This is a genomic window from Acinetobacter sp. Colony158, assembly GCF_019264745.1.
Classification (GTDB): domain Bacteria; phylum Pseudomonadota; class Gammaproteobacteria; order Pseudomonadales; family Moraxellaceae; genus Acinetobacter; species Acinetobacter ursingii.
In genome coordinates, this window is the sequence record NZ_CP078523.1 from 2,859,058 (window position 1) to 2,905,759 (window position 46,702).

Below are 46,702 nucleotides of genomic sequence, written 5' to 3' on the forward strand. Positions count from 1 at the left end.
TATTCAAACCAATTCTGGCTGGGTCTACACTGCATTTATTATTGATGTGTTCTCGCGAGCAATTGTTGGATGGAAAGTATCTACACGGATGAATACAGATATGGTGCTCGATGCATTGGAGCAAGCATTGCACGATCGAGGCATGCCAAAGAATGTAATTCATCATTCCGATAGAGGTGTTCAATATCTTTCTATTCGCTATACCAATCGTTTAGAAGCAGCAAATTTACGAGCATCAGTCGGTACAACAGGTGATTCATACGATAATGCTTTGGCTGAAACGGTGAATGGCTTATACAAAACAGAGGTGATTGAATATTTAAAAGCAGATTGGCAAGGTTTAGCAGATGTACAACTTGCGACACTAAATTGGGTAGATTGGTTCAACAAAAAGCGTGTACACAGTGCACTGGGTTATGTATCGCCTTTTGAGTTTGAAGCAATGTACTATGATAAGATTAATCCGTTAGGTCAGGTGGCCTAACTTAAATAAAAAAGTCTCCGACAAACCCGGTACGGTTCAGATTGAATCCTAATGAGTTATTGGTCAATTCGTTATACGCAATGTAGTTACGCTTGCCCCAGTTAATTTGCAAACCATCGGAATAGTTTTCAAATTTATTTCCTACAACGGCATTGTCGTTACCCCAAAGGATTTCAATCCCTTGTGATGGCTCAGGATTGGCTTTGGTGGAAGTAAATAGGTTATTGGCAATCAGGTTAAATGCTGCGCCACGTGTGAGCTCTAATCCATCGCCATTGTCGATAAATTGATTGTCTAGCACTTTATTATTGTTGGTCGTGGTTGAAGTCGGATTGCCCTTTCCATCATCACCTGTGATCATGACACCCGCTCCACCATAGTTATTACTGATGCGGTTATGCTGAATCAGGTTGTTACTTGAACGATTCACTAAAACACCAATACAGAAGCGGTGAACATCCAGACCTTTAAGAGTTACCCCATTCACGTCTTGTAGAACCAGACCGTGTAAAGTCATTGTACGAACATTGGTACCATACTGTTCAGGATTTGCCCCAGGACAAGCTTTAGCACCTTCACCTTTAATGTAGTTTGAACCATCAATGGCGATAAACTCACCCGTTTTATCCCACTCTGTCCCTATAATTTTTACAGAGGACTTGATCGGTGGTAATGGTTGGTTAACTTTAATCACATAAGGGGCTTTACCCACCGCTTGAATCAGGATTTGATTTTCCTGAGCTGCGTTAGCGTTGGATTGTTCAATCGCCCAGCGCAAAGAACCTTTTTCATTGTCATCCTGATAACGATCAACGACATAAGTTTCTGCCGCTGCAAAACCAGAAGTTACCAAGCCCAGCGCCAATAAAGATAGGCGTAAAGAAGTTAATTTCATGACATGTTCCCTGTCTTGTTAAGGTGTAGGTTGAACCGTTTTAAGGAATTGTTTGAGTTGAGTGACATCAATTTGTCCCGGTGCTGAAGCCTCTCCAATCATGCCGAAGCTTAAACTTCCGCCCATATTGGCAGTTGCAATACGGGAAATCGTGCCTAAACGCCCCATCGACATGGTTAAAAGCGGCTTTTTACTTTGCTCACTGACTTTCAAGGTGGCATTCATCAAGGTAAATACGTTTTGCTTGGATTTTGGCATTACCGCAATTTTTAAAATATCAGCACCCATTTGATCCTGTTTCAGCAATCGGCTGACAATTTCCTGCTCACTTGGTGTTTTGTCAAAGTCGTGGTTTGACATCACAACCAGTACTTTTTTCTGGTGTGCAAGCTTGGTCAATTTGGCAACCGCTGCTGGATCACGGAACATCTCAATGTCCAGCAATTGCATAAACGGTTTTTTCAGATATTCACTATAGATCTTTTCATAGTCTTGATCCGTTACTTGCAACTTTCCGCCTTCATTCGCAGTACGGATGGTGGTAAGTAAAGGCTTGTCTTTTAAAATCTGGTTCAGTTCTTGACCTAAGGCAATCACTTGTTTGCTATCGCTTGCAAATTCAAGCAAGTCAATACGAAATTCTGCAATATCTGCATCTTTGTTGGCTGCAATTACTTTAGCTTGTGCGATTGCCTGTTCTTTGGTTTTTGCCGTAATCGGCACAATGGTTTTAACAGGTAATTCACCAATATTAAGATTTTTTACAATATAGGATGCATGTGCAGGCGCTGTCGTTGCTTCTACAGCATGAACTGATGCAAAAGGCATAGACATGAATAATGCACCACTGATGCAAAGTTGTTTAACGAGTTTATTGGTATTGAACATTTACGTTTCCTTGTAAACCAAGAGAACTGTACGCCAAAAACGTACAGTTGATTCCATCATTAAATATCAAAAAAGACAGTTTCATCTTCACCCTGAATTCGGATGTCAAAACGGTATACGATTTCACCATCACGCTCTTCACGTTTAGCAATCAGCGTTTGACGACGAGTCGCCCATTCAATGCTATTCAATACTGGATCTTTGGCATTGGCTTCTGCTTCATCATCAAAATAAACACGCGTGTTTAGACCGATGTTGATGCCACGTGCAAAAATAATCAGTGCAATATGCGGTGCCTGAGTGGAGCCTTTACGACCCAGAACAGCACCCGGCTTAATGGTATTGAAACTCCAAAAGCCTGTATTAAAATCAGCACCTGTGCGCCCCCAACCCAAAAAGTTTGGATCGGCTTGTTTGTCTTGAGAATCAGCCTGACTTGGATATACGCCCTTCGCATCTGCTTGCCAGATTTCAATTAAAACATCGCGTAGCGGTAAACCTAGACCATCAAATACCTGACCTTCCAAACGGATACATTCACCTTGTGTATTTTCCTGCACAAGATTGTTATCCAGATTGTGTTCAAACACTTCGATATTGGCTTGTTTAGGTAAAAGACCAATATGTACGTATGGACCACCTGTTTGAGATGGGGTTTCTTTGAGTTCCTGAAAATTCCAACCATTCATGTTATTTACTCCATCCATTAAGTTAAGTCATTTTCGAAGTAAGTCGCACGACGACCACGTAGCGTGATGTCAAAGCGGTAACAACGGCTATCAGCTTCGATAAAATTGCTCTTGTCTTCCAAAGCGATTAATGCACGACGTTGTTGTTCTGAAGGAATGGTTTTCAGGATTGGACAAGAATCAATTAACGTATCACCTTCAAAATAGAACTGCGAAATTAGGCGCTGCGCCCAACCATCTGCAATTAATGAGAAGTGAATATGCGCAGGACGCCATTCATTGATACGGTTACGCCACGGATATGGACCTGGTTTAATCGTACGGAATACGTAGTAACCATTACTGTCAGTCAACATACGACCACAGCCACCAAAGTTAGGGTCCATCGCACCAATGTATTGATCATTTGGGTGACGATAACGACCAGAAGCATTGGCTTGCCAGACTTCTACAAGTGCATTTTTTACTGGACGACCAAACTGGTCACGTACATAACCATGAACAATAACGCGTTCACCAATTGGCAAACCATCTTTGGCATAGTTCAAAATCAAATCGTTGTCTTTAGGGCCAAATTTGTCAGCACTAAAATGAGGTGCAGTGACTTCTGTCAATGTTTCCGCAATTGAAATGAGCGCATTCTTAGGCGAGCGTAATACACTGGTTTTATAGCCGGGTGTATATGCTGGCGGATGGTCATCTGTATTACGCTGAGCGTAAGCTCCCCAAATAATTTGAGACATCATATCTCTCCTTTAAAAAGTAAAATCCTTGAACCGTTACTGTTGACCGTCTTGGTCTGAGCCAATCCCTAGCTCTACAAAAACTTCTTCTGCCATATGCATGGCGGCATTTGCTGCGGGTAAGCCTGCGTAAAGTGATGAATGAAGGAATAATTCCTTAAGTTCATCTTTAGTTACGCCGTTGTTGAAACAAGCACGAATATGCATACGCAGCTCTGCTTCACGTCCTAACGCAAGCAAAATACCCATCGTAACCAGACTGCGTGTATGACGTGGTAGACCTGGACGAGACCAGACCTCGCCCCATGCATAACGACTAATAAAATTTTGAAAATCTGAGTTGAAGTCATTCAGGTTCTCAAGTGAACGGTTGACGTGCTTTTCACCTAGAACTTCAGTGCGGACTTCAAGTCCTTGTTTATAACGTTGTTCATCATTCATTAGAGAAACCTCAGATCAAGTTGCATCCGTATGTGCAACAACAGATTTAACAAAGATTGCGACAGCGGCAGCGGCAGCAGGAATAAACAACATGCTTAGGATCATGGTAAATGACCAGTTATTACCTAACAAAACCGCACCAATCCATGCACCAAAAACCGCGCCAAAACGACCAATACCTGACATCCAAGCGACACCTGTCGCACGACATTGAGTTGGGTAGAAACGAGCGCTGAGTACAGGCATAGAAGATTGCGCGCCATTGACCGCAATACCAGCACACAGAATAAATAGAGCAAGTAAGGTAGGATTAGATAAGCTTTGACCTACAATTAGGGCAAAAATACCAGCAGCTAAATAAAAGCCAGCAATAATACGGTTTGGATTAAATCTATCCATTGCCCAGCCAATGAACAGCGCACTGAGTACACCACCAAATTGGAATAAACCACCGATAAATGCTGCGCGTTCAAGCGATGCACCCGTTTCACGCATGAGTGTTGGCAACCAACTGGTCAACAGGTAAATAACAACTAAACCCATGAAGTAAGTCAGCCAAAGTAAAACAGTACCTTTGACATATTTTGGTGAAAACAGCATGCCAAACACGCCTTTTTTATCACCGTCATTGGCTTTTTCTTCAGGTACATGAAATTCAGTGACGCCTTGTACTTGTTGTGGCGCAATGCGCGTCAAAATCTGACGGACTTTTTCGTTATTGCCGCCTTTTACAATTAAGAAGCGATAAGATTCAGGCAGACAGAAAATCACCAAAAGCATCAAAATAAGTGGAGCCCAGCCACCTAATAAAAATAGGCTATGCCAACCATGGGCTGGAATCAGCCAGCTACTAATGAAACCACCCATTGCCATGCCCAAGTTATAACCACAAAACATGCAGGTCACTAAAAGTGAACGCACGCGCGCTGGGCAATACTCAGAAAATAATGTGGTGGCATTTGGCATGGCTGCGCCAAGCCCAATCCCTGTCAAAAAGCGGAAGACCACCAAACTATCCAGATTGGTTGAATAAGCACAAGCCAGCGTAAAACCACCAAAAATCAACATGGAAACAGACAAAACGATTTTTCGACCAAAACGGTCAGCGGTTGGGCCAGAAACCAGCGCACCGATAATCATCCCGCCCAATGCAGCACTCATCACAGGGCCAAGTTGAGAACGATCAACACCCCAATCCTGAGCCAATGCAGGTGCAATAAAGCCCATTGCAGCAGTATCAATACCATCAACAAAAACAATGAGAAAACAAACAATTGCGATCAACCACTGATACTTACTTAAAGGAGCATCATTGATCAGTGCCTGTGCATCTAAACTCGTTTTTGAAGTAGCGTAATCCTGAGACGCCATATTTGCCTCCTAAGGCCTAAAGTCCTTTTAAATATCTAAACTACTGAATAGACTCAATAAATTGACTGAAGACTTGAGTAAAGGCTTCAGGTTGTTCAATATTGGAAAGATGAGAAGCTTCAATGATATAAAGCTGACTTTCTTTGATGTGCTGTTGCATAAATTCACCATCTGCAACTGTAGTTACAGGGTCAGCAGCTCCTGCAATAATCAGAGTTGGAATCGCAATTGATGCAAGTTGTTCACGTACATCCGCCGTTGCCAAAGCACGACAGGCGTTGGCATAACCTTGGGCTGGTGTATTGGCCAGACTCTGAATGGTTTGTTGTGCCAAATCATTATTTTGATAATCAAACTTATCGCTAAACCAACGCGTATGCGTGGATGCAACTAAATCAGCCAAACCGTTTACTTCAACGGCATCAGCTCGTGCATTCCAGCCCTCGACAGTCCAGATCTTGGCTGCTGAGTTGGCAACAGTAATACTATGAAAGCGTTGAGATTGATGAATACCCAACCAGAGTGCAGTCATACCGCCCATTGAAATCCCACAAAAATGTGCTTTTTCAATGTTGAGTGCATCCAAGATATCGATGACATCTTCACCCAGATTTTGTAGTGTTGTATTTTCAATGACATCACTTTGACCATGACCACGGGTGTCATAAGTTACAACTCGATACTGGCTTTTTAATGCAGCAACTTGCGGTTGCCACATCCCATGATCTGTACCCAATGAGTTTGAAAATACGATTGCAGGCGCATTTTCAGGCCCATTGATCTGGACAGATAATGTTTTGCCTTGACGATTGGTCATCATGATGCTGTTGTGTTCGCTCACTTTGCCGCTCCTTTTGCTTCCTGCAATACCGCGTCGATCTGGTCTTGAATATTGCCGAGATATGACTCAGGTTTAAAAATTTCATCAAGTTGTGAGGCATTAAAATATTGCTTCACGTCTTCAATGTTTGAAATTACATCTTTTAAATGTGTATGTTCTGCAACCGCTTTTTTGCATGCAGCTTCCACCATATGATGCGCATTAAGACGCCCCATATGCGGTGCCAATGCCATCATCACCGCTTCTGCCATAATGAGGCCATGGGTACATTCGATATTGCGATGCATGTTATCCGTATTGACTTCCATGCCTTGCAACACATCTAAAGTACGCTCTAATGCACCTGCGGTGAGTTGAAAAATTTCAGGTAAAGACAACCATTCTGCATGCCAACCACCTAAGCCGCGCTCATGCTCTTGCACCATACTTTGATAAATGCTCGACATGAGTGCGGGTACACGATTGGCCGCCGTCAACACCGATGCTGCTGCAACTGGATTACGCTTATGTGGCATAGTTGATGAACCACCGCGACCTTTGGCAGTAGGCTCAAAAACTTCTGCAATCTCAGTCTGCATCATGAGCGACCAGTCACGCGCCATTTTTCCTAGGTTACCTGTGATCATGCCAAGTACACTGGCAATCTCGACGATACGATCACGTTCACCATGCCAAGTACATGCTGCCGCAGTCAGGTTTAATTGCTGTGCATAAGCATTCACAACCACTGAGCCTTGATTCTGCAATGAAGCCAATGAACCTACAGCACCACCGAGCTGTGCAGTTAATACACGACCTTTCATGGCATCCATACGATCCAGATCACGTTTAAAAGCTGAAGCCCATCGTGCCAATTTATGACCTAAAGTAATCGGTAAAGCCTGTTGCAACCATGTGCGACCCATCATCACTTGATAACGATAAGTTTGTGCTTGAGACAAAGCGGTGTCATAACACTGCTGAACTTGATTTTGTACAATGGTCAGTGCATCGCGACATTGCAAAATACAGGCTGTATCCAAAATATCCTGACTGGTTGCACCCCAATGTACATATCGCGCAGCATCTTCGTCCGCTTGTTTGACGATGGCAGTCAATTGTTTTACAAATGGAATGGCAATATTTCCTGCCAAACCTGTTGCGGTTGCCAAAGCATCAAAATCAATGTGTTCCAATGCTGTTTTTGCAACTCGTTCAATCACAGCAGCAGCAGATTGAGGAATTACCCCAACCTGTGCCTGTGCTTGCGCCAGTGCAACTTCAGCTTCAACCATATATGACACTAAAGCATGGTCACTGAAAATTTCAGTCACCTCTTTTTGGTAAAACAAGCTGGCATATAACTGGCTCATGATGACTTTCCTTAAACCCGCTCAATAATCAAGGCAATACCCTGACCCACACCGATACACATAGAACATAGCGCATACTTACCACCCGTTTGTTCAAGCTGATTCAGTGCTGTCGTGACCAGACGTGCGCCAGATGCACCGAGTGGATGACCCAATGCAATCGCACCACCATTTGGATTAACTCGTGCATCGTCGTCTTGTAGACCTAAATCACGGGTACACGCTAGAGCTTGCGCTGCAAAGGCTTCATTCAGCTCAATCACATCCATCTGATCTAAAGCCATATTGGCTTGCTCCAATAGTTTTTTAATCGCTGGTGCTGGTGCAAACCCCATAATCCGTGGTTCAACACCCACCGTCGTGGCTGCAATGATCTTGGCACGTGGTGTTAAGTTGTATTGTGCAATCGCTTCATCCGATGCAATCAGTAATGCCGCTGCACCATCATTAATGCCAGATGCATTACCCGCGGTCACTGTACCGTCTGCTTTCACTACACCTTTAAGTTTGGCTAAAGCTTCTAAAGTGGTCGATGCACGTGGATGTTCATCGGTATCGATGATGATCGGATCGCCTTTGCGCTGCGGGATCGTGACAGGCACGATTTCTTTGGCAAAATAGCCTTTGGCTTGTGCAGCCGCGGTACGTTGCTGGCTGGTATAGGCAAACTGGTCTTGATCTTCACGATTGATGTTGAATTGTTCTGCCAGGTTTTCAGCCGTTTGTGGCATGCTGTCGACACCATACATGGCTTTCAGCTTTGGATTGATAAAACGCCAGCCCATGGTAGTATCTTCAATCTTCTGGCTACGACCAAATGCGCCTTCTGCTTTACCCATCACATACGGTGCGCGACTCATGCTTTCGACACCACCTGCAATGATTAAGTTAGCTTCACCTGCTTTAATCGCACGTGCTGCCATCGCAATCGCATCCAGTGATGATCCACATAAGCGGTTGACGGTGGTCGCAGGGACTTCTACGGGTAAGCCTGCAAGCAGTGCGGACATGCGTCCTACGTTGCGGTTGTCTTCCCCTGCCTGATTGGCACAACCATAGATCACGTCATCGACTTGTTGCCAGTTGACACTGGGATTTCGTTCAATCAGTGCTGTGATCGGAACAGCACCCAAGTCATCGGCGCGAACTGGTGCTAAACCACCTGCATAACGACCAAATGGAGTACGGATTGCATCAACAATGTATGCATTTTTCATATTCAGTTATCCTTATCCCTGTGTCGCGTCAATCAGCGTTGCACCCGTTAAGCTCTGTAATTCTTCAAAGCTTAAACCGTCCACTTTCTCAGTCACTTTCAGACCTTCTGGTGTCACATCAATAATGCATAAATCGGTGTAGATGCGATCTACACATTTTTGCCCTGTGGCAGGATAAGTCAGTTCTGCAACAATCTTCGGTTCGCCTTTTTTAGTCACGTGATCTGTGGTCACAAAGACTTTTTTTGCACCCACGGCCAAGTCCATGGCCCCACCTACCGATGGAATCGCATCAGGTGCACCGGTATGCCAGTTGGCAAGGTCGCCATTGGCTGCAATCTGGAAAGCACCTAATACACAAATATCGAGATGTCCGCCACGCATCATCGCGAATGAATCACCATGATGTAAAAAGCATCCGCCTTTGAGCATGGTCACGTATTCTTTACCGGCATTGATCAGTTCTGGATCTTCTTCACCTTTTGCAGGTGGTGGACCAAAAGCCAATAAACCATTTTCTGAATGGAGGAATACATCTTTGTCCGCAGGCAGATAACTGGCAATTTTGGTCGGTAAACCAATGCCTAAATTGACGTATGAACCTTCTGGAATATCCTGTGCCACACGCTGTGCAATCTGATCACGGCTTAGTTTTTGATAACTCATGTCGTTCTCCTTATGCTGAAACAGGTACTGGTGCAGGCTGTACCTGTACCACGTGTTGTACAAAGATGCCTGGGGTCACGACCACTTCTGGATCAAGCTCACCGAGTTCAACCACTTCACTGACTTGGGCAATGGTTACATCGGCTGCCATCGCCATAATTGGGCCAAAGTTACGTGCAGATTTGCGATAGACCAGATTGCCCCAGCGATCGCCTTTATGCGCTTTAATCAGGGCGAAGTCAGCTTTGATGGGATTTTCTAAAACGTAGTCTTTGCCGTCATATTGAAGGGTCGGTTTACCCTCAGCCAACAATGTACCAAAACCTGTTGGGGTGTAGATTGGGCCAAGTCCCATGCCTGCGGCTTGCATACGGCAAGCCAGATTGCCCTGCGGTACGATTTCCAATTCGATTTTGCCTGCACGATACAGTTCATCAAATACGTAAGAGTCGGCCTGACGTGGAAATGAGCAGATGATTTTTTTGACTGCGCCTGTTTTAAGTAGTTTGGCAAGACCGTAGTCGCCATTGCCTGCATTGTTGCTGACGATGGTGAGGTCTTTCAGTCCAAGTTCGATTAAACCATCAATCAGTTCAGCGGGTTGACCTGCTGTACCAAAGCCGCCAATTAAAATGGTGGCACCGTCTTTAATCTGGGAGAGCGCTTCCGCGAGGGTCGCTGCACTTTTATCTATCATTTAGATAACTCCATTGTGCATCAAGCAAAATTAGAAAGGTGGAAAACTAGGACATGGCTAAGGAAGAACATTTCATGCAAGTTCAAATACTATTCCTTAGTCATTCAGTAGGATTCCCTTGTCTGATCATTTTTTATAATTTTTTGTTTGAGTTCCAGACCAGTTTAGTAGGTTTTGTTCGGTGATTAAATCATTTGTTCGACTATCGAACAAAACCTGATTTATCTGGTCGGCTTTAGCGTTATAGTATGCAAATCAATATGACGAATGTATCAAATGCTAGGAATGTCAGTAGATATGGATAAAAAAATAGAGAAAGAAGAAAAAATTCTTCACAATTCAAGTAACAAAAAAACGATTCGTCATGAAGATTTTGTTGCTGGAATTGGTAAAGGCATGGCTATTTTAGACAGTTTTGGTACGGATCGCCATCGATTAAACATTACCATGGCAGCTGAAAAAACAGGGATGACTCGGGCAGCTGCACGACGCCATTTACTTACTTTAGAGTATCTCGGTTATCTTGAATCCGATGGGCATTACTTTTACTTAACACCTAAAATATTAAAATTTTCAGGCTCTTATCTTGGTGGTGCACATCTTCCAAAAATTTCTCAGCCTTTACTTAACTTATTGACAACACAAACTTCTCTCATCTATTCGGTCATGGTACTTGATGGCTACGAGGCGATTACCATTGCCAGAAGTGCTGCACATCAACAAACAGATCGTGTAAATCCCTATGGCCTACATTTAGGAAATCGCTTGCCTGCACATGCAACCTCAGCAGGAAAAATTCTTTTAGCCTATCTAGATGATCATGAACAACAGGAATGGCTATCACAACATCCACTACAACGCCTAACCAAATATACGCATACCAATAATCAGGATTTTTTAAAGCTTTTATGTGAAATTAAAGAACAAGGCTGGTGTTATTCCTGTGAAGAACATGAACTGGGCGTGCATGCCTTAGCTGTACCTATTTATGGACAACAGTCGCGTGTTGTCGCTGCGCTTAATATTGTTTCTCCCACGATGCGAACCACTAAAGAATACTTAATCCAGCATATTTTGCCTTTATTACAGGAAACAGCCAGAGAGTTACGCAATATTTTATAATTCAAATTTTAAAATTATCGTTCGATCATCGAACTCTTGTATTTCTCTAGAAAATATTGCGGCTAATGTTTCGATTAGAAAAAATACACAAATGTTCTGAATTGATTAACTTCTGCTTGAGTATGGATCAGTCTATAATATTTAAGCGATGAAATACATTTAGATAGTTTATGTGAATCTTCATTTAATACTGGCACTCTAGGCTAAACGAAGATTCATTATTTACATATCTTATATGCGTATTTTTATTGCATAAAATGTTCGAGATGATTGCTAAAATGACGTTGAGGGGGAAAAAAATCATCCCATGCTGTTAAAACGATAAGAAAGATCATCGCAATGACTAATATTACAATGATACGTAAAGTTCCTAGAAAATAATGCATTAACCTTCCCCCTTCAGTTGACTCGAATTTAGTTTTTGAATCATGTAAAAACATACACTACACACGAAGCCAAGGCTCATCATCATCACGCCAAGAAAAAACAAATGTGGGTAAATGACACCACTTGTATGTAAAAAACTGATCAACAAACCACCTACAAGCTGTGCCGTTGCAAATGCTGCGGTTGCAATACTCCATGCGGATTGGTGATTTTGAGTACCTAATATGCTCAATAAAGCACTTGAACTAAGAGAAACCACAGCAGGATTTAATAAACCTGTTAAAAAAGAAGAAAGCGCTAAGCTATAAAAATGGTGGAAATAAACTGGAATAAAAATGGCGAGACTATAAAGTAAATAACAACGCCATAAAGCACCCGAAATCTGCCAATGTTTACTGCAATAAAAAGCAAATACTGCTCCTAACATCGAGCCTATTCCATAAAATGCCCATTGCTGATTGGAAAATTGAACACTTTGATGTAACTCACTTTTAATAAAATCGATCCAAAACAAACTATGTGGAATATAGGCAATTGCACTTAAAGCGTAAGCAGCAATGATTAGCCCAGCCATTTGAACGTATTTGGGTGCTAAAGAAATGTCTGACTGGTATATCTGATGAGTCTGTAACGTCTTTTGTTGCCCTTGTAAACCAATAAAAATGACAAAACTAAAGATCAAGCTTAGAATACCCAGAAATAACCATCCTAATCCAACATTGATTTTGGCAGCATAAGGTACAATAAATGTTGAAATCACAACCCCCGCTCCTATCCCACTAAATGCCACCATACTGAGCCGCTGTCGTATTTCAGGCTCTACCCATCTTAGTGCGTAGCTTGGCGCAAGCACCATTAAAGTTGCACCTGCAATTCCTGAAAATAATCGAAAAACAATATATAAAAACTCAGGTAAACCATGAATTGCACAAAGTAAAAGGCTTACAGATCCTACAAATGCACTGATACTAATTAATTTTTTATCTTGGATATAATGCGAGACAGGATGCGCCAATAATGCCCCGATGAGATAGCCCAATAAATTTGCACTACTTAAATAACTGGCAAATGATGCAGTAAACCATTTTTGTTCAACTAAAAGTGGCATCAAGGAGGTATATGAAAATCTAAACAACCCAATCCCTAGGCACGTTGACAGAAATGCCACCCAAAACAATCTGGATGTATTTTGCATAGACCAATCTCTGTTTAAGTTAAATACATTAAAGTCGATTATTTATATCTGGTAAAATGATTTATAGTGATAGCCAGTATCTTATTTTGAGATAGTATTTTTGCGATAGTTTGGGTTTTGAGATGTGAAACACTGAGAGAAAAATAATGCAGTTAAAGTCTTTGGAAATTTTTTTAAAGGTTGTGGAATGTGGCAGTTTTTCCCATGCAGCAACGCATTTGCATACGGTGCAATCGAATATTACTAATCATATAAAAAAGCTTGAAGATGAATTAAACTGCGAATTATTGTCACGTCAATCTCCTATTCGCCCCACCAGTGCAGGTCAACAGTTACGCCATTATGCAGAGCAAATGATTGGGCTACATCAACAAGCTAAATTTCATTTTTCTGATCAATCATTATGCCATGACATTCCATTAAAAATTGGGAGTATGGAAACCACTGCTGCAACGCGTCTACCCCAGTTATTTAAAGACGTACTTTCGCAACTGCCTGAATTAAGACTTCACTTAAATACGGGTACAACACGTGAATTGATTGACCGCGTTTATAAGGGCGATCTGGATTGTGCTTTTATTGCCAGTTCGCAAGTGCTGCCTGATTTTTATAATCTTCTGGCATGGACGGAACATTTAGTTTTGATTTGTCCTAAAGAAGTCCATGCATTTCCAGATAGGAAGGTTTTATTAAATACGCCTTTTCTTGCGATCCGTCAGGGTTGTTTTTATCGAAAAAGCATTGAGTCTTTTTTACAGGGTTATGATTTACCCCCGTCACAACTCACTGAAATGGGCAATCTGGATGCCATCTTAAGTTGTGTACATTTGGGTATGGGTTACGCCATATTGCCACGTTCATATATTGAAAAGTCATCCTATAAAGATGCGCTACAGTTTTTTGATATCGATGAGCAAATTGGTGAAATTAATACGTATCTGATCGCCAATAAACCACAAAGCTGGAGTGGTAATCTCAAACATTTTATTGAACAAGCTACAGATATTTTAGTGCAATCTCAAAATGTGGAAATGATATGAAGCTTGTAAAATGGCTCTTAAATAAGATGAATGCTTAACATTCATCTTATTTCATTGTGATAACAGCAAAATTTAATAGCCTTTCATGACATTCACTTCATTGACTAAAGCTAAGCCCTGCTGCACACGATGATCATTTTCAAGAATTTGCCCAATGACAGCCGACCAAGGTGCGTGTGAAGCAACATGGGGCGTCACTAAAACTTTAGGATGTTGCCAAAAAACGTGATCTTGTGCCAAAGGTTCTTTTGCAAATACATCTAAAACGGCACCACGTAATTGCTCTGAATCCAGTGCTGCAATTAAATCCTGTTCGTTTAGATGTTGTCCACGACCACAATTAATTATACAGGCTCCTTTAGGAAGCTGTTGAAACAACTCAGTATTTAATAGACCAACATTATCTTCAGTCAAAGGAAGCAAGTTAATCAAAATTTCACTTTGAGCAAGAAAATCCTGTCTTTGTACATCGCCTGCAAAGCAAGTTACCCCTTCAATTTGTTTTAAACTACGCGACCAACCTGAAACCTGATAACCCAGCTTTGCAAATTTTTCAGCAATATAACCGCCCATTTGCCCCAAACCCATAATGCCAATTTTGAAATCTGCACTGGTTTTTTGTGGCGGTTGTTTCCAGCGTTGCTGCTGTTGTTGGGCGATCAAAACATCAAAAAAACGCTGATAGTACAACACACACCATTGCAAATAATCGTACATGCCTTTTTGATGAGATTCATCGACGACACGGCATACTGCATAGCGGTCGCCTATGCGTTTTAGATTTAAATGCTCAACGCCCGCCGCCATAGAATGAATCAGCTTTAGATTTGGCAATGTTTCCAGATAATCTAAATCTGGAAACCACGAAATCGCCGTGGTTGCCTGTTGAGCTTGTTCGCTATGTGCCAGACAATAAGCCTCTTGAGGTGCATATTCAGCCAATGCATCTTCAAGCCATTTTTGTACTTTGGGAACAGTGGTTGCAATCACGATCATGAACAATATTCCTCTTTTTGTTGTTCAATCAATGACAATGCAGCATGCCATGCGTTTGCAATAATTCGCTCAATGCCTTTGGATTCAAATTGTGCCGAAGTATGTTCACGAACCTGTTGACTCGGAATATTTAACTCACAACCACCAGCAAGTGCTTTAATTTGCGCCTGACAAGCGCGTTCTAAAAAGTAAATTTCATGGAAAGCTCGCTGCACACTATCACCTGCTGCCAACAAACCATGATTACGCAAAATCATGGCACGATTTTGTCCAAAATCATGAACTAAACGTTCGCGCTCTTCAGTTAACAAGGCAACGCCTTCATAGTCGTGATAGCTGATTTTGTTATAAAACTTTAAGGCATGTTGCGAGATCGGCAATAATCCCTGCTTTTGTGCAGATACCGCAATTCCATCAGCGGTATGGGTATGAATGACACAATGTAAATCTTGACGTGCTGAATGAATGGCTGAATGAATGACGAATCCTGCCACATTGACCATTTTTCCCTGATCATGTTCATCGATAATATTGCCGTTATAGTCGATTTTTACTAAATGAGACGCCGTCATTTTTTCAAAAGGAATACCATATTGGTTAATTAAAAAATGACCTTCCTCATCGGGTACACGTAAACTAATATGAGTGTCGATTAAATCGGTCATGCGATAATACGCAATTAAACGATATAAAGCTGCTAATTGGCATCTGGCAGCCCATTCATTGGCTGAAACTTGTTGTTGTAAACTTGACATGATTGCATCCTTTGCATGTATTGGGTGTCACAAATCGTTTTAAGTTTAATCGAAGTTGGGCTGACGTTTTTGCATAAATGCCTGCACGCCTTCTTTATAATTTGATGATTTGCCTGCCTCACGTTGCAAATCTCGCTCAAGATCAAGCTGTTGTTGTAGGGCGTTTTGCTGCGAAAGATTTAAGGCTTTTTTAATAAGTTTCATGGATGACGAAGGTTGCATCGCTAAAGTCTCAGCCAATGCATTGACTTGCTGCTGAAAGGCATCATCTGGATAAACCTCCCAAATCATGCCCCATTCTAAGGCTTTATCGACCGATAGTTTATTTCCAAGCAACATCAGCGCTTTTGCTCTGGCATGACCCACCAAACGCGGTAAAATCCAAGTCCCACCTGCATCAGGAATTAAACCTACTTTAGAAAATGACTGTATAAATGAAGCAGACTGCTTGGCAACCACAATATCGCATGCCAATGCTATATTGGCACCAGCACCAGCCGCAACGCCATTGACTGCTGCAACAACCACTTTAGGCATATTGGCAATCTTTAAAATCAAAGGATTATAATAACGATCTAAAGATGCACCAGCATCATAGTTGGGATCTTCGATGACTTTAGGTTTTCGGGCAGATAAATCTTGTCCTGCACAAAAGCCTTTGCCCATACCTGAAATCACAATCACCTTGATCTGTTCAGAGGTTTCCCATTCGGACAAAATCTGAGTCACTTCCTGATGCATCTGTTCATTAAAACTATTGAGCACTTCAGGTCGCTTCAGTGTTAAATAGGCAACACGTTGCTCGACATGTGTCAAAATATGTTGAAAATCCATATTCAATACTCTTGTTTGAGGAGATGGTTTTATGTTCGCCATCTCCACGTTTATCATTGATTAAAAAACGAAATCTTCTGCATCTAGCGCCATCACTGATTCAGCGCCTGTTTTAATTGAGGCTGCATGCTGTTGAGTTCGATTTAATAACTTGTCATAAAAGAATTGTGCAGTTTTAAGTTTAGCCTGATAGAACTTCTGTTCAGTGGTGCCTTGATCCAGTTTTTGTTGCGCAACTTTTGCCATACGCGCCCACAGATAGGCAAAAACGATATAACTTGAGTAATATAAATAATCGACTGAAGCTGCTCCGATTTCCTCTGGATTATGCTGTGCTTTAACTGCAATATGCTTGGTAATCTCCAGCCATTCGTTTTTAAGTTTAGACAATTGATCCAGATAAGTTTTTAAACTTGAATTGGACTGATTTTCTTCAACAAACTGATCAATTAAATCAGTCATATTTTTAAGCAACTTGCCTTCTGATTTGAGTACTTTACGCGCCAGTAAATCGAGTGACTGAATTTCTGTGGTGCCTTCATAAAGCGTAGAAATACGTGCATCTCGAACAATTTGTTCCATGCCATGTTCAACTATAAAACCATGACCACCAAAAATCTGGACCCCATGTTTGGCAGATTCATTGCCTGATTCAGTTAAAAATGCTTTGGCAATCGGTGTCAAAAATGCCAGTAATTCGTCTGATAATTTTTTTTGCGCTTGATCACTTGAGCTTTCAACAATATCTGCGTGTTGTGCCAGAAAATATGCCAAGGCACGTCCACCTTCAGCAAACGCTTTTTGCGTCATCAACATACTACGCACAGCGGGATGTACAATAATTGGATCTGCATTTTGTGCAGGTTGTTTTGCACCTGTGAGTGCGCGCATGGCTAAACGTTCTTTGGCATAACTGAGCGCCCCCTGAAAAGCAATTTCGGATGCTGCCAAGCCTTGTACTGCTGTACCAATACGCGCAGTATTCATAAAGGTAAACATGCAATTTAAACCACGATTTTCAGGGCCAATCAGATAACCTTTAGCCGCGTCGAAATTCATCACGCAGGTCGCATTGCCATGAATTCCCATTTTGTGTTCAATCGCGCTACACACCACCTGATTACGATCTTGAATGTTACCGGAGTCATCAACATTAAACTTGGGCACAATAAATAACGAAATGCCTTTGGTCCCTGATGGTGCATTAGGCAAACGAGCCAGAACAATATGCACAATATTTTCAGCCAGATCATGCTCACCTGCTGAGATAAAGATTTTCTCGCCTGTAATCGCGTAACTACCATCTGCCTGAGGTTCTGCCTTAGTCCGAATCAAACCTAAATCTGAACCTGCATGCGATTCGGTTAAACACATGGTGCCTGTCCAGATTCCTGCTATCAGTTTGGTCAAAAAAGTTTGCTTTTGTTGTTCAGTGCCATGATGCTCCAATGTCCGCATCGCACCATGTGAAAGTCCCTGATACATTGCCCACGACCAGTTCGACGCGCATAACATTTCAGAAATAGCGATCCGTAACAAAGTAGGCATACCCTGCCCCCCATAAACTGGATCAGCCGTCAGTGAGGTAAAACCTAATTCGACATATTTCTGATAGGCTTCTTTAAAACCTTTTGGTGTCGTGACTACACCTTGATCCAGATGACAGCCTTCATGATCACCACTTTGGTTGATCGGAGCAATTTCATTTTCAGAAAAATCGGCTGCGGCTTCTAAATACTGATTGATCAAATCGCGATTAAATTGATCTGCATATTTGGGAAACTGTTGATAGTTTTCTTCAACTTCTAACATCTCGTGTAAAACGAATTGCATATCACGCTGTGGGGCTTTATATACAGGCATATCCTATTTCCTTGATTTTCTATTCAACTTAAAAGCATGTTTTAAGTTTCTCAAAATTTATTCTCCTCATAGGTTAAAAATATCTAAAATAATTCCATATTGCAAAATTTATTTCTGCAAATTTCATTTTATTGACTTTAATTTTTCATGGGGCTTAGTCCAAAAATAAATTTAAATATAATTAAATAATAAAATACAAAATGTTATGAATTTTTTAAATTAAACCTATTTATTTAATAGAAATTTAATTTTTGTCATGCAAAATTTTATTCCGAAAATCCTATTTTTATAGTAAGGTATTTTTCATGTTTTACAGCAAGGATGAATCATGCAAACAGGTTTAGAGTTTTTAACCGCACTCAAAAATGGCGAAGTATCGTCTTCCCCAATGGCACAAACGCTTCCCATGCAGTTGATCGAAGCCTCAAAAGGTAAAGTGATCTATAAAGTGACACCCAATAACACTCATTTAAATGTTCAAGGGGGTGTACATGGTGGTTTTTGCGCGACTGCGCTAGATACAGCAACGGGCGGCGCAGCGCATTCCGTACTTGAAGCCAATGTTGGTTACGGAACGATTGATTTGAATGTCAAAATGATTCGGCCAATGCAGACAGATACGGCTTACTATGCGCATGGTGAATTGATTAATGCAGGTCGAAATATCATTACCACTGAAGGTAAAATTGTGGATGACAATGGAAAAATTTATGCATTTGCTTCAGCGACATTTATGATCATCCGCAAATAAACCTTTAGAAGATTAAGTCTTAGTGACTTAATCTTCTGTCATGAGGTTGTCTCATTTTATAAAAATCATAACGATCAATTACAAAGCTAATAATTGCCATGCTCAAACCAATACTGGCACATGCAATCCAACCAGAATGTTTCCATGTATAAACTGCAATAAAAGAACCTAATGCTGCTCCACCAAAATACAGCGTCATATAAATTGAATTAATTCGAGATCGTGCTTGTGCAGAAATACGATAGACCAGATTTTGATTAAGTACATGTAAAGCAGATAAACCAAAGTAGGCTAAAATCACACCAACTGCATATAAGATCAAAAATTTCTGCGCAAAAAATAAGGGAATCCAAGCCAGAATAAGCAAACTCAGACTAATCAGAGCCGTGATATTTTCCTGCTGATGTGCAATTTTTTTACCTGCCCACGGTGTTGCAAATACTCCTGCCAGACCAACTATTCCAAAGAGTCCTATTTGAAAGTCATTAAAATGATAAGGTGCATTGGCCAGTAAGAATGTCATGGTGGTAAAAATCAGCGCCAAAATACCAAAACCAATACCGCCCACTAATCCTCGACGTATAAGATGTGGTTCATGAACTGCTAAAGTAAATAATGATGCGTAGATTTGCCAGACCTTTAATTTGACTGTCTTTTTAGCAACTGGAAGTTTAAACCAGACAATCGAGGCAAACAGAAGAATAATAAAACCACTTAATAAATAAACAGCATGCCACGTCCAGATCGTCGAAATCAGTCCGGCAATCGAACGGGCTAACAAAATTCCCATGAACAAGCCACTCATCAGGGTTCCCACGACTTGTGGGCTTTTTTGAGGTGTTGCTAAACCTGCGGCAAATGGAACGAGAACTTGAGTAGAAACTGAAAAGAATGTGGAAAGAAAGGTCAAGCTATACAAAGTCGTCAAATTGGGGCTAAAAGAAAGCCCCATTTGAGCCAGACCTGTACAGATCATTAGTAAAACAATATATGACCTTTTTTCAAAAAAATCCCCCATAGGAACCAATACAAACAAACCCAGCGCATAAGACAGTTGACCAATTACGATCACCAGTGCGGCTTGATCTGGATTGACTCCCAGAGCATGTGCGATTGAATAAATCAGCGGTTGATTATAATAATTCGATCCAGCACAAATACCGCAAGTCATTGCAAGTATAAATACCAGACTCTTAGACATATCCATATGTTCTGTACTGGATTGAATCATGTTAGACATTTTTTACTCAAATGCTGATTTTAAAATTTATACATCGATACAAAGTTGACACGCGAAATGTCAGCCGTTCTGCCATCAAATACTTTGCGCTCACCTAGATGATATTCCACACCAAAATCCATTTGCGCTGTTGGGCTATAGAATAAGTTAGCAGCATAATCGGTTAAACGATCATTGGCATCCTGATTTAATTCAGCATAGTCACTACTGTCATCATATTTAAAGATTGAAGCAGACCAGTTGGTACGCCATTGCTCATTAAACTTATAGGTATAACCAATATTAAATGAATCCAGTGTATTCATCACCAAATCAGTTTTGTCTTTATTTAATGAGAAATCGCCTGATGCATTTAAGCTTGCAGCATTGGCCAAACCACTTTGAGTGGTATATGGCATAAATTTCTGATCACCAACAATATGCTGATAGTTTGCCTGTAAGGACTGTTTTGGCGTAATTTGATATTTCAAACCACCACCAGCTCCCCAACTGACTTTTTTAACATCATCTCTGCCAACATCGGCAGATTTTTCGTTGACGAAACCTTGAGCAAGTACAAGCAACGGGCCCTCTTTATAGGTATATCGTCCTGTTAAAGATGGAAAAGCAGAAACCCGTGAGCTTGTATATTCAAGTGCAACTTTTAAATCATGATTGTTATCAATTTTCCAGTCATAACGAACTTGTGGCAAACGCGTATACGAGGTTCCCATAAATTGGGTATAGTCGACTGATTCTGTACGGGTTTCCATATTCGACATCAGTGACCAAGTCTGACCAAACGTCCAGTCTTTATAAGTAAAGAACGCATGTCGAATACGGAACTTGCCATCGCCAGTTCCCATTGTCGAGCTATCAAAGAAATCGGCTTCAATATTACCCGTCACTTTTTTATCTGGGCTAGTGAAGTAAACACCTAAACGGCTGGCATTAATCATCGCATCTGAACGCGGATGATTGGCACGTTTATCATTTTCAAAAGGTGCTTTATAAATACTGCTTGTTGTACGCCCACCCGTATCTGGTGAGGATTGAAAATCAACAGCCGCATCTAAACGTGCAATTCCGTAGACTTTAACATTATCAGTCCAAGTAACCCATGAAGGTGGTATTGCTTTATCCGTTTTTGCCGAAGAATCAGAAGATTGCACGGTTTTTTTCTCAGCTAATTCGGCATTGGTAGCCAATATTTTTTGCTGATTGGTCTTTTGCAGCTCAAGCTCAGTTTTTAAACGCTGTAATTCTGCTTCCAGCGCATTTATTCGTTGCTCAGTCGTACTTTCTACAGAATTTGCAAAAAGCGCCCCAGAAGCCGCGGCACAAGCCGCAGCTAAAATAAGTTTTTTCATCTTTATTCCTTAAAGATAGAGATTAATCAATCAACTTGTATATGCCCCTGAACATCCGAATTTTCATATACAAGCTATTTTGAAGTACTAAAGTAAAATTTAAATTCGAGCATCCACAAGTGGACATTCTGTTACAGCCTGCAACTCATCAAAAGTTAGACCTTCAACCATTTCAATCACATGTGCTTGTCCACCTTTTAAGTCAATAATGCATAGATCGGTGTAAATACGATCGACACATTGCTCACCAGTGATTGGATAACTCAATTGATTCACAATTTTGGCTTCACCTTTTTTAGTGGTGTGCTCCATATAAACAAAAATACGTTTTGCACCAACCGCCAAATCCATTGCGCCACCGACCGCAGGGATATCATCTTCTCGACCTGTATGCCAATTCGCCAGATCACCATTCAATGCAACTTGAAATGCTGCACCCAATACACAGATATCCAAATGTCCGCCACGCATAATGTCGAATGAATCACCATGATGCATAAAACAACCACCTGGTAATAAAGTCACCAGTTCTTTACCCGCATTGACTAAATCTGGATCTTCTTCACCTGGTGCTGGCGGTGGGCCAAATGCCAATACTCCATTTTCAGAATGTAGAAAGATTTCCTTGTCTTTAGGCAAATGTTTGGCAACATTGGTCGGCAATCCAATCCCCAAATTTACATAAGAACCATCAGGAATATCTTTTGCGATAATAGCGGCTATTTCTTCACGACTTCTTTTTTGAATGGTCATTTGATATCTCCTACTTTGACAACATACTGTACAAATATTCCTGGAGTGATGATGCATTCAGGATCAAGACTACCCAGCTCCACGACATCATTGACCTGTACAATTGTGGTCGTCGCGGCTTTTGCCATAATTGGACCAAAATTACGCGCGGCTTTACGATAAATCAGGTTGCCCCAACGATCAGCTTTGTCCGCATAAATAAAAGCAAAATCGGCATGTAATGGATATTCCAATACATAGTTTTTACCATTGATGGTTCTTGTCTCTTTACCTTCAGCAATCTTTGTACCGTAAGCTGTTGGAGTGAATACTGCCCCAAGTCCTGCACCTGCGGCCTGAATACGGCAAGCCAGATTGCCCTGTGGAACAAGTTCTAGTTCAATTTTTCCAGCACGATATAAGTCAGGAAAAACTGTTGAACTTACAGACTTTGGAAACGAACAAACCAGTTTTTTAACCAGTCCAGCCGTAAATAGTTTGGTTAAACCGTTTGGACCCGAAGACGCATTATTATTGATAATGGTCAGCTCTCTTGGTGCAATATCAATAAGCGCTTCCAGTAAAGCTTCTGGTTGACCAGTAGTACCAAATCCACTGGTCATGATGGTTGCACCATCAGGAATCGTTCTTAAGACCGATTCAATATCACTGGTGATCTTATTAATCATATCAATTCATTCCTTCTGTCTTCATTTACAAAGCTTTTTGTAAACTATTCATTACTCAGCCTTTTGCGGATCGTATAATCTGTCTTTGATAAATAAGGTTGGAATCAAACCACATAAAAAGTAGGCTACTCCCATTAACAACAAACCTGCACCAATCGAGTTATGGGTTGCCAAATAACCAATAGCGATCGGGGCAAAAATTGCACCAATTCTTCCAATATTAAATGCACCACCTACCGAAGTTCCCCGAATTGAAGTCGGAAAACTTTCAGTTAAATAGGTGGCATTGATGGCATAAGGAATCCCGTATAAAAATCCAAAAATTAGCATTAACCAGCCAATATTTTCGGCCGTATGGAAATAAACAACGACTGGAATAAATAGCGCAGTCCCCATTGTTCCAAATGCAAATACAATTCGACGGCCAATTCTGTCTGCGACAAAACCAGCGATCACTTTGGCAAACATCATGGTCAGGAAAGTCCCAATCATATAAATTGCCATTTCTTTAAACTTGATTCCCAATTCTGCTTCTAAATATGAAGGCAGCCAATTACTTACGCCAAAATAACCGAACAATAAAAATCCAGAACTAAATGTCCATAACATCAACATCTTGCCGTGTTGTTTATCTTTAAATAATGCGACATAAGGATTTTCGAGTTTTTGTGCTTTACCTGCTTGCGGGTTTGCCAATTTGAGTGCACGTGCTTTTTTCCATGATGCAGGCTCTGGAACAAGAAAGAACATCAAAATGGAAAATACAATTGGAATAATGGTAATGAAATACAGCATTCGCCAGCCAAACTCAGGAATAATCCATCCAGATAAAGCCGTGATGACCAATGAACCTAAGGTATAACCAGTCATGAGCGTTGCCAGAACAGTGGTTCTATATTTAGTCGGAACCAGTTCCGACATAAGCGTATTACATGCAATATACAGTGATCCTAAACCCAGACAGGTAATGGTTCTTAAAATAACAATCTGTTCATAAGACTGCGCCAAACCCGTACATGCAGAAAGAATGGCAAACATCGCTGTTGCAATGACAATCACGCGTACACGTCCAAAGCGATCACTTGCCCATCCACCAATCAAACCACCAATGGCCATTCCAAAAATAGACCAGCTTCCGAGTGCTCCTGCCTGTACACTGGTTAAACCAAACTCTGCTTTCAAACTTGTTAGTGTAAAAGCTAAAATCCCAATATCTGCTCCGTCACACAGCAACACCAAAAAACAAAATATAAACGCAGTCATCCAGACTTTTTTTGGCGTCTGAATCACCGTATCTTTCTCAAAACCCAAAACTTCCATTTTCATATTGCCACCTATTTCATTTAGATGAATTTGTTGTACTTTTAAATATTGAATATTTTTAAATACAGACTGGTGATCCATCACCAGTCTGAATAGCAGCATTAATCCGCTTTTTGTGGATTAAATAGTCTGTCTTTAATGAATAACAGTGGAATCACACCACAAATAAAATATGCAGCGGCCATCACCAACAGCCCCAAACCAATTGAGCCGCTTTGAGATAAATAACCAATCGTTAATGGAGAGAAAATAGAAAGTACTTTACCAACATTGTATGCACCACCCACTGCTGTACCACGAATCGACGTTGGAAAACTTTCCGTCATATAAGTTGCATTGATGGCATAAGGAATTCCGTAAAGGAAACCAAAGAACAGCATTAACCAAAGAATGTTTGTAGGCGTATTGAGATAAACAATCACTGGGATAAATAAAGCAGTCCCGATGGTTCCAAAAGCAAATACAGCACGACGCCCTAAACGATCTGCAATCATCCCTGCAATGATTTTGGCAAAAATCATAATGATGAATGTGCCCACCATATACATGGCCATTTCTTTGAATTTGATACCGAGTTCAGATTCAAGATATGCTGGCAACCAGTTACTGACACCGTAATAGCCAAACTGCAATGCACCTGTACTCACCACCCACAGCAAAAACATGATGCCGTGTTTCTTTTCTTTAAAGATTTCACGATATGGATTTTCACGCTTAACCGCTTTCATACCGCCTTCGGTTTGAGCTGCACGAAGTTGACGCGATTTTTTCCATGATTCTGGTTCAGGCACCATGAAATACATAAAGAAAGACAAAACAATAGGTGTAATCGCTAACCAATAAAGATAACGCCAGCCATGATCTGGAATAATATGTCCAGCCAATAAAGTCGCAAGTAATGAACCTAATGTATAACCTGTCATTAAGGCTGCAAGAACTGTTGTACGATGTCGGGTCGGTACCATTTCAGACATCAACACGTTACAGGCAATATATAGTGCGCCTAAGCCCATTGAACCAAAAACACGCACTAGCGCAAATTGTTCAAAAGAATGAGTAAAGCCTAAAGCACAGGTTAAAATTGAAGAGTAAGCAATAAAGAATACGATGATACGTACGCGCCCAAAACGGTCACACGCCCATCCCCCGATCAATCCCCCGATTGCAGAACCGAATAAAGTTAAACTACCTAATGTCCCGGCTTGAACCCCAGTAAGATGAAACTCTGTTTTAAGACTGGTCAAACTTAATGCTAAAAATCCTAAGTCAGCACCGTCACAGAGCAAAGCAAGAAAAGCAAATATAAATGCAGTAATCCAAATTTTTTTAGGCGTTTGAATCGCCTGTATTGTATTACTTGATGTAATTGTATCTGTTGTCATGTCTATTTCCTCAGACAAAAAACACATGAGGCATCCAATTGCCTCATGTCATATAAGATCAGAAGTTAAGCAGTCACTTCCTTAATCATATTTTTAGCGATAATGATTTGTTGAACTTGAGTTGTTCCTTCATAAAGACGGAACAAGCGAACGTCACGATAAAAACGTTCAATTGAATATTCGCTGATATAACCCGCGCCACCATGAATCTGTACACAGCGATCTGCTACACGACCACACATTTCAGTAGCAAACATTTTTGCGCAAGATGCTTCAGTGCTAATGTTTTGACCTTCATCACGACGACGTGCAGCATCTAAAACCATACATTTGGCTGCATAGATTTCAGCTTTAGAGTCTGCAAGCATGGCTTGAATCAATTGAAAATTTGCAATCGGTTGACCAAATTGTTTACGCTCTACAGCATAACGAAGTGCATCATCCAGCATACGTTCCGCCACACCAACACTATATGCACCAATGTGTAGACGACCTTTATCCAAAACTTTCATTGCAGTTTTGAAACCTACGCCTTCTACCCCACCGATTAATGCAGAAGCAGGTACACGACAGTTTTCAAAAATCACATCACAAGTATGTGATCCTTTTTGTCCCATTTTTTTATCAATTTTACCGAGCGTAATTCCTGGGGTATTGGCTTCAACCAAAAATGCAGAAATACCACTTGCACCTTTAATTTCAGGATTAGTACGTGCCATCACTGTAAAAGTCGCAGCATGCGGTGCATTGGTAATAAAACGTTTAGTACCATTTAAAACGTAGAAATCGCCATCTTTTACCGCAGTTGTTTTTAAAGATGCCGCATCAGAACCCGCTTCTGGTTCAGTCAGACAGAAAGAACCAATAATTTCGCCGCTTGCATAACGCGGTAAATATTTTTGTTTCTGCTCTTCAGTACCATCAATGATCAGACCACTTGAACCAATGCCGTTATTTGTACCAATTAACGAACGAAATGCAGGAGAAGTATGACCCAATTCAAAGGCAACATTGACTTCCTCTTCCATCGTGATACCTAAACCGCCGTATTCTTCTGGAATGGTCAAACCGAATAAGCCTAGTTCACGCATTTGCTGAACAATATCTTCAGGAATACGGTCATTTTCAGCAACTTCATGTTCTCTTGGAATCAATTCATTTTTGACAAAATCCCGAATAGTCGAGAGTAATTGTTGCAACATTCCTTCATCGCGGATCATGAGTGATCTCCCATTTCATATATTTCGCTATTGATACCAACTATTTATTTTGCAAATTAGTCAGCACACAAAGTTTCACAAAATCTAGTTCTGCATTAAATTAATTTCATACTACGAGAATTAAAACCATTTTTTCAATACTTTTTTAAAAATAAATTTCGTTAAACGAAATTATGTATCAGCTAGGCTTTATTTTTCAGGCATTTACTGATTTATCAAAAAGTTCAATCAATTAATGTCATAAAAAACACTTGAAAATTTTTGTCGATTAAGCATTATATGAGGAATATAGTTTTGATATGCGAAACAAAGGATGTAAAAATGACAGATATGAACAAGGATAATTTCGTCGAAATCGATTATTCAATTGAAAAAATAGCAATCGTCAAAATCAACCGCCCTGAATCAAAAAATGCGTTAAACACAGAAGTGCGCAAACAACTTGCACAGGCATTTACTGAAATTAGCTTTAATGACGATATTCACGCCATTGTCCTTACAGGTGGTGATGAAGTGTTTGCAGCTGGCGCAGATTTAAAAGAAATGGCAACAGCAGGTTCAACTGACATGATGCTACGCCGTACAGAACGTTATTGGAACGCGATTTCTCAATGTCCAAAACCTGTTATTGCGGCAGTGAATGGCTATGCTCTTGGTGGTGGTTGTGAACTTGCCATGCACAGCGACATTATTATTGCAGGTAAAGGTGCCATTTTTGGACAGCCTGAAATTAAAGTCGGTTTAATGCCAGGTGCTGGTGGTACACAGCGTCTGTTCCGTGCGGTCGGAAAATTCCATGCGATGCGTATGATTATGACAGGTGCCATGGTTCCAGCAGAAGAAGCCTATATCATGGGTCTAGTCTCTCAAGTGACCGAAGATGACCAAACCATTCCTACTGCTATCAAAATGGCGCAAAGTCTTGCCAAAATGCCACCGATCGCATTGCAGCAAATTAAAGAAGTTGCGCTGATGAGTGAAGATGTGCCATTAAATGCTGGCTTAACCTTAGAACGTAAATCTTTCCAATTATTATTTTCGACTGAAGACAAAAATGAAGGGATCAATGCTTTTATAGAAAAACGCAAACCTTCTTATCAAGGCAAATAGGTCTTTACAGTCGAATATTGAGGAAATGAAATTGATGGCGCGTAAAGTATTTATTAGTGCTGGTGGTTCCGGGATTGGTCGATGTATCGCAGAAGCCTTTTTAAAACAAGGCGATGATGTTTTTGTGTGTGATATCAATCAACAAAGCTTGCAGCAATTCAAACAGGATTATCCTCAACTACAGATTGCGTATTGTGATCTGGGTCAAATGAATGCGATTCAACCCATGTTTGAAACTGCCATGCAAGCGTTAGGCGGATTAGATATTTTGGTGAATAACACAGGAATTTCTGGCCCTACGGTGGCAGCAGATGAACTGAGTTTTGAAGACTGGACACAGGTTTTAAATTTAAACCTGAACAGTACTTTTATGATGACGAAATTGGCGATTCCTTATCTCAAGCAATCCGATTCTGGTGTCATTATCAATCTTTCCTCGATTGCAGGACGAATGGGTTATCCATTTAGACTGGCCTATTCGACTTCAAAATGGGGAATCATTGGTTTTACTAAAACGCTTTCGATGGAACTGGGTGCCTTTGATATTCGTGTCAATGCAGTTCTTCCCGGTGCAGTCGATGGTGAACGTGTGCAACGTGTATTACAAGCTCGTGCAGATGCCATGAATATTTCTCTTGAAGAAGTGACTCAAAACGCACTTGCCAATCAATCCCTTAAACAATTTGTCAATCCTAAACATATCGCAGATTTATGCGTTTTTCTCGCATCGGATAGTGCGAGTTCCATCTCTGGGCAAATATTACCGATAGATGGCGATAAACAGCGATTAACCTAATTTTTTATATCTTTATTTTTTAAATGATTACAGTATCTTAGGACAGTTATCATGACACAACAGATCAAAACTATTGCCATTATTGGTGTCGGTGTTATGGGTAGTGGTATTGCCCAGATTGCAGCCCAATCGGGTCACACCACTTATTTGTACGATGCCAAAGCTGGTGCAGCACAGCAAGCCAAAGAAAAATTGGCAGCGACCTTTCAAAAGCTACTTGATAAAAACAAAATCACAGCTGAACAAGCTGATGCAGCCAATGCAAATCTTTTGATTGCCCATGAACTTAGTGATTTAAAAAGCTGTGATTTGATCGTTGAAGCCATTATTGAGCGTTTAGATATTAAACAATCTTTGATGGATCAACTTGAAGCGATTGTCCCAGAAACCACAATTTTGGCTTCAAACACTTCATCACTTTCAATTACTGCAATTGCAGCGAATTGTCAGCATCCTGAACGTGTGATCGGCTATCACTTCTTCAATCCTGTTCCACTGATGAAAGTGGTTGAAGTGATTCAAGGTTTAAAAACAGATCCAAAACATGTGGAAACGCTGAACCAACTTTCTCGTGTATTTGGTCATCGCCCAGTGGTGGCAAAAGATACTCCAGGATTTATTATTAATCATGCGGGTCGTGCTTATGGCACTGAAGCTTTAAAAATTTTGAATGAAAATGTCACAGACATCAGTGAAATTGATCGTATTTTACGTGACGGTGTGGGTTTCAGAATGGGCCCCTTTGAACTGATGGATTTAACAGGACTTGATGTTTCACATCCTGTGATGGAATCAATCTATCATCAATATTACGAAGAAGCACGTTATCGTCCAAGTCCACTCACCAAACAAATGCTCGAAGCCAAACAATTGGGTCGCAAAGTTGGTCAGGGTTTTTATGACTATCCTACAGGAAGTAAAACAGGTGAAACACCTGCCAAAGTGGTTGAACGTTTAGACCGTTATCCGACTGTATGGATTGCAGCTGATTTTGCAGCTGACAAAAAACTGCTCGAAGCCTATCTCACTACACAAAATATTCAACTGGATACAGGAACAACGCCTCAAGCAGACAGCTTATGTTTATTGGCTTGTTATGGTGAAGATACCACACATGCGGCGAAACGTTTCAATGTAAACCCTGCGCATAGTGTCGCGATTGATATGCTGTATGGCATTGAAAAACATCGTACCTTGATGCCTTCACTTGCCACCCAAGCCGATTATGTTCAAGCCGCGCATTCAATATTCAACCTTGATGGTGCATTAGTCAGCATGATTGATGAAAGCACAGGTTTTGTCGCGCAACGTGTATTGGCGATGGTGATTAATTTAGGTTGTGACATTGCACAACAAAATATTGCAACAGTCGATGATATTAATGCAGCTGTTCGCTTAGGTTTAGGTTATCCATACGGCCCAATCGAATGGGGTGACGTACTCGGTTCAGACAAAATTTTACTGATCCTAAATCGCATTTCCGAATTAACTTACGATCCGCGTTATCGCCCTAGCCCATGGTTACAACGCCGTGTCGCACTGAATCTTCCACTTACTTTTACTGCTTAATTTAAAAAGGGAATTTACTCCATGTTAAACGCATATATTTACGACGGTTTACGTACTCCATTTGGTCGCCATGCAGGTGAACTTGCTTCAATTCGCCCTGATGACTTAGCTGGCTTGGTCATTCAACGTTTGATTGAAAAAACAGGTGTACCGGGTGCCGATATTGAAGATGTCATTTTTGGTGATACCAATCAGGCCGGTGAAGATAGCCGTAACGTGGCACGTCATGCTGCATTATTAGCAGGCTTACCTGTGACTGTGCCGGGTCAAACGGTCAATCGTTTATGTGCCAGTGGTTTAGGTGCAATTATTGATTCTGCGCGTGCCATCACTTGCGGCGAAGGCGATTTATATGTCGCTGGTGGCGTAGAAAGCATGTCTCGCGCTCCTTTTGTCATGGGTAAAGCAGAAAGTGCATATAGCCGTGATGCTAAAATCTATGACACCACTATTGGTTCACGTTTTCCGAATAAAAAGATCGTGGCACAGTATGGCGGTCATTCTATGCCTGAAACAGGTGATAATGTCGCCGTTGAATATGGCATTACTCGTGAACAGGCTGACTTATTTGCTGCTCAATCTCAAGCGAAATACCAAAAAGCAAAAGAAGAAGGCTTTTTTGAAGGTGAAATCACTGCGGTTGAAGTCTCTCAAGGTAAAAAGCTACCGCCAAAACAAGTGACTGAAGATGAACACCCTCGCCCAAGCTCAACCGTTGAAGCTTTAACCAAGCTCAAACCATTATTTGAAGGTGGTGTGGTCACTGCTGGTAATGCATCGGGCATTAATGATGGTGCTGCTGCGGTATTAATCGGTTCAGAAGCTGCTGGTCAAAAATATGGTCTTAAGCCAATGGCAAAAATTTTGTCTGCGGCTGCGGCTGGTGTTGAACCACGCATCATGGGTGCAGGTCCGATTGAAGCAATTAAAAAAGCGGTATCTCGTGCAGGCTTAACATTAGATGACCTAGATATTATTGAAATCAATGAAGCGTTTGCTTCACAGGTTTTATCTTGCTTAAAAGGTCTAGGGGTTGACTTTAATGATCCACGTGTCAATCCAAATGGTGGTGCAATCGCCGTTGGTCATCCTTTAGGTGCTTCTGGCGCGCGTTTGGCATTGACTGTTGCACGTGAGTTACAGCGCCGTAATAAAAAATATGCTGTTGTCAGCCTATGTATTGGTGTTGGCCAAGGTTTAGCAATGGTCATTGAGAACGTCGCTTAACCATCAAAACATATCCATTCATCATAACCCTGTTTATGATGAATGGATTCATTTTACAATGCAAAATAAAATGCTCTATGATCAGGAGATCCTTTTTAATTTGAGAATTCAATGTCGCAACACGCTGAAAGTAAAAAGAATGATAAAACACTTAATTTTGATGAAATTCGTCTAGATCCTATTTCTCATATTCATCGTGAAAATAATCCTCAATTTATTGCATCTTTGGCACGTGGTTTAGAACTACTACGTTGTTTCTCATTACAACATCAAGTCTTAGGTAATTTAGAATTAGCCAAAATGACAGGCCTACCTAAGCCGACCATTGCTCGCATTTGTAATACTTTAGTTAGCTTAGGCTATTTGAAACAGATGCCTGATTCTCCCAAATATATGCTTGATATTGGCGTACTTTCTTTGGGTTATGCTGCATTATCAAATCTAACCATTCGCACTACGGCACATCCTTTTATGGAAGAAATGAGCCTTTATGCGCAAGCACCTGTAGCGTTAGCAGCTCGCGATCGTCTGAATATGCTTTATCTGGATGTCGTTCAAACCAATAGCACCTTACGTCGCCCGATTGGTTCAACATTACCGCTGTATAGTAGCTCGATGGGTCGAGCCTGTTTGGTGGCAACACCTGAATACGAACGGAATTTAATTTTAGAGGCCATACAAAAACGAGAACCAGAACAATGGCCACAGATTCAGGAACAGCTTGATCGGGCTTTTGAACAATATGCCAAATATGGTTATTGCCTTTCTTTAGGCGAATGGCAACAAGGTATTAATTCTGTTGCTGTGCCATTGATCAGCTCAAAACATGGCTTATATGTTTTTAACTGTGGTTCCCCCTCTTATTTACTGAGTGCTGAAAAAACCATTGAAGAGATTGGCCCGCGTTTAAAATATATGGTGAATAGCATTCAGGATGCCTTAACAGAAAGCTTATAAATTAAATAATCAAAAAAGGAGCAATTGATGATATCAATGCTCCTTTTCGGTTTAATGGTACAAGCTTAGCCTTGCTGAACCACTTTCTTGTCTTTTAAATCTTGTAGCTCTGTTGGCGTTAAAAACCGATCTAAAATAGAGTCTGTATCTTCGCCTAGATATGGCGGAGTTTTAACATACTGTACTGGTGTTTTAGAGAGCTTGATGGGTGAGCCAATCGAGACATAATCGGAACGTAGTGGATGCTGCATATTTACGACCATTTCCCGAAAAACCACCTGTTCTTCTTCTAAAGTCTGCTGCAAATTATTGATCATCCCTACTGGTACTTTTACCGCATGAATACGCTCCACCCAAGCTTGAGCAGGTTGTGTCATAAAATGCTGTTGTAAAATGGCACTGATTTCTTCGCGATGAGTGACACGACCTTTATTCTTTTCAAATTTCGGGTCTTTGCACAGTTCAGGCAAACCAATGCTTTCACATAAAGCTTTAAACTGCTGGTCATTACCGCAGGCAATAATAAATTCGCCCTCTTGGGCTTTAAACACTTGATAAGGCACGATATTAGCATGTGCATTACCAAAACGGCCCGGCACTTTTGCAGAAGTCAAATAATTCATCGCCAAGACTGAAAGTGAAGCGACTTGCGTATCGAGTAGTGCCATATCGATGTGCTGCCCTTCACCTGTGGTCACACGTGATAACAGTGCCGCTTGAATCGCAATCGCAGCGTATAAACCTGTAGTGAGGTCAGCAAATGCCAAACCTGCTTTTTGCGGCCCGCCACCGGGCAAATCATCCCGTTCGCCTGTGACACTCATCATGCCACCCATGCCTTGAATGATAAAATCGTAGCCGGGTTCTGCTGCACGTGGGCCTTTTTGTCCAAAACCTGTAATTGAGCAATACACCAGTTTCGGGTTAATTTGGCTTAAACTTTCATAGTCAAGCCCGTATTTTTTAAGAGAACCTGCTTTATAGTTTTCAATTAAAACATCACTTTCAAGCACCATTTTTTTAATCAGGGCTTGACCTTCGGCAGTTGCCATATCAATGGCAACTGAATGCTTACCACGATTTGTAGACAGATAATAAGCCGATTCACTCGTGTCCTGACCGTTATCATTTTTAAGAAATGGAGGCCCCCAGATGCGTGTATCATCACCCTGAAATGGTTTTTCAATCTTGATGACCTCTGCACCCAAGTCTGCCAAAATCTGGCTACACCAAGGTCCAGCTAGGATTCGACTTAAGTCCAGAACCCTAAATCCTGTTAAGGCACTCATATTCTTCCTCATTATTGTTGATTAAATTTAACTATTCCCATGATCGAGTAAATTGAATATGTCTTACTCGATTTTTTATAATAAATTAAAATATCGCATTGCAAAATATAATTCTATTATTATTGTAAAAAATTTGTTTTTTCATTAAGCTTGTTGAATCCCTCTATGTGTAATCAAAAATTGCACTAAAAAAATTCAAGTGAACCTGCATGAAATCGTCGAGTATCTATACACCAACCGTTATTTTGATGGCAGTTGCGGCTGGTATTTGCTCAGGAAGTAATTATTTTAGTCAGCCCCTAATCCATTCAATGGCAGTGGCATTACATCTTTCAGAAACAACCGTTGCATGGGTACCTACACTCGCGCAAATTGCTTATGCCAGTGGACTGCTTTTGTTAATGCCTCTAGGAGACATCCTTGAGAAAAGGCGACTATTATTTATCTTAATGCTGCTCGCCTCTTTGGGCTTATTGATCAGTGGATTTTCTAGCCATATTGGCTGGATCATGTTTGGTACATTAATTACAGGCTTATTTTCGGTTTCTGCACAACTTTTATTACCACTGGCTGCAAGTTTAGTCCCTATTCAGCACAGTGGTCGCGTCGTTGGTTTTCTGATTAGCGGCTTAATGATTGGTATTTTATTGGCACGTTCCTTATCAGGACTAATGTCAACATTGTTTGCATGGAATATTATCTATCAGATTAGTGGCTTTTTATTACTCATCATAGCAGTTGTCTTATATAATAAAATCGGCTCTTTTCCTGCTACGCAGTCCGAAAGTTATTTTAAAACCATTCGTTCCATTCCTATTATTTTTAAACAAAATCAACGTTTACGTCGTCGAACCTACATTGGTTTTTTAACCTTTGCAGGAATCAGCATGACCTTTACCACGATGTCGCTTTTACTTGCTCCTGCACCTTATTATTTTAGTGACTTTACCATTGGTTTATTTGGTTTTGTGGGAATTATTGGGACATTTATTGCCAACTTTTCAGGTAAATATATCGATCAGGGTTATATTCATAAGATTTCAATTAGCTGTGGTATTGGTCTGATTTTAAGTTGGTTGTTATTTACTTTATTGCCGTTTTCTTTTGTTTATTATGTGATTGCGACAATTTTAATTTATTCATGTCTTTCAGCAGTTCATGTTACCAATCAAAGCATCGTGTTTAAGCTTAATCAACAACTCAGATCAAGATTCAATGCAATTTATATGACTGGCTATTTTACAGGTGGCGCAGTTGGCACAACCGCTGGAAGCTATGCATGGCGGCATTTTGGTTGGAATGGAGTATGTATATTAGGCATTATTTTTGCTATTTTAGCACTTTATTGTTGTCTTCGAGATGCAAAACTTTCCCCAATTATGGATAAATAAAAACCAGTAATAATTTGAGTATTACTGGTTAAATATCTGATTTTTTTTCATCATCATTTAAACCTTATTTATTTYCTCCCAAAAGAGAAATAAAAGGGAATGATCAAAGAAATCTATAAAAAATAAAATTAACCAATTTCAGTTTTTATATTATTGACCATGTGTAATAAACGCGGTGCGATATCTTCTTCTAGCTTTTCACGTTTCATAATAAAGCTTGGCCCGCCGCAGTTAAAGACTAAAAGACCATGTTGCTCATGCAATAAAGGCACCGCGACCGAATTCACATCTTTATGCCAATCACCCATAGAAAAGCAATAGCCAAAATCCTGATAGTCTTTAAATGCTTTATCCAGATCACGGTTGATCTTGATCCAGTCTTCCTTATGTTTAAGACGAATTGCATTGAGTAAAAAGTCACGTTCATCTTCAGGCATTGCTGCCAGACAGGCACGGCCCATCGAACTTAAGTGAATAGGCAAATAGGTTCCAACCTGACGACGCATGGTCACATTACCTTTGCCCTGCACTACATCCAGATAAATCATATTCAGACGATCGCGCGTCGACATCGCGACCGCAGCGCCCGCATAATCAGCCAACTCTTTCATATAAGGTTGAGCAATAGATCTTACCGAGACATTGGCGAGCATCGAATAGCCAAAAGCTAAAACACCTACAGATAATTGAAATTTAGTTGAGTTGGGTACTTGGCGAATATAACCCAAACGCGACAAAGTATGGGTCAAACGCGTAATCGTTGGCTTGGGTAGCCCCGTCATTTGTGATAATTCCTGATTACCCAAATGTGGCTGTTTAGCTGAAAAGCAACGTAAAAGCTCTAAACCACGTGCTAGTGCAGTAATAAACTGACGATCGTCCTCTTCTTGCATGTCTTCAATAGGATGAAGTAATTCATGGCGTAGCGGAACCAGTAGTTTTTCCGTTTGTTCGGTTTCGTTTAAATCAGTCATGGTATTAGAGCGCACTCAAATCTATTAATGTTTCGCAATGCGAAAATTATAATCTATTTATTCTATCAATAGCAAAAGAAGCATGTACAAAAACGTTTACTTCTTTTGCTATTACCGCCTTTTTGTAATCTTATTCTACAATCCCTTTCGATTTTAACTCATCCAGTGTTGATTTAGACAAGATCCTTGAAAGTATTTCATCGGTATGTTGTCCCAACATCGGTGGCGCACGTTTGTACTCAATAGGTGTCCGTGACATTTTGATTGGAGAACCAATCACTTTTAAATGTTGACGCTGTGGATGTGGCATATCGACTAACATTTTCCGTTCCACGACTTGTGGTTCTTCAAATGCTTGCTCTAGGTTATTAATCACGCCAACAGGGACTTTTGCCGCATGAATTGCAGCAACCCATTCATCAGCTGTTTTGCTTGCAAAATGTGTTGAAAGTAGATCGGTGATCTCTTCCCGATGCTTGATACGATCAGCATTTCGAGTAAATTTTGGATCATTCGGAAGTTCTGGCAAACCAATTGCCTGACAGAGCTGAATAAATTGTGTGTCATTACCACAGGCAATAATAAAATCGCGATCGCAAGCTTTAAACACTTGATAAGGCACGATATTGGCGTGGGCATTACCATAGCGACCAGGCACTTTACCTGATGCAAGATAATTCATCCCTTGATTAGCCAATGTTGCAATTTGCACATCAAGCAATGCCATATCAATGTATTGCCCTAAGCCAGTAATATTTCGATTGAGTAAAGCCGCCTGAATCGCAATTGTAGAATACAAACCTGTTGTAATATCGGAAAATGCAATGCCTAATTTTTGTGGTCCGCCACCCGGTAAGTCATCTTTTTCACCAGTCACGGACATAAGTCCGCCCATGCCTTGAATGATAAAGTCATAACCCGGTTCTTCTGCACGAGGACCAGTCTGCCCAAAACCCGTGATTGAACAATAGATCAATTTGGGATTGAGTTTAGATAAAGTTTCATAATCCAGACCATATTTCTTTAATGAACCTGTCTTATAGTTTTCAATCACAACATCTGACTCAAGCGCCAAAGCCCGAACCACTTCCTGCCCTTCAGGGGTTGCGATATCAATGGCGACGGAAAGCTTATTACGATTAGTCGATTGATAATATGCCGCTTCGTGTGTATCGCGTCCTTCATCGTCTTTCATCCATGGTGGTCCCCATGCACGCGTATCATCGCCACGTTTAGGACGTTCGACTTTAATGACTTCAGCACCCAAATCTGCCAAAATTTGACCACACCATGGTCCTGCTAGTACCCGACTTAAATCTAGAACACGAAATCCTTCTAGAGCACCCATATTTTTTCCTATAACGATCAGAATCAGCAAAAGAATTAATATTAAAAATTAATATTAAGTTTCGCATAGCGATATTGAATAACTAATATACACCCATTACCTGTAATAGCAAATACTGAGTAGTTCACGACTAAAGTCGTAGTTTTTGCTTTTCACAAAATTTTTCATTAAAAAACATAAATTTAATATACATAATAAAATATCGCTGTGCGATACTTATTTTTATAATTATTGTTTTATTTGACTCTTTGTTTTACTATCCGAAAAATTTTAGAAATCTCCCACATAAATTTTCCGATTTTTAAATCATTAAAAACTCGGTGTTGTGCTTTGGGAATCTCCTCTGTGGTAAAGGAACTGCTGTGAACACAAACAAACTGACGTCCAAAATTGGACCAAATACATGGAAAATTGCATTTCTATTTGCATTTTTAGCACTGTTGGTTGATGGTGCTGATCTGATGCTGCTTTCATATAGCTTAAATAGTATTAAAGCAGATTTCGGATTAACTTCAGTCGAAGCGGGGATGTTAGGAAGTTTTACCTTAGCAGGTATGGCTGTTGGTGGGATTTTTGGCGGTTGGGCCTCTGACCGTTTTGGGCGTGTTCGTATCGTCGTTATTTCTATCCTGACATTTTCAATCTTAACCTGTGGATTAGGTTTAACTCACAGCTTTTTACAGTTTGGAATTTTACGTTTCTTTGCTTCACTCGGCTTAGGTTCTTTATATATTGCCTGTAATACGCTGATGGCTGAATATGTGCCTACACGCTACCGCACTACAGTTTTGGGAACATTACAAGCAGGCTGGACAGTCGGCTATATCGTAGCAACCTTGCTTGCAGGCTGGATTATTCCTGAGCATGGCTGGCGCATGCTGTTTTTTATTGCGATCATTCCTGTGATCATGGCTGTATTGATGCAAATTCTTGTACCTGAACCAGCAGCATGGCAGCAAGCACGCTTACAACCAATCCAAAATAATGAACAGCCAAAAGAATCTGCATTTAAACTGATTTTTCAGGATAAACGTAACCGCAATATGTTTATCTTGTGGGCACTCACCGCAGGCTTCTTGCAGTTTGGTTATTATGGTGTAAATAACTGGATGCCATCGTACCTTGAAAGTGAACTTGGGATGAAGTTTAAAGAAATGACTGCCTATATGGTTGGTACATATACAGCCATGATTTTAGGTAAAATTTTGGCTGGCTTCATGGCAGATAAATTAGGTCGTCGTTTTACTTATGCATTTGGTGCAATTGGTACAGCCATCTTCCTACCTTTAATTGTGTTCTATAACTCACCAGACAACATTTTATATTTATTGGTAATCTTTGGCTTTTTATACGGTATTCCATACGGCGTAAATGCAACCTATATGACTGAAAGCTTCCCAACGGCAATTCGTGGTACAGCCATTGGTGGTGCTTATAACGTAGGACGTTTAGGTGCAGCCATTGCCCCAGCAACCATTGGTTTCTTGGCTTCTGGTGGTTCTATTGGACTTGGTTTTGTGGTCATGGGCGCAGCTTACTTCATTTGTGGTGTGATTCCAGCGCTGTTTATTAAAGAGAAACAATTTGATCCGCAAAAATCGTAATTAATCATGATATTAATAACAATTTAAACCGATTTCAGTTTATAGCCAGTATTAGCCCTACTGGCTTTTTTTATCATTAAAAAGCCTTGTCTTATTAAAAATAACAAATTAAAATATCGACAAGCGAAACTAAATTTCTTTTTATTATGGATAATTTTGAACGAGAATCAATGGAATTTGATGTTGTCATCGTTGGTGCAGGCCCTGCGGGTTTATCTGCTGCGATTAAAATCCGTCAATTAGCCATTGAAAATAATCTGCCTGATCTTTCTGTCTGTGTCGTAGAAAAAGGCTCTGAAGTTGGTGCACACATTCTTTCAGGTGCAGTACTTGAACCACGTGCGATCAATGAACTCTTTCCAAACTGGAAACAAGAAGGCGCCCCATTAACTGTTCCTGTTACAGATGATGAAACTTATTTTCTTCTATCTGACACAAAAGCACAAAAAGTTCCATATTGGATGGTTCCAAAATCTATGCATAACGAAGGAAACTATGTCATTTCTTTGGGAAATGTGGTGCGTTGGCTGGGTCAAAAGGCAGAAGAACTTGAAGTCTCTATTTTCCCAGGCTTTGCTGCTGCTGAAATTTTGTATCATGAAGATGGTACGGTAAAAGGCATCCAGACTGGTGATATGGGGATCGCTAAAGATGGCGAACCTACCCCTCATTTCACACCCGGTTATGAGCTTCATGCTAAATACACCTTATTCGCTGAAGGCTGCCGTGGACATTTAGGAAAGCGCTTAATTAGCAAATTTAATCTGGACAAAGATGCGGATCCGCAACATTACGGTATTGGCATCAAAGAATTATGGGAAATTGATCCTGAAAAACACAAATCAGGTTTAGTGATGCATGGTACTGGTTGGCCATTATCTGAAACAGGTACTGCGGGTGGTTGGTGGTTATATCACGCTGAGAATAACCAAGTCACTTTAGGTCTGATTGTGGATTTATCTTATGAAAATTCACATATGTATCCATTTATGGAAATGCAGCGCTGGAAAACTCATCCAACGATTAAACAATTTTTAGAAGGCGGTAAACGAATTTCCTATGGCGCACGCGCGGTCGTTAAAGGTGGTTTTAATTCTCTGCCTAAACTAACATTTCCAGGCGGATGCTTAATTGGCGATGATGCTGGCTTTTTAAACTTCTCAAAAATTAAAGGTTCACACACGGCGATGAAATCTGGCATGTTATGCGGAGAAGCTGTATTTGAAGCGATTGCTGCGGGTGTTGCCAAAGGTGGCGATTTAGCCATGGCTCGTGTAGTGGAAGGTGATGATTATTTTGATAAAGAACTGACTGCCTATACGAACAAATATGACAATTCTTGGCTGAAACAAGAATTATATCAAGCTCGTAATTTTGGTTCTGCTATGCACAAGTTTGGTCAGTGGATTGGCGGTGCATTTAATTTTATTGATCAAAATGTTTTTAAAGTTCCTTTTACTTTACATGATTTAAAACAAGATTTTGCTGTACTAAAAACGGTGGATACAGCAACATTCAAGCCGAATTATCCAAAGCCAGATGGTAAATTAACCTTTGATCGTTTGTCTTCAGTCTTTATCTCCAATACTGTACATGAAGAAAATCAACCTGCGCATCTAAAACTTACTGATCCATCAATTCCTGTAAACATCAATTTACCGAAATGGGACGAACCTGCTCAACGCTACTGTCCTGCGGGTGTTTATGAAATTATGGAAAATGATGATGGCTCTAAACGGTTTCAGATCAATGCTGCTAACTGCGTGCACTGTAAAACCTGTGATATTAAAGATCCATCACAGAACATTACTTGGGTTACGCCAGAAGGTGGTGGTGGTCCAAACTACCCAAATATGTAAATATTGGGGTCATTCTTGCGAAGCTATAATCACTTCTCATACCCTAACATGTCATTTGTTTCCGAAGATGTAACATTCGGCTGATGCTTGTGAAGCTTTAATAATTTTTCATACCTTATGCAATGTGCATTATATCTATATTGCATCGGTATGAAATTGACTTAAACCAGTTATCAGTAAATATGCTGACGTTTCAAAATATGGTCATCCATAAATACGACCAAACCAAATATATAAGTTTGAACAATTTCAGACTTATATATGCACACTAATCATTATTAGTGCTTTATATCATTTTTTAGGTAAGCATAGTCCCCAAGGGGGCTATGCTTAAAAATTACATCCAAAAAGAAATAATTAGCAGAATCGCACTGAGTATCGTGAAGTAACTTAATACAATAGGTAAATTGGTTCGATAACCTTCAATCATTTCTAACGGCGTAAGTGACTTCAGTGCAACTCGATACTGAATAATCGATAAGATACTAATGATTAATCCCAAAACGATCACCAGCACACCGAGCCAGCGATTAAATAAAATCTTATCGTGATAACGAACAGGATCAATCAGATGGATTAACAAGGTCGATTTTTCGATTAAAAATCCAAATGCAATTAAAGCAAGGCTACTTCTATTCCATGCCAATAAGGTTCGTTCAAGAGCAAGTAATACACGGGGATCTTCTAAATTTGACATGACTCAGACTTTAAAATAATTCAATGGTAACTTTAAATAAGATTGACCATTCGATTCAGGCAAGGGAAACTTTCCTGCATCCATATTGACCTGAATCGCGGGCAAAATCAGTTTCGGCATTGCAAGTGTAGCATCCCGAGCCTCTCGCATTTTAATAAAATCTAATTTTGCAGTCGTCTGATCAATATGAATATTGAATTGCTTTTGTGTCTTTACATCAGTTTCACCGATAAAATATTCACGTGTTTCTGGTAAATAATCATGACACAAGAACATCCGCATCGTTTCGGGCAAAGTGTATAAACGTTGCACCGAATCATAAAGCTGTGCTGCACTTCCATTTGGAAAATCACAACGTGCTGTACCATAATCTGGCATAAACAGTGTATCTCCCACAAATACAGCATCTCCAATCACATAGCTCAAACAGGCGGGCGTATGCCCTGGAGTGGGAAGGTTATATGCATCTAAATGACCAATTCTAAAATGCTCATTGTCAGCAAATAAATAATCAAAACTCTGATGCAAGTTAAAGTATTTGATATCCAGATTGTAAATTTGACTAAAGGTTTGCTGAACAATAGATATTTTATCGCTCATGGCAATTTTGCCGCCGAGTTGCTTTTTTAGATATTGTGAAGCAGTTAAATGATCGGCATGGACGTGAGTTTCTAAAATCCATTCTATGCTTAGGCTATTTTCATGGACATAGTGAATGACTTTATCTGCCTGAGTAGTAGAAGTTATGGCCGAAGCCGCATCATAGTCCAGTACACTATCAATAATCGCGCTTTTTTTAGTATCTGGGTCACTCACCACATAGGTAAAAGTATGAGTCGCTTCATCAAAAAAACTTTTAATCAACGGTTTCTGAGTATTCATATTTTTTAAGCACCTCTTATTTTCCGATGAAGTATCATGCCAATCAACATTGCACCAATAAAATATAGGGCCTGAGCATATCCGAGTCCAATTAAGGTTAACGCGGGCGCAGGACAGATTCCTGCTATCCCCCACCCAATACCAAAAATCAATGATCCTAAAATTAAATCTTGATCAATTTGATGATTCTGAGGTAACTCAATTTTTTCTTTGAATAATGTTATTGGATGTCTTTTCGCTCTTTGAAATGGAATAAATGCTACTAGAATTGCACCGATCATCACAAATGCCAAACTTGCATCCCATTCACCAAAAACATCTAAAAAAGCGAGAACCTTTTCAGGATTAGACATCCCTGAAATTATTAGACCGAATGAAAAAAGGGAACCAAATAAAAAAGCAAATATGTTTTTCATGATAGGCCTCCCAGTAAATGACGCATCACATAAACTGTAACAAAGCCTGCAAACATAAATATGATTGTTGCGAATATTGAACGTTTCGATAAACGACTTATTCCACAAATACCATGCCCACTGGTACAACCCGATCCCAGACGCGCACCAAAACCAACCAATAAACCCGCAATGATTAATTGATAAGGATTGGAACTGATCTTAATCTGTGGTGCATAAAAATAAGAAACAACGAACGGCGTAATCAATAAGCCAAGTAGAAACCAGATTGCAGGTGTTTTGGCTATTGTTTTAGGATTTATCACCTGTGCAAGTAAACCACTGATGCCTGCAATGCGACCATTCACATACAGATAACCAACGACGGCTATTCCAAGTAATACGCCGCCCAAAAAAGCTAACAAGAAACTATGCATGGTTTTAGCTCAAACAATATATAAAAACATAATATATTTTTATGTAATTTAATCAATGCACGTTTGACTCATTTTTCAATTGATTAAAATCGCATTTATCTACATAAATTCGTTGAGTACACGATCTACAAACCATTTAGGGAAATGTTGCAAGTTCTTATTTAATTTTAAAGTTTCTGCTTTTTCAATTTCAGCTAAAAAAGACGCTTGAGTACCATCAGAAGAATTATCAAATATATAAGCTCGATCTGAGGCATCTATTGCATCTAATAGTAAATCCATACTTCTCAAATAGCGCGTTCGAATTTTATCTCTTGGAACATCATGACCACCTTGACTCACGCGATACTGTACTCGACTGATATTGATATCAGGATCAACAGTAGAAACATAATAAAGATAAGTACGTAAGCCCTGTGCTTTAGCATGTTGAAGAAACTCAACCTTACTCCTATGCGACATGACTGTTTCAAAGGTAAAGCTAATTTTTAACTCAATAAATTGAATACGAATAAAATCAATAATTCTTGCTGCTAGATATGAATCAATTTCACTTGCTTCAAAAGCAATTTTTCCATTTGCTAAAATAATCGGATTGCTATTAAGTAAAGGCATCATTGTCTGATTCACTTTACGTTTTTTTGATTTTAGAAAATTGATAAGCTGCTGACTTTCAAGTGCTTCATGAAAATCTGTCAATGAAAAGCAGTGATCCTGAACGAGTTGTTTTTCCAGTTCATCGGCATTTAAATACGCACCAATATGTCGCGGTAACAAATAATCTTTAATGGTACTTTTACCAGATCCATTTGGACCTGCAAACATCCTTATTCTGGGTTGTGGCATAAAAAATTAGAATGCCACTTTTTTCTTACGTTTTAATGTCGTTTCTGACACGGCGATGTCAGTATAATAAGATGAAATATTTTTCAGGATTTGTGTCTCGCCATTACAGGATTGCTTAAGCAAATACTGGTCTTTGGCATACACTACAGAAGCTGATTGTGAAGCTTGACAAAAAGCATGACGAAAAGCCTCCACAGCAAGATGCGGAATCATTTCTTCCTCTCTTAAACTGGCTTTCATGGGAACAAATGCGGTCATGCTTAATCTCCCGTATTGATTAAATACGTTTCTAGTTATCTTAGCATAATTTTGAAAATTGTCTATTTGACCACCATTTTTCTGATTTATAGATTATTTATTCTATTCAGTCTAAGCCATTCATATTTTACTCTTTGCTTACAGCTCATCAAATTGATAATGAGATTGGCACATTGCTTGCTTTATGCACCATATTACCACTCAAATAAGGTCATAAAGAATGCACGACACATCAGTAACGGATTCTTTTGATGCAACCAAACCCAATAATGCAGCAAATGAAACACTTGAAGATTATACATTACGTTATGCACCGCATAGCTTTCGTCGCTGGAGTCCCAAAGTAGTCGCCATCACGGCGCTTGGTGGTATTGCATATCTTGCAGATTTCTCTATTGGTGCAAGTATCGGGATGACTTATGGCACGACCAATGCAATTTATTCGATTTTATTCGCTGCTATTATCATCTTTATCACAGGTATTCCTCTTGCCTACTATGCTGCCCGCTACAATATTGACCTCGATCTGATCACTCGTGGTGCAGGTTTTGGATATTTTGGTTCAGTCATTACCAGTATTATCTTTGCAAGCTTTACCTTTATCTTTTTTGCGCTTGAAGGCTCCATTATGGCGCAAGGGTTATTGCTTGGACTGGGTATTCCTTTGTGGGCAGGTTACCTTATTTCCACAATTATGGTTATTCCTTTAGTCATCTATGGCATGAAAGCCCTAAGTAAGTTACAAGTTTGGACAACTCCAATCTGGCTGATTTTGATGATTGGCCCTGTGGCTTATTTGATTCATAAAGAACCTAATCTGGTTGGCTCGTTTGCGACTTATGCAGGCAATAGTGGTTATGCGCCTATGGATATGGCAGCAATCATGCTAGGTGCTGGTGTGTGCTTATCGCTAATTATGCAGATTGGTGAACAAATTGACTATTTACGCTTTATGCCAGCTAAAACTAAAGAAAATAGTAAATCTTGGTGGGCAGCAGTCATTTCGGCGGGTCCGGGTTGGGTCATTTTGGGTGCAATTAAACAAATTATTGGTGCATTCTTAGGTTTTTACTTATTGACCAAATTACCAGGGATTAATGCGACTGAGCCTGTTCAACAGTTCAATGCGGCATTTCATGATATGTTACCTGGCTGGTTAGCTTTAGCATTGGCAGTTATCTTGGTGGTGATCTCTCAAATTAAAATTAACGTGACCAATGCTTATTCAGGTTCTTTGGCTTGGACAAGTGCTTATACCCGTATCAGTAAAAAATATCCGGGTCGTATTGTATTTGTATTAGTCAATCTGGCTGTTGCACTTGCGCTCATGGAAGGCAACATGTTTGCGGTACTCGGTAAAATTCTAGGCTTTTACTCAAACTTCGCAATCGCTTGGGTCGTTGTCGTTGCAACGGATATTGCTATCAATAAATACTTATTAAAGCTTTCACCTAAACAGCCTGAATATCGCCGTGAAATGCTGTATGACTTTAATCCTGTTGGTTTGGTGGCTTTTGGTGCAGCAGCAGGTTTATCGATTGCAGCTTTCTTCGGTTTATTAGGTGATTTCCTTTCTTCTTATTCCCCACTGATTGCTTTGATCGTTGGTTTCGTACTTACTCCTTTCATGGGCTTACTGACTAAGGGTAAGTATTATATTAAAAAGCATGATGATGGAATCAATGAACCGCGTTTTGACGCTGAAGGTACACCTGTTGCGACTGTGTATGCGTGTGTAGCTTGTGATCAAGATTATGAACGTCCAGATGTGATGTATTCACATCAGCATAACGGCGTGATCTGCTCACTATGTAAAACGATGGAAAAATAATGAGTTCTATAACAAAATTGTATTAGCAAAATAAAAATTTAACTGAGCCCTGAATTGTCAGGGCTTTTTT

General features: G+C 40.2%; 44 protein-coding genes and 1 pseudogene. 13 read left to right on the forward strand and 32 right to left on the reverse strand.

The features are described 5' to 3' along the window. Positions 1–484 (forward strand): IS3 family transposase (locus JR005_RS11705; RefSeq protein ID WP_218665107.1); only part of this gene is annotated, 484 nt, incomplete at its 5' end. Positions 485–497: 13 nt separating this feature from the next. Here JR005_RS11705 and JR005_RS11710 read toward each other — a convergent pair. From JR005_RS11710 to JR005_RS11760, 11 genes and pseudogenes are all read right to left on the reverse strand, one after another. Then, a pseudogene (locus tag JR005_RS11710) lies at positions 498–1,379 on the reverse strand (right-handed parallel beta-helix repeat-containing protein); the annotation flags it as partial. An 18-nt stretch (positions 1,380–1,397) separates the two neighbouring features. Further along, positions 1,398–2,267 (reverse strand): type I 3-dehydroquinate dehydratase, encoded by an 870-nt coding sequence (gene aroD / locus JR005_RS11715; protein ID WP_004987716.1) that lies wholly within the window; start codon positions 2,265–2,267, stop codon positions 1,398–1,400. 59 nt (positions 2,268–2,326) lie between these two features. Next, positions 2,327–2,956: a protocatechuate 3,4-dioxygenase subunit alpha gene (gene pcaG, locus JR005_RS11720; RefSeq protein ID WP_104795048.1), complete on the reverse strand. Its 630-nt coding sequence runs from the start codon at positions 2,954–2,956 to the stop codon at positions 2,327–2,329. Between the two features lie 17 nt (positions 2,957–2,973). Further along, positions 2,974–3,699, reverse strand: coding sequence for a protocatechuate 3,4-dioxygenase subunit beta (gene pcaH / locus JR005_RS11725; RefSeq protein WP_004987709.1), 726 nt, complete (start codon positions 3,697–3,699; stop codon positions 2,974–2,976). Between the two features lie 36 nt (positions 3,700–3,735). After that, entirely contained in the window at positions 3,736–4,140 is a 405-nt protein-coding gene (gene pcaC / locus JR005_RS11730) for a 4-carboxymuconolactone decarboxylase (protein WP_004987708.1), read from the reverse strand. Positions 4,141–4,155: 15 nt separating this feature from the next. Beyond that, a complete protein-coding gene (locus JR005_RS11735) occupies positions 4,156–5,511 on the reverse strand; it encodes an MFS transporter (RefSeq protein ID WP_218665114.1) in 1,356 nt (451 codons plus the stop codon). 40 nt (positions 5,512–5,551) lie between these two features. After that, on the reverse strand, positions 5,552–6,352 hold the full coding sequence (gene pcaD, locus JR005_RS11740; RefSeq protein ID WP_218665115.1) for a 3-oxoadipate enol-lactonase: 801 nt from the start codon (positions 6,350–6,352) through the stop codon (positions 5,552–5,554). Further along, complete coding sequence (gene pcaB, locus JR005_RS11745; protein ID WP_218665116.1) at positions 6,349–7,704, reverse strand: 3-carboxy-cis,cis-muconate cycloisomerase; 1,356 nt, start codon at positions 7,702–7,704, stop codon at positions 6,349–6,351. Before pcaB ends, pcaD begins: the two co-directional genes overlap by 4 nt. Positions 7,705–7,715: 11 nt before the next feature. Continuing rightward, complete coding sequence (gene pcaF / locus JR005_RS11750) at positions 7,716–8,921, reverse strand: 3-oxoadipyl-CoA thiolase (protein WP_218665117.1); 1,206 nt, start codon at positions 8,919–8,921, stop codon at positions 7,716–7,718. Positions 8,922–8,933: 12 nt separating this feature from the next. Then, positions 8,934–9,587 carry a 3-oxoadipate CoA-transferase subunit B CatJ gene (catJ, locus tag JR005_RS11755; protein WP_218665118.1) on the reverse strand — a complete coding sequence of 218 codons (654 nt, stop codon included), beginning with the start codon at positions 9,585–9,587 and terminating at the stop codon, positions 8,934–8,936. A 10-nt stretch (positions 9,588–9,597) separates the two neighbouring features. Continuing rightward, a complete protein-coding gene (locus JR005_RS11760; protein ID WP_044433180.1) occupies positions 9,598–10,284 on the reverse strand; it encodes a 3-oxoacid CoA-transferase subunit A in 687 nt (228 codons plus the stop codon). Positions 10,285–10,593: 309 nt separating this feature from the next. Here JR005_RS11760 and pcaU point away from each other — a divergent pair, with 309 nt between their 5' ends. Continuing rightward, on the forward strand, positions 10,594–11,406 hold the full coding sequence (pcaU, locus tag JR005_RS11765) for an IclR family transcriptional regulator PcaU (RefSeq protein WP_119686244.1): 813 nt from the start codon (positions 10,594–10,596) through the stop codon (positions 11,404–11,406). Between the two features lie 385 nt (positions 11,407–11,791). On the opposite strand, the gene JR005_RS11770 is transcribed toward pcaU, so the two are convergent. Next, a complete protein-coding gene (locus JR005_RS11770) occupies positions 11,792–12,928 on the reverse strand; it encodes a YbfB/YjiJ family MFS transporter (RefSeq protein ID WP_267460109.1) in 1,137 nt (378 codons plus the stop codon). Between the two features lie 206 nt (positions 12,929–13,134). On the opposite strand from JR005_RS11770, the gene JR005_RS11775 reads away from it, so the two are divergent. Further along, positions 13,135–14,028, forward strand: a complete 894-nt coding sequence (locus JR005_RS11775; protein WP_218665120.1) for a LysR family transcriptional regulator — start codon at positions 13,135–13,137, stop codon at positions 14,026–14,028. A gap of 72 nt (positions 14,029–14,100) precedes the next feature. Here the strand turns inward: JR005_RS11775 and JR005_RS11780 are convergent, their stop codons facing one another. The 4 genes from JR005_RS11780 to JR005_RS11795 are packed head-to-tail and all read right to left on the reverse strand — an operon-like array spanning position 14,101 to position 18,476. Next, positions 14,101–15,024 carry a 2-hydroxyacid dehydrogenase gene (locus JR005_RS11780; protein WP_218665121.1) on the reverse strand — a complete coding sequence of 308 codons (924 nt, stop codon included), beginning with the start codon at positions 15,022–15,024 and terminating at the stop codon, positions 14,101–14,103. Continuing rightward, positions 15,021–15,779: a class II aldolase/adducin family protein gene (locus JR005_RS11785; RefSeq protein WP_218665122.1), complete on the reverse strand. Its 759-nt coding sequence runs from the start codon at positions 15,777–15,779 to the stop codon at positions 15,021–15,023. Before JR005_RS11785 ends, JR005_RS11780 begins: the two co-directional genes overlap by 4 nt. Positions 15,780–15,824: 45 nt before the next feature. Next, on the reverse strand, positions 15,825–16,613 hold the full coding sequence (gene paaG / locus JR005_RS11790; RefSeq protein WP_218665123.1) for a 2-(1,2-epoxy-1,2-dihydrophenyl)acetyl-CoA isomerase PaaG: 789 nt from the start codon (positions 16,611–16,613) through the stop codon (positions 15,825–15,827). Positions 16,614–16,673: 60 nt separating this feature from the next. Further along, on the reverse strand, positions 16,674–18,476 hold the full coding sequence (locus JR005_RS11795) for an acyl-CoA dehydrogenase C-terminal domain-containing protein (protein ID WP_218665124.1): 1,803 nt from the start codon (positions 18,474–18,476) through the stop codon (positions 16,674–16,676). A 328-nt stretch (positions 18,477–18,804) separates the two neighbouring features. Between JR005_RS11795 and JR005_RS11800 the strand changes: the two genes are divergently transcribed. Continuing rightward, positions 18,805–19,227, forward strand: a complete 423-nt coding sequence (locus JR005_RS11800; RefSeq protein WP_004987676.1) for a PaaI family thioesterase — start codon at positions 18,805–18,807, stop codon at positions 19,225–19,227. Between the two features lie 19 nt (positions 19,228–19,246). Here the strand turns inward: JR005_RS11800 and JR005_RS11805 are convergent, their stop codons facing one another. The 7 genes from JR005_RS11805 to JR005_RS11835 form a co-directional block, all read right to left on the reverse strand. Further along, positions 19,247–20,458, reverse strand: coding sequence for an MFS transporter (locus JR005_RS11805; RefSeq protein WP_371863765.1), 1,212 nt, complete (start codon positions 20,456–20,458; stop codon positions 19,247–19,249). 29 nt (positions 20,459–20,487) lie between these two features. Next, the gene (gene dcaP, locus JR005_RS11810; protein WP_044433164.1) at positions 20,488–21,816 is read right to left on the reverse strand and encodes an outer membrane trimeric porin-like protein DcaP; all 1,329 of its coding nucleotides are present in this window, start codon (positions 21,814–21,816) and stop codon (positions 20,488–20,490) included. A 99-nt stretch (positions 21,817–21,915) separates the two neighbouring features. Then, the gene (locus JR005_RS11815) at positions 21,916–22,569 is read right to left on the reverse strand and encodes a 3-oxoacid CoA-transferase subunit B (protein ID WP_218665125.1); all 654 of its coding nucleotides are present in this window, start codon (positions 22,567–22,569) and stop codon (positions 21,916–21,918) included. Next, entirely contained in the window at positions 22,566–23,237 is a 672-nt protein-coding gene (locus JR005_RS11820; RefSeq protein ID WP_218665126.1) for a 3-oxoacid CoA-transferase subunit A, read from the reverse strand. The genes JR005_RS11815 and JR005_RS11820 overlap by 4 nt, the downstream gene beginning before the upstream one ends. A gap of 51 nt (positions 23,238–23,288) precedes the next feature. Next, positions 23,289–24,563 carry an MFS transporter gene (locus tag JR005_RS11825; protein WP_218665837.1) on the reverse strand — a complete coding sequence of 425 codons (1,275 nt, stop codon included), beginning with the start codon at positions 24,561–24,563 and terminating at the stop codon, positions 23,289–23,291. 98 nt (positions 24,564–24,661) lie between these two features. Continuing rightward, on the reverse strand, positions 24,662–25,942 hold the full coding sequence (locus JR005_RS11830) for an MFS transporter (protein ID WP_004987661.1): 1,281 nt from the start codon (positions 25,940–25,942) through the stop codon (positions 24,662–24,664). A gap of 65 nt (positions 25,943–26,007) precedes the next feature. Beyond that, the gene (locus JR005_RS11835; protein ID WP_004997831.1) at positions 26,008–27,162 is read right to left on the reverse strand and encodes an acyl-CoA dehydrogenase family protein; all 1,155 of its coding nucleotides are present in this window, start codon (positions 27,160–27,162) and stop codon (positions 26,008–26,010) included. 321 nt (positions 27,163–27,483) lie between these two features. Here JR005_RS11835 and JR005_RS11840 point away from each other — a divergent pair, with 321 nt between their 5' ends. From JR005_RS11840 to JR005_RS11860, 5 genes are all read left to right on the forward strand, one after another. After that, positions 27,484–28,272, forward strand: coding sequence for an enoyl-CoA hydratase (locus tag JR005_RS11840; protein ID WP_218665127.1), 789 nt, complete (start codon positions 27,484–27,486; stop codon positions 28,270–28,272). Between the two features lie 34 nt (positions 28,273–28,306). After that, the gene (locus tag JR005_RS11845; protein WP_218665128.1) at positions 28,307–29,068 is read left to right on the forward strand and encodes an SDR family oxidoreductase; all 762 of its coding nucleotides are present in this window, start codon (positions 28,307–28,309) and stop codon (positions 29,066–29,068) included. Between the two features lie 51 nt (positions 29,069–29,119). Further along, positions 29,120–30,637 (forward strand): 3-hydroxyacyl-CoA dehydrogenase, encoded by a 1,518-nt coding sequence (locus JR005_RS11850; protein ID WP_218665129.1) that lies wholly within the window; start codon positions 29,120–29,122, stop codon positions 30,635–30,637. Between the two features lie 21 nt (positions 30,638–30,658). Then, entirely contained in the window at positions 30,659–31,864 is a 1,206-nt protein-coding gene (locus JR005_RS11855) for a 3-oxoadipyl-CoA thiolase (protein ID WP_004987654.1), read from the forward strand. Between the two features lie 111 nt (positions 31,865–31,975). Then, positions 31,976–32,821 (forward strand): IclR family transcriptional regulator, encoded by an 846-nt coding sequence (locus JR005_RS11860; protein ID WP_004987652.1) that lies wholly within the window; start codon positions 31,976–31,978, stop codon positions 32,819–32,821. Positions 32,822–32,886: 65 nt separating this feature from the next. On the opposite strand, the gene JR005_RS11865 is transcribed toward JR005_RS11860, so the two are convergent. Further along, a complete protein-coding gene (locus JR005_RS11865) occupies positions 32,887–34,110 on the reverse strand; it encodes a CaiB/BaiF CoA transferase family protein (protein ID WP_218665130.1) in 1,224 nt (407 codons plus the stop codon). Between the two features lie 209 nt (positions 34,111–34,319). Here JR005_RS11865 and JR005_RS11870 point away from each other — a divergent pair, with 209 nt between their 5' ends. Beyond that, entirely contained in the window at positions 34,320–35,501 is a 1,182-nt protein-coding gene (locus JR005_RS11870) for an MFS transporter (protein ID WP_218665131.1), read from the forward strand. Between the two features lie 128 nt (positions 35,502–35,629). On the opposite strand, the gene JR005_RS11875 is transcribed toward JR005_RS11870, so the two are convergent. After that, entirely contained in the window at positions 35,630–36,475 is an 846-nt protein-coding gene (locus tag JR005_RS11875; protein ID WP_004987648.1) for an IclR family transcriptional regulator, read from the reverse strand. Positions 36,476–36,605: 130 nt separating this feature from the next. Continuing rightward, positions 36,606–37,823, reverse strand: a complete 1,218-nt coding sequence (locus tag JR005_RS11880; RefSeq protein ID WP_151829867.1) for a CaiB/BaiF CoA transferase family protein — start codon at positions 37,821–37,823, stop codon at positions 36,606–36,608. Positions 37,824–38,185: 362 nt separating this feature from the next. Here JR005_RS11880 and JR005_RS11885 point away from each other — a divergent pair, with 362 nt between their 5' ends. Both JR005_RS11885 and JR005_RS11890 read left to right on the forward strand, forming a co-directional pair. After that, positions 38,186–39,427, forward strand: coding sequence for an MFS transporter (locus JR005_RS11885; protein WP_004987643.1), 1,242 nt, complete (start codon positions 38,186–38,188; stop codon positions 39,425–39,427). A gap of 146 nt (positions 39,428–39,573) precedes the next feature. Continuing rightward, a complete protein-coding gene (locus JR005_RS11890) occupies positions 39,574–41,286 on the forward strand; it encodes an electron transfer flavoprotein-ubiquinone oxidoreductase (RefSeq protein WP_218665132.1) in 1,713 nt (570 codons plus the stop codon). A gap of 337 nt (positions 41,287–41,623) precedes the next feature. On the opposite strand, the gene JR005_RS11895 is transcribed toward JR005_RS11890, so the two are convergent. From JR005_RS11895 to JR005_RS11920, 6 genes are all read right to left on the reverse strand, one after another. Beyond that, positions 41,624–41,983 carry a YidH family protein gene (locus JR005_RS11895; RefSeq protein WP_004997808.1) on the reverse strand — a complete coding sequence of 120 codons (360 nt, stop codon included), beginning with the start codon at positions 41,981–41,983 and terminating at the stop codon, positions 41,624–41,626. A 3-nt stretch (positions 41,984–41,986) separates the two neighbouring features. Then, positions 41,987–42,865, reverse strand: a complete 879-nt coding sequence (locus tag JR005_RS11900) for an MBL fold metallo-hydrolase (protein ID WP_218665133.1) — start codon at positions 42,863–42,865, stop codon at positions 41,987–41,989. Positions 42,866–42,870: 5 nt separating this feature from the next. After that, positions 42,871–43,281 carry a DUF6691 family protein gene (locus tag JR005_RS11905; RefSeq protein ID WP_218665134.1) on the reverse strand — a complete coding sequence of 137 codons (411 nt, stop codon included), beginning with the start codon at positions 43,279–43,281 and terminating at the stop codon, positions 42,871–42,873. Further along, entirely contained in the window at positions 43,278–43,697 is a 420-nt protein-coding gene (locus tag JR005_RS11910) for a YeeE/YedE family protein (protein WP_218665135.1), read from the reverse strand. Before JR005_RS11910 ends, JR005_RS11905 begins: the two co-directional genes overlap by 4 nt. Positions 43,698–43,796: 99 nt before the next feature. Then, the gene (locus JR005_RS11915) at positions 43,797–44,543 is read right to left on the reverse strand and encodes a zeta toxin (RefSeq protein ID WP_218665136.1); all 747 of its coding nucleotides are present in this window, start codon (positions 44,541–44,543) and stop codon (positions 43,797–43,799) included. A 6-nt stretch (positions 44,544–44,549) separates the two neighbouring features. Then, positions 44,550–44,801 carry a hypothetical protein gene (locus JR005_RS11920; RefSeq protein ID WP_004987632.1) on the reverse strand — a complete coding sequence of 84 codons (252 nt, stop codon included), beginning with the start codon at positions 44,799–44,801 and terminating at the stop codon, positions 44,550–44,552. A gap of 220 nt (positions 44,802–45,021) precedes the next feature. On the opposite strand from JR005_RS11920, the gene JR005_RS11925 reads away from it, so the two are divergent. After that, positions 45,022–46,632, forward strand: a complete 1,611-nt coding sequence (locus tag JR005_RS11925; protein ID WP_004987631.1) for a purine-cytosine permease family protein — start codon at positions 45,022–45,024, stop codon at positions 46,630–46,632. Positions 46,633–46,702 lie beyond the last annotated feature (70 nt).

Coding starts and splice junctions, on each gene's coding strand:
- JR005_RS11870 (WP_218665131.1), top strand. CDS start 34,320: ATGAAATCGTCGAGTATCTATACACCAACCGTTATTTTGATGGCAGTT.
- JR005_RS11840 (WP_218665127.1), top strand. CDS start 27,484: ATGACAGATATGAACAAGGATAATTTCGTCGAAATCGATTATTCAATT.
- JR005_RS11805 (WP_371863765.1), bottom strand. CDS start 20,458: ATGATTCAATCCAGTACAGAACATATGGATATGTCTAAGAGTCTGGTA.
- JR005_RS11880 (WP_151829867.1), bottom strand. CDS start 37,823: ATGGGTGCTCTAGAAGGATTTCGTGTTCTAGATTTAAGTCGGGTACTA.
- JR005_RS11890 (WP_218665132.1), top strand. CDS start 39,574: ATGGATAATTTTGAACGAGAATCAATGGAATTTGATGTTGTCATCGTT.
- JR005_RS11780 (WP_218665121.1), bottom strand. CDS start 15,024: ATGATCGTGATTGCAACCACTGTTCCCAAAGTACAAAAATGGCTTGAA.
- JR005_RS11825 (WP_218665837.1), bottom strand. CDS start 24,563: ATGAAAATGGAAGTTTTGGGTTTTGAGAAAGATACGGTGATTCAGACG.
- pcaF (WP_218665117.1), bottom strand. CDS start 8,921: ATGAAAAATGCATACATTGTTGATGCAATCCGTACTCCATTTGGTCGT.
- JR005_RS11895 (WP_004997808.1), bottom strand. CDS start 41,983: ATGTCAAATTTAGAAGATCCCCGTGTATTACTTGCTCTTGAACGAACC.
- JR005_RS11835 (WP_004997831.1), bottom strand. CDS start 27,162: ATGATCCGCGATGAAGGAATGTTGCAACAATTACTCTCGACTATTCGG.
- JR005_RS11900 (WP_218665133.1), bottom strand. CDS start 42,865: ATGAATACTCAGAAACCGTTGATTAAAAGTTTTTTTGATGAAGCGACT.
- paaG (WP_218665123.1), bottom strand. CDS start 16,613: ATGGATTTTCAACATATTTTGACACATGTCGAGCAACGTGTTGCCTAT.
- JR005_RS11910 (WP_218665135.1), bottom strand. CDS start 43,697: ATGCATAGTTTCTTGTTAGCTTTTTTGGGCGGCGTATTACTTGGAATA.
- JR005_RS11830 (WP_004987661.1), bottom strand. CDS start 25,942: ATGACAACAGATACAATTACATCAAGTAATACAATACAGGCGATTCAA.
- dcaP (WP_044433164.1), bottom strand. CDS start 21,816: ATGAAAAAACTTATTTTAGCTGCGGCTTGTGCCGCGGCTTCTGGGGCG.
- JR005_RS11735 (WP_218665114.1), bottom strand. CDS start 5,511: ATGGCGTCTCAGGATTACGCTACTTCAAAAACGAGTTTAGATGCACAG.
- JR005_RS11785 (WP_218665122.1), bottom strand. CDS start 15,779: ATGTCAAGTTTACAACAACAAGTTTCAGCCAATGAATGGGCTGCCAGA.
- JR005_RS11905 (WP_218665134.1), bottom strand. CDS start 43,281: ATGAAAAACATATTTGCTTTTTTATTTGGTTCCCTTTTTTCATTCGGT.
- pcaG (WP_104795048.1), bottom strand. CDS start 2,956: ATGAATGGTTGGAATTTTCAGGAACTCAAAGAAACCCCATCTCAAACA.
- JR005_RS11860 (WP_004987652.1), top strand. CDS start 31,976: ATGTCGCAACACGCTGAAAGTAAAAAGAATGATAAAACACTTAATTTT.
- JR005_RS11820 (WP_218665126.1), bottom strand. CDS start 23,237: ATGATTAATAAGATCACCAGTGATATTGAATCGGTCTTAAGAACGATT.
- pcaH (WP_004987709.1), bottom strand. CDS start 3,699: ATGTCTCAAATTATTTGGGGAGCTTACGCTCAGCGTAATACAGATGAC.
- JR005_RS11865 (WP_218665130.1), bottom strand. CDS start 34,110: ATGAGTGCCTTAACAGGATTTAGGGTTCTGGACTTAAGTCGAATCCTA.
- JR005_RS11855 (WP_004987654.1), top strand. CDS start 30,659: ATGTTAAACGCATATATTTACGACGGTTTACGTACTCCATTTGGTCGC.
- JR005_RS11795 (WP_218665124.1), bottom strand. CDS start 18,476: ATGCCTGTATATAAAGCCCCACAGCGTGATATGCAATTCGTTTTACAC.
- JR005_RS11925 (WP_004987631.1), top strand. CDS start 45,022: ATGCACGACACATCAGTAACGGATTCTTTTGATGCAACCAAACCCAAT.
- JR005_RS11850 (WP_218665129.1), top strand. CDS start 29,120: ATGACACAACAGATCAAAACTATTGCCATTATTGGTGTCGGTGTTATG.
- pcaC (WP_004987708.1), bottom strand. CDS start 4,140: ATGAATGATGAACAACGTTATAAACAAGGACTTGAAGTCCGCACTGAA.
- JR005_RS11800 (WP_004987676.1), top strand. CDS start 18,805: ATGCAAACAGGTTTAGAGTTTTTAACCGCACTCAAAAATGGCGAAGTA.
- JR005_RS11845 (WP_218665128.1), top strand. CDS start 28,307: ATGGCGCGTAAAGTATTTATTAGTGCTGGTGGTTCCGGGATTGGTCGA.
- JR005_RS11760 (WP_044433180.1), bottom strand. CDS start 10,284: ATGATAGATAAAAGTGCAGCGACCCTCGCGGAAGCGCTCTCCCAGATT.
- JR005_RS11775 (WP_218665120.1), top strand. CDS start 13,135: ATGCAGTTAAAGTCTTTGGAAATTTTTTTAAAGGTTGTGGAATGTGGC.
- catJ (WP_218665118.1), bottom strand. CDS start 9,587: ATGAGTTATCAAAAACTAAGCCGTGATCAGATTGCACAGCGTGTGGCA.
- JR005_RS11875 (WP_004987648.1), bottom strand. CDS start 36,475: ATGACTGATTTAAACGAAACCGAACAAACGGAAAAACTACTGGTTCCG.
- pcaB (WP_218665116.1), bottom strand. CDS start 7,704: ATGAGCCAGTTATATGCCAGCTTGTTTTACCAAAAAGAGGTGACTGAA.
- JR005_RS11915 (WP_218665136.1), bottom strand. CDS start 44,543: ATGCCACAACCCAGAATAAGGATGTTTGCAGGTCCAAATGGATCTGGT.
- aroD (WP_004987716.1), bottom strand. CDS start 2,267: ATGTTCAATACCAATAAACTCGTTAAACAACTTTGCATCAGTGGTGCA.
- JR005_RS11920 (WP_004987632.1), bottom strand. CDS start 44,801: ATGACCGCATTTGTTCCCATGAAAGCCAGTTTAAGAGAGGAAGAAATG.
- JR005_RS11815 (WP_218665125.1), bottom strand. CDS start 22,569: ATGACCATTCAAAAAAGAAGTCGTGAAGAAATAGCCGCTATTATCGCA.